Origin of the sequence: Pseudonocardia charpentierae, from assembly GCF_031845345.1 — a bacterium.
GTDB lineage: Bacteria > Actinomycetota > Actinomycetes > Mycobacteriales > Pseudonocardiaceae > Pseudonocardia > Pseudonocardia charpentierae.
This window is the reverse complement of record NZ_JAVREJ010000002.1, coordinates 282863-339318: the sequence shown is the minus strand read 5'-3', so window position 1 is coordinate 339318 and position 56456 is coordinate 282863. Positions and strand designations below refer to the sequence as shown.

61 protein-coding genes and 1 pseudogene (2 of these 62 running past the window's edge) are annotated in these 56456 nt (G+C 73.4%); 40 read left to right on the top strand and 22 right to left on the bottom strand.

Features of this window, described 5'->3' with window-relative positions; genetic code table 11:
- Window positions 1–263, top strand: the 3' portion of a protein-coding gene (locus tag RM445_RS04655; RefSeq protein WP_311554741.1) for a site-2 protease family protein. 487 nt of this gene lie to the left of the window's left edge; the window shows 263 of its 750 coding nt (coding positions 488–750); the start codon falls outside the window, past its left edge; it ends in the stop codon at window positions 261–263.
- A 14-nt stretch (window positions 264–277) separates the two neighbouring features.
- Here the strand turns inward: RM445_RS04655 and RM445_RS04650 are convergent, their stop codons facing one another.
- Genes RM445_RS04650 through cofD form a run of 3 tightly spaced genes read right to left on the bottom strand, consistent with a single transcriptional unit; the run spans window position 278 to window position 3154 of the window.
- On the bottom strand, window positions 278–811 hold the full coding sequence (locus RM445_RS04650; protein WP_311554740.1) for an NUDIX hydrolase: 534 nt from the start codon (window positions 809–811) through the stop codon (window positions 278–280).
- The gene (locus tag RM445_RS04645; protein ID WP_397469225.1) at window positions 805–2163 is read right to left on the bottom strand and encodes a coenzyme F420-0:L-glutamate ligase; all 1359 of its coding nucleotides are present in this window, start codon (window positions 2161–2163) and stop codon (window positions 805–807) included. Before RM445_RS04645 ends, RM445_RS04650 begins: the two co-directional genes overlap by 7 nt.
- On the bottom strand, window positions 2156–3154 hold the full coding sequence (gene cofD, locus RM445_RS04640; protein WP_311554739.1) for a 2-phospho-L-lactate transferase: 999 nt from the start codon (window positions 3152–3154) through the stop codon (window positions 2156–2158). The genes RM445_RS04645 and cofD overlap by 8 nt, the downstream gene beginning before the upstream one ends.
- Before the next feature lie 313 nt (window positions 3155–3467).
- Between cofD and RM445_RS04635 the strand changes: the two genes are divergently transcribed.
- Window positions 3468–3731, top strand: coding sequence for a hypothetical protein (locus RM445_RS04635; protein ID WP_311554738.1), 264 nt, complete (start codon window positions 3468–3470; stop codon window positions 3729–3731).
- Window positions 3732–3741: 10 nt separating this feature from the next.
- Here RM445_RS04635 and RM445_RS04630 read toward each other — a convergent pair whose 3' ends face one another.
- From RM445_RS04630 to RM445_RS04615, 4 genes are all read right to left on the bottom strand, one after another.
- Window positions 3742–4671 carry a DNA-3-methyladenine glycosylase family protein gene (locus RM445_RS04630; protein ID WP_311554737.1) on the bottom strand — a complete coding sequence of 310 codons (930 nt, stop codon included), beginning with the start codon at window positions 4669–4671 and terminating at the stop codon, window positions 3742–3744.
- An 82-nt stretch (window positions 4672–4753) separates the two neighbouring features.
- Entirely contained in the window at window positions 4754–5827 is a 1074-nt protein-coding gene (locus RM445_RS04625) for a mannose-1-phosphate guanylyltransferase (RefSeq protein WP_311554736.1), read from the bottom strand.
- A gap of 95 nt (window positions 5828–5922) precedes the next feature.
- Entirely contained in the window at window positions 5923–6822 is a 900-nt protein-coding gene (locus RM445_RS04620; protein WP_311554735.1) for a tetratricopeptide repeat protein, read from the bottom strand.
- 89 nt (window positions 6823–6911) lie between these two features.
- Entirely contained in the window at window positions 6912–7763 is an 852-nt protein-coding gene (locus RM445_RS04615; protein ID WP_311554734.1) for a glycosyltransferase, read from the bottom strand.
- Between the two features lie 165 nt (window positions 7764–7928).
- Between RM445_RS04615 and RM445_RS04610 the strand changes: the two genes are divergently transcribed.
- Both RM445_RS04610 and RM445_RS04605 read left to right on the top strand, forming a co-directional pair.
- Window positions 7929–9557 carry an LCP family protein gene (locus tag RM445_RS04610; protein WP_311554733.1) on the top strand — a complete coding sequence of 543 codons (1629 nt, stop codon included), beginning with the start codon at window positions 7929–7931 and terminating at the stop codon, window positions 9555–9557.
- 95 nt (window positions 9558–9652) lie between these two features.
- Window positions 9653–10375 (top strand): TIGR03089 family protein, encoded by a 723-nt coding sequence (locus RM445_RS04605; protein ID WP_311554732.1) that lies wholly within the window; start codon window positions 9653–9655, stop codon window positions 10373–10375.
- Window positions 10376–10668: 293 nt separating this feature from the next.
- Here the strand turns inward: RM445_RS04605 and purE are convergent, their stop codons facing one another.
- Window positions 10669–11148: a 5-(carboxyamino)imidazole ribonucleotide mutase gene (gene purE / locus RM445_RS04600; protein WP_311554919.1), complete on the bottom strand. Its 480-nt coding sequence runs from the start codon at window positions 11146–11148 to the stop codon at window positions 10669–10671.
- 19 nt (window positions 11149–11167) lie between these two features.
- Window positions 11168–12445 carry a 5-(carboxyamino)imidazole ribonucleotide synthase gene (locus RM445_RS04595; protein ID WP_311554731.1) on the bottom strand — a complete coding sequence of 426 codons (1278 nt, stop codon included), beginning with the start codon at window positions 12443–12445 and terminating at the stop codon, window positions 11168–11170.
- Between the two features lie 71 nt (window positions 12446–12516).
- Between RM445_RS04595 and RM445_RS04590 the strand changes: the two genes are divergently transcribed.
- Window positions 12517–13074 carry a GtrA family protein gene (locus RM445_RS04590; RefSeq protein WP_311554730.1) on the top strand — a complete coding sequence of 186 codons (558 nt, stop codon included), beginning with the start codon at window positions 12517–12519 and terminating at the stop codon, window positions 13072–13074.
- Between the two features lie 8 nt (window positions 13075–13082).
- Here the strand turns inward: RM445_RS04590 and RM445_RS04585 are convergent, their stop codons facing one another.
- Both RM445_RS04585 and RM445_RS04580 read right to left on the bottom strand, forming a co-directional pair.
- The gene (locus tag RM445_RS04585; protein ID WP_311554728.1) at window positions 13083–14354 is read right to left on the bottom strand and encodes a sensor histidine kinase; all 1272 of its coding nucleotides are present in this window, start codon (window positions 14352–14354) and stop codon (window positions 13083–13085) included.
- Window positions 14355–14366: 12 nt separating this feature from the next.
- Window positions 14367–15023 (bottom strand): response regulator transcription factor, encoded by a 657-nt coding sequence (locus RM445_RS04580; protein ID WP_311554727.1) that lies wholly within the window; start codon window positions 15021–15023, stop codon window positions 14367–14369.
- A gap of 216 nt (window positions 15024–15239) precedes the next feature.
- On the opposite strand from RM445_RS04580, the gene hisN reads away from it, so the two are divergent.
- Window positions 15240–16073 carry a histidinol-phosphatase gene (hisN, locus tag RM445_RS04575; protein WP_311554726.1) on the top strand — a complete coding sequence of 278 codons (834 nt, stop codon included), beginning with the start codon at window positions 15240–15242 and terminating at the stop codon, window positions 16071–16073.
- Window positions 16074–16080: 7 nt separating this feature from the next.
- Here hisN and RM445_RS04570 read toward each other — a convergent pair whose 3' ends face one another.
- On the bottom strand, window positions 16081–16581 hold the full coding sequence (locus RM445_RS04570) for a PH domain-containing protein (protein ID WP_311554725.1): 501 nt from the start codon (window positions 16579–16581) through the stop codon (window positions 16081–16083).
- Window positions 16582–16606: 25 nt separating this feature from the next.
- The gene (locus tag RM445_RS04565; protein WP_311554723.1) at window positions 16607–17449 is read right to left on the bottom strand and encodes a biotin--[acetyl-CoA-carboxylase] ligase; all 843 of its coding nucleotides are present in this window, start codon (window positions 17447–17449) and stop codon (window positions 16607–16609) included.
- A 158-nt stretch (window positions 17450–17607) separates the two neighbouring features.
- On the opposite strand from RM445_RS04565, the gene RM445_RS04560 reads away from it, so the two are divergent.
- From RM445_RS04560 to RM445_RS04535, 6 genes are all read left to right on the top strand, one after another.
- On the top strand, window positions 17608–19260 hold the full coding sequence (locus RM445_RS04560) for an acyl-CoA carboxylase subunit beta (RefSeq protein WP_311554722.1): 1653 nt from the start codon (window positions 17608–17610) through the stop codon (window positions 19258–19260).
- Entirely contained in the window at window positions 19257–19523 is a 267-nt protein-coding gene (locus tag RM445_RS04555) for an acyl-CoA carboxylase subunit epsilon (protein WP_311554721.1), read from the top strand. The genes RM445_RS04560 and RM445_RS04555 overlap by 4 nt, the downstream gene beginning before the upstream one ends.
- 309 nt (window positions 19524–19832) lie before the next feature.
- Complete coding sequence (locus tag RM445_RS04550) at window positions 19833–21884, top strand: ATP-binding protein (protein ID WP_311554720.1); 2052 nt, start codon at window positions 19833–19835, stop codon at window positions 21882–21884.
- Window positions 21881–22306, top strand: a complete 426-nt coding sequence (locus RM445_RS04545) for a roadblock/LC7 domain-containing protein (protein ID WP_311554719.1) — start codon at window positions 21881–21883, stop codon at window positions 22304–22306. Before RM445_RS04550 ends, RM445_RS04545 begins: the two co-directional genes overlap by 4 nt.
- Window positions 22303–22695 carry a DUF742 domain-containing protein gene (locus tag RM445_RS04540; RefSeq protein WP_311554718.1) on the top strand — a complete coding sequence of 131 codons (393 nt, stop codon included), beginning with the start codon at window positions 22303–22305 and terminating at the stop codon, window positions 22693–22695. Before RM445_RS04545 ends, RM445_RS04540 begins: the two co-directional genes overlap by 4 nt.
- Window positions 22685–23287, top strand: a complete 603-nt coding sequence (locus RM445_RS04535; RefSeq protein WP_311554717.1) for a GTP-binding protein — start codon at window positions 22685–22687, stop codon at window positions 23285–23287. Before RM445_RS04540 ends, RM445_RS04535 begins: the two co-directional genes overlap by 11 nt.
- 12 nt (window positions 23288–23299) lie before the next feature.
- On the opposite strand, the gene RM445_RS04530 is transcribed toward RM445_RS04535, so the two are convergent.
- The 4 genes from RM445_RS04530 to RM445_RS04515 are packed head-to-tail and all read right to left on the bottom strand — an operon-like array spanning window position 23300 to window position 27132.
- On the bottom strand, window positions 23300–23869 hold the full coding sequence (locus tag RM445_RS04530) for a GTP-binding protein (RefSeq protein ID WP_311554716.1): 570 nt from the start codon (window positions 23867–23869) through the stop codon (window positions 23300–23302).
- Window positions 23859–24251 (bottom strand): DUF742 domain-containing protein, encoded by a 393-nt coding sequence (locus RM445_RS04525; RefSeq protein WP_311554715.1) that lies wholly within the window; start codon window positions 24249–24251, stop codon window positions 23859–23861. The genes RM445_RS04530 and RM445_RS04525 overlap by 11 nt, the downstream gene beginning before the upstream one ends.
- A 2-nt stretch (window positions 24252–24253) precedes the next feature.
- A complete protein-coding gene (locus RM445_RS04520) occupies window positions 24254–24655 on the bottom strand; it encodes a roadblock/LC7 domain-containing protein (protein ID WP_311554714.1) in 402 nt (133 codons plus the stop codon).
- Window positions 24652–27132, bottom strand: a complete 2481-nt coding sequence (locus tag RM445_RS04515) for a sensor histidine kinase (protein ID WP_311554713.1) — start codon at window positions 27130–27132, stop codon at window positions 24652–24654. The genes RM445_RS04520 and RM445_RS04515 overlap by 4 nt, the downstream gene beginning before the upstream one ends.
- A 420-nt stretch (window positions 27133–27552) precedes the next feature.
- Between RM445_RS04515 and RM445_RS04510 the strand changes: the two genes are divergently transcribed.
- The 16 genes from RM445_RS04510 to RM445_RS04440 all read left to right on the top strand — a co-directional run bounded on the left by RM445_RS04510 (window position 27553) and on the right by RM445_RS04440 (window position 41042).
- Entirely contained in the window at window positions 27553–29283 is a 1731-nt protein-coding gene (locus RM445_RS04510; protein WP_311554712.1) for an enoyl-CoA hydratase-related protein, read from the top strand.
- A 52-nt stretch (window positions 29284–29335) separates the two neighbouring features.
- A complete protein-coding gene (locus RM445_RS04505) occupies window positions 29336–29953 on the top strand; it encodes a Maf family protein (protein ID WP_311554711.1) in 618 nt (205 codons plus the stop codon).
- 33 nt (window positions 29954–29986) lie between these two features.
- Window positions 29987–30877 carry a sulfurtransferase gene (locus RM445_RS04500; protein ID WP_311554710.1) on the top strand — a complete coding sequence of 297 codons (891 nt, stop codon included), beginning with the start codon at window positions 29987–29989 and terminating at the stop codon, window positions 30875–30877.
- On the top strand, window positions 30874–31323 hold the full coding sequence (locus RM445_RS04495; RefSeq protein ID WP_311554709.1) for a SufE family protein: 450 nt from the start codon (window positions 30874–30876) through the stop codon (window positions 31321–31323). Before RM445_RS04500 ends, RM445_RS04495 begins: the two co-directional genes overlap by 4 nt.
- 125 nt (window positions 31324–31448) lie before the next feature.
- Window positions 31449–32000 (top strand): hypothetical protein, encoded by a 552-nt coding sequence (locus RM445_RS04490; RefSeq protein ID WP_311554708.1) that lies wholly within the window; start codon window positions 31449–31451, stop codon window positions 31998–32000.
- Window positions 31895–32347 carry a CPBP family intramembrane glutamic endopeptidase gene (locus tag RM445_RS04485; protein WP_311554707.1) on the top strand — a complete coding sequence of 151 codons (453 nt, stop codon included), beginning with the start codon at window positions 31895–31897 and terminating at the stop codon, window positions 32345–32347. The genes RM445_RS04490 and RM445_RS04485 overlap by 106 nt, the downstream gene beginning before the upstream one ends.
- Window positions 32348–32378: 31 nt before the next feature.
- Window positions 32379–33284, top strand: coding sequence for a TIGR04222 domain-containing membrane protein (locus RM445_RS04480; protein ID WP_311554706.1), 906 nt, complete (start codon window positions 32379–32381; stop codon window positions 33282–33284).
- Between the two features lie 85 nt (window positions 33285–33369).
- Window positions 33370–34218, top strand: coding sequence for a DUF692 domain-containing protein (locus RM445_RS04475; RefSeq protein ID WP_311554918.1), 849 nt, complete (start codon window positions 33370–33372; stop codon window positions 34216–34218).
- A 62-nt stretch (window positions 34219–34280) separates the two neighbouring features.
- Window positions 34281–34733, top strand: a complete 453-nt coding sequence (locus RM445_RS04470) for a hypothetical protein (RefSeq protein WP_311554705.1) — start codon at window positions 34281–34283, stop codon at window positions 34731–34733.
- 98 nt (window positions 34734–34831) lie between these two features.
- Entirely contained in the window at window positions 34832–36604 is a 1773-nt protein-coding gene (locus RM445_RS04465; protein WP_397469224.1) for an acetyl/propionyl/methylcrotonyl-CoA carboxylase subunit alpha, read from the top strand.
- A 142-nt stretch (window positions 36605–36746) separates the two neighbouring features.
- The gene (locus RM445_RS04460; RefSeq protein WP_311554917.1) at window positions 36747–37151 is read left to right on the top strand and encodes a GNAT family N-acetyltransferase; all 405 of its coding nucleotides are present in this window, start codon (window positions 36747–36749) and stop codon (window positions 37149–37151) included.
- A gap of 228 nt (window positions 37152–37379) precedes the next feature.
- Complete coding sequence (locus tag RM445_RS04455; protein WP_311554703.1) at window positions 37380–37841, top strand: hypothetical protein; 462 nt, start codon at window positions 37380–37382, stop codon at window positions 37839–37841.
- Between the two features lie 76 nt (window positions 37842–37917).
- Window positions 37918–38481 carry a DUF3558 domain-containing protein gene (locus RM445_RS32265; RefSeq protein WP_397469223.1) on the top strand — a complete coding sequence of 188 codons (564 nt, stop codon included), beginning with the start codon at window positions 37918–37920 and terminating at the stop codon, window positions 38479–38481.
- Between the two features lie 89 nt (window positions 38482–38570).
- Window positions 38571–38903, top strand: a complete 333-nt coding sequence (locus RM445_RS04450; protein WP_311554702.1) for a hypothetical protein — start codon at window positions 38571–38573, stop codon at window positions 38901–38903.
- Window positions 38900–40210, top strand: a complete 1311-nt coding sequence (locus RM445_RS04445) for a WXG100 family type VII secretion target (RefSeq protein WP_311554701.1) — start codon at window positions 38900–38902, stop codon at window positions 40208–40210. The genes RM445_RS04450 and RM445_RS04445 overlap by 4 nt, the downstream gene beginning before the upstream one ends.
- Window positions 40203–41042, top strand: a complete 840-nt coding sequence (locus tag RM445_RS04440) for an ESX secretion-associated protein EspG (protein WP_311554700.1) — start codon at window positions 40203–40205, stop codon at window positions 41040–41042. Before RM445_RS04445 ends, RM445_RS04440 begins: the two co-directional genes overlap by 8 nt.
- Here RM445_RS04440 and RM445_RS04435 read toward each other — a convergent pair.
- Window positions 40973–42370, bottom strand: coding sequence for an NAD(P)H-quinone dehydrogenase (locus tag RM445_RS04435; protein ID WP_311554699.1), 1398 nt, complete (start codon window positions 42368–42370; stop codon window positions 40973–40975). The genes RM445_RS04440 and RM445_RS04435 overlap by 70 nt on opposite strands.
- A 145-nt stretch (window positions 42371–42515) precedes the next feature.
- On the opposite strand from RM445_RS04435, the gene RM445_RS04430 reads away from it, so the two are divergent.
- Complete coding sequence (locus tag RM445_RS04430) at window positions 42516–42965, top strand: gamma-glutamylcyclotransferase (protein ID WP_311554698.1); 450 nt, start codon at window positions 42516–42518, stop codon at window positions 42963–42965.
- A gap of 790 nt (window positions 42966–43755) precedes the next feature.
- On the opposite strand, the gene RM445_RS04425 is transcribed toward RM445_RS04430, so the two are convergent.
- Complete coding sequence (locus RM445_RS04425) at window positions 43756–44934, bottom strand: M20 family metallopeptidase (protein WP_311554916.1); 1179 nt, start codon at window positions 44932–44934, stop codon at window positions 43756–43758.
- A 455-nt stretch (window positions 44935–45389) separates the two neighbouring features.
- Between RM445_RS04425 and RM445_RS04420 the strand changes: the two genes are divergently transcribed.
- From RM445_RS04420 to RM445_RS04405, 4 genes are read left to right on the top strand one after another with little or no spacing between them, the layout of a single operon-like run.
- Complete coding sequence (locus RM445_RS04420; RefSeq protein ID WP_311554697.1) at window positions 45390–47159, top strand: serine/threonine-protein kinase; 1770 nt, start codon at window positions 45390–45392, stop codon at window positions 47157–47159.
- A 26-nt stretch (window positions 47160–47185) separates the two neighbouring features.
- A complete protein-coding gene (locus tag RM445_RS04415; RefSeq protein WP_311554696.1) occupies window positions 47186–47968 on the top strand; it encodes a purine-nucleoside phosphorylase in 783 nt (260 codons plus the stop codon).
- Between the two features lie 32 nt (window positions 47969–48000).
- Entirely contained in the window at window positions 48001–49623 is a 1623-nt protein-coding gene (locus tag RM445_RS04410) for a phospho-sugar mutase (RefSeq protein WP_311554695.1), read from the top strand.
- 10 nt (window positions 49624–49633) lie between these two features.
- Window positions 49634–50245: a TetR/AcrR family transcriptional regulator gene (locus tag RM445_RS04405; protein WP_311554694.1), complete on the top strand. Its 612-nt coding sequence runs from the start codon at window positions 49634–49636 to the stop codon at window positions 50243–50245.
- Between the two features lie 9 nt (window positions 50246–50254).
- Here the strand turns inward: RM445_RS04405 and upp are convergent, their stop codons facing one another.
- Window positions 50255–50878 carry a uracil phosphoribosyltransferase gene (gene upp / locus RM445_RS04400; RefSeq protein ID WP_311554693.1) on the bottom strand — a complete coding sequence of 208 codons (624 nt, stop codon included), beginning with the start codon at window positions 50876–50878 and terminating at the stop codon, window positions 50255–50257.
- A gap of 25 nt (window positions 50879–50903) precedes the next feature.
- Window positions 50904–52484, bottom strand: coding sequence for a hypothetical protein (locus tag RM445_RS04395; RefSeq protein ID WP_311554691.1), 1581 nt, complete (start codon window positions 52482–52484; stop codon window positions 50904–50906).
- Between the two features lie 387 nt (window positions 52485–52871).
- Between RM445_RS04395 and RM445_RS04390 the strand changes: the two genes are divergently transcribed.
- The 4 genes and pseudogenes from RM445_RS04390 (at window position 52872) to RM445_RS04375 (ending at window position 55141) form a co-directional block, all read left to right on the top strand.
- Window positions 52872–53108 (top strand): hypothetical protein, encoded by a 237-nt coding sequence (locus tag RM445_RS04390; RefSeq protein ID WP_311554690.1) that lies wholly within the window; start codon window positions 52872–52874, stop codon window positions 53106–53108.
- 174 nt (window positions 53109–53282) lie between these two features.
- Window positions 53283–54103 (top strand): annotated as a pseudogene (deoC, locus tag RM445_RS04385) (deoxyribose-phosphate aldolase).
- Window positions 54103–54225 carry a hypothetical protein gene (locus tag RM445_RS04380; RefSeq protein WP_311554689.1) on the top strand — a complete coding sequence of 41 codons (123 nt, stop codon included), beginning with the start codon at window positions 54103–54105 and terminating at the stop codon, window positions 54223–54225. Before deoC ends, RM445_RS04380 begins: the two are co-directional and overlap by 1 nt.
- A 37-nt stretch (window positions 54226–54262) precedes the next feature.
- Window positions 54263–55141 carry an aldehyde dehydrogenase family protein gene (locus RM445_RS04375; protein ID WP_311554688.1) on the top strand — a complete coding sequence of 293 codons (879 nt, stop codon included), beginning with the start codon at window positions 54263–54265 and terminating at the stop codon, window positions 55139–55141.
- Here RM445_RS04375 and RM445_RS04370 read toward each other — a convergent pair.
- Window positions 55138–55587: a DUF5990 family protein gene (locus RM445_RS04370; RefSeq protein ID WP_311554687.1), complete on the bottom strand. Its 450-nt coding sequence runs from the start codon at window positions 55585–55587 to the stop codon at window positions 55138–55140. The genes RM445_RS04375 and RM445_RS04370 overlap by 4 nt on opposite strands.
- Before the next feature lie 116 nt (window positions 55588–55703).
- Here RM445_RS04370 and RM445_RS04365 point away from each other — a divergent pair, with 116 nt between their 5' ends.
- The 3 genes in view from RM445_RS04365 to RM445_RS04355 are tightly spaced (at most 41 nt apart) and all read left to right on the top strand, a layout consistent with a single transcriptional unit that may run on beyond the window.
- Complete coding sequence (locus RM445_RS04365) at window positions 55704–56147, top strand: aldehyde dehydrogenase family protein (RefSeq protein ID WP_311554686.1); 444 nt, start codon at window positions 55704–55706, stop codon at window positions 56145–56147.
- Window positions 56148–56188: 41 nt separating this feature from the next.
- A complete protein-coding gene (locus RM445_RS04360; RefSeq protein ID WP_311554685.1) occupies window positions 56189–56338 on the top strand; it encodes a hypothetical protein in 150 nt (49 codons plus the stop codon).
- A gap of 23 nt (window positions 56339–56361) precedes the next feature.
- A protein-coding gene (locus tag RM445_RS04355; RefSeq protein WP_311554684.1) for a primosomal protein crosses the window boundary here: on the top strand, window positions 56362–56456 show its 5' end (the start). The gene runs 1249 nt beyond the window's last position; the window shows 95 of its 1344 coding nt (coding positions 1–95); it begins with the start codon at window positions 56362–56364; the stop codon falls past the right edge of the window.

Below are 56456 nucleotides of genomic sequence, written 5' to 3'. Positions count from 1 at the left end.
AGGTGCTGGCCTTCGTGCTCAACATCCTGCCGGTGCCGGGGCTCGACGGCTTCGGGGTCCTGGAGCCCTACCTCTCCCCCGGCGCACGGCTCCTCGCCGCGAAGGTGGCGCCGTGGGCGCCGCTGGTGCTGTTGGTGGTGCTGCTGGGCCTGCCCGGGGCGTCCGCCGTGTTGTTCGGGATCGGGGACGCGCTCTTCGGCCTGATCGGCGGCGACGGCCGCCTCGCGAACGCCGGATACGCGGAACTGCTGTTCTGGCGCTGAGGCTGTTCCGCGCTTCAGGTACGAGCCAGTGCCGCCATCGCCGGCACCGTGTCCGAATCCCGCGGCAGGGCGTCCAGCGGCCACCACCGCAGGTCGTCCGACTCGACGCTGATCACCGGTACGGCCCCGGCGGGAGCGCGGACGAGGTAGCGCACGTCGAGGTGCCGGGTCGGGACACCGAGGGAGCAGGTCACCGGATGCACGTCGATGTGCAGCGGCTCGGCGGCGATCTCCAGGCCGACGATGCCCGACTCCTCCGTGGCCTCGCGCAGCGCAGCGTCGCGCAGCGTGGCGTCGCCCGGCTCGCAGTGCCCGCCGAGCTGGATCCACCGGCCGACGCGCGGGTGCAGGGTCAGCAGCACGTTCTCCCCGTCGGCGTCGACCACGAGCGCCGAGGCGGTGAGGTGCCCGGGCACGCAGGAGCGGTCGCAGGCATCGGCCGGGCGGGCGTCGAGGAAGGCCAGCAGCGCGTACTTGAGCGCCCGCTGGGACTCGCTACCGGGCTGCCAGGCGTCGAGCTCGGCGGCCGCGACGGCCGGCCTCACCACTCGAGGTAGCCGTCGGCCGGGTCGCGCGGGGAGCGCGGCGAGAGGGGTTCTGCGGGCACGCCGACGGCGACCGCGCCGAGTGGCTCCCAGTCGGCGGGCAGGCCCAGCACGGCGCGCACGACATCGGAGGCGAAGATCGTGGAGCCCACCCAGCACGAGCCGAGCCCCTCCGCCGCGAGCGCCACCAGCAGCGACTGCACCGCCGCGCCGCCCGCCACGGTGAACATCGTCCGCTCGTGCGCGCGCCGTCCGTCGTCCGGATAGTCGTGCATGCCGTCGCCGGTGCGGAACGGCAGCACCAGCTCGGGGGCGCGGCGCAGCAGATCACCGCGGCGCATGCGGCGCTCGACCTCGTCCGCCGGACGGCCGTCGCCCTCCAGGTCGGCCCGCCAGCGGTCGGCCATGGCGTCCAGCAGCGCCGTGCGCTTCTCGCGGAGCCGCACGAACCGGAACGGGGTGCTGTGGTGCGGCGCGGGCGCGGTGAGGGCGACACCGACCGCGCGCCGCAGCGCCGCGGGGTCGACCGGGACGTCGGCGAAGTCGCGGACGCTGCGCCGCAGCAGCACCGCCTCGCGCCGACCCTGAGCGATCGCCTCGTCGCTGCCGAGGAAGAACAGGTCGTCGTCGAGCGGCCGGACGAGGTCGCGTGCCGTCGAGCCGTCGTCCACCGGCGTGGCCCCGCGCACGACCGCGACCGGGACGCCACCGAGCTTGCCCTTGACCAGGTCCGCGGCCGCGGCCAGCTCGTCGGCCAGCGCGACCTCGGTGACGTGCAGCTCGTTGCCTTCGACGTCCACCGCGCCGCCGTAGCGGTGCAGCACCGTGAGGCCCGCCGAGCCGATCGCGGCGTCCGTCTGCCCGATCCGCCAGCAGCGGCCCATCGTGTCGGTCACCACCACGGCGACGTCGACGCCGAGCAGCTCGCGCAGCGCCGACCGCAACCGGCCGGCACTGGCGTCGGGATCGGCGGGCAGCAGCGCCAGCTCGTCGCGCCGCACGTTCGACCCGTCGACGCCCGCGGCGGCCTGCACGATGCCGAGCTTGTTCGCGACGATCAGGGTCTTCCCGCGGCGCGCGAGCACCCGCTCGGTCTCGGCGTCCACGAGGTCGCGGCGCAGCAGGTCGCGCGCCTCGGGGTCGGTGGGCGCGGTGACGAGCCGGCCCTCGACCTTGGACACGATCTTGCTGGTGACGACCACGACGTCACCCTCGGCCAGCCACGGCGCGGCCGCGGCCAGCGCTCCCGGGAGGTCGTCGCCCGGGCGGAACTCGGGCAGCCCGGGCACGGGCAGGATCTGCAGGCCGCCCGGCGCGCCGTGGTCGGCGATCTCGGGGGCGGCGATGTCAGCCAACGGGGGCCCCGCAGAGGTCGAGGGCCGCGCGGGCCATCGCGGCGGTGGCGTCGACGTCGCTCATCAGCAGCGGCACGGTCTTGACCTCGACACCCGGCACGTCGGCGGCGTCTCCGGTGTGCACCAGCCAACCGTCCAGCAGCCCGCCGTCGGCACGGCCGCCGTAGTGGCGGCCCACCGCCTCGGCCGTGGTCTCGACACCGATCGCGGTGAGGCACGCGTCCGCCATCCCGCGCACCGGACGGCCGCCGACGATGGGCGACAGGCCGACGACGCGCGCTGGCGTGTCGCGCAGCGCGTCGCGCAGCCCCGGGATTTCCAGCAGCGCCCCGATGCTCACGACCGGGTTCGAGGGGGCGAGCAGCACGGCGTCCGCCTCGAGGATCGCGACCCGTGCGGCGGGGAGGACGGTCGCCTCGTCCGCGCCGACGGCGACGAAGCGGTGCGCGGGCAGCTCGGCGCGGTGCCGCACCCACCACTCCTGGAAGTGGATCGCGCGCCGGGCTTCGGGACCGGTGGCCGGGTCGTCGACGACGACGTGGGTCTCGACGCGGTCGTCGGTGCCGGGCAGCAGCGTGACGCCGGGGCGCCAGCGGTGGCAGAGCGCCGTGGTGACGTCGGAGAGCCGGTAGCCGGCCCGCAGCATCCGGGTGCGGACGAGGTGCGTGGCGATGTCGCGGTCGCCGAGGGAGAACCACGACGGCTCGGCGTCGTAGGCGGCCAGCTCCTCGCGCACCGTCCAGGTCTCCCCCGCGCGGCCCCAGCCGCGCTCGGGATCGATGCCGCCGCCGAGGGTGTAGAGGCAGCTGTCGAGGTCCGGGGTGATCCGCAGGCCGTGCATCCAGACGTCGTCGCCGACGTTGACGACGGCGGTCACGTCGTGTTCCGGCTCGTCGGGGCCGGGCCCAACCGCCGGAAGGCCGAGCGCGGCCTTCACCCCGAGCAGGAACCGGGCGCCCCCGACCCCGCCGACCAGCACCGTCACCTTCACGCCGCGAGCCTACGTCCGCGGCTCAGCGGGCCGTCGCGGGCGGGCGTGGGGGTTGCCGGGAGTGCAGCATGGTGGCTTTGCTGCACTCGGACCGCAGCAAAGCCACCATGCTGCGATCACATCGGACGGGGGCGGCCGCGGGCAGCTCGGGCGGCGCACCGGTCCCGAAATGGGGCGTGGACGCCCTCGCCGGGCCGCCCGCACACAGCAACCGGTTCGCCCACACAGAGGTAAGCGGGCCCGCACACAGGTCACAACCTCGGTACGAGCCCGGCTTCCTGTGTGCCGACGGCCGGTAGCGTCACGGGCCACAATGAGGTTCACCGACGTCTGGTTCAGCCGCACGCTCCGGTTCGCGATCGGCGTCGAGGAGGAGTCCGGCCGGTACTACCTGTCGATCCCGGTCGCGAACCGGATGGTCGACCACGAGGAGTACTACGAGATCGACCCGGCGACATTCGAGCACTTCGGCACCGACCCCGACGCCGCGAGCGCCTTCGCCGACCGCTGCCGCAACCGCGAAGTGGACGACCTGCTCTTCCACGAACCCGGCCGCGACCGCGGCGTGCCGACCTGAACGCTCCCGATCACATGGCGCGGTAGTCGCGCGGGGAGAACCGCGGGCCGAAGCGCGGCTTGCGGAACCCCGAGAGCTCGACGTACCGCACCGCCCGCGCCCGCTGCGGGACGTACGGGGAGAGCACGCTCAGCATCTGGGCGTCGTCGATCGGGCGTCCGAGCAGCGCCCAGCCGACCAGCGCCGGGATGTGGAAGTCGCCGACGCTGACGGCGTCCGGGTCGCCCCATGCGCGCTGGGCGACCTCCGCCGCGGTCCACACCCCGATGCCGGGCACCCGGCGCAGCAGCTCCCGACCGGGCTCGCCGCCCAGCGTGCAGGCGTTCTCCAGCCGGTGGGCCACCACCGCGCAGGCGAGGATCGCCCGCCGCCGCGCGGAGTCGACGCCCGCGCGGTGCCACTCCCAGTCGGGCACGGCGCGGATTTGCGCGGGCGTCGGCGGGAGCCGCAGACCCGCCGGGGCCGGACCGGGTGCGGGGTCGCCGAAGCGCCGGCAGAGCTCGCGCCACGACCGGCGGGCCTCGGTGCTCGTGACCTTCTGCTCCAGCACGGCAGGCACCAGGACGTCCCACACCCGGCGGGTGGCGCAGAACCGGATCCCCGGCATCCGCCGGTGCGCGTCGGCCACCAGCGGGTGGTGGGCGACGAACTCGGCCGGGTCGTCGCCGTCGCCCAGCAGTTCGGGCAGCCCGTCGAGCGACCACGCCGCGCCCGGCCCCCACGCGTGCATGACGACGGTGCCGTCGCCGCGGCGGGAAAGCCGCGTCGTCGCGGGGCCGTCCGGTGTCGTCCCGGCCCGCCAGACGGCCGACCCGTCCGTGGAGTGCCAGGTCGGGTCGCCCCGGCCGCGGCGCAACGGGGAGAGAACGCCGGCCGGGTCGACGGGGTACGGCGGCCGCCACTCGCGGACCGCGCCGTCCGTCGTCGTCCCGGCCTGCACGGATACTTCCTACAGCACTACGAGGATCTTGGGACAGCCGCCGGACGCACGAGCGCGGGAGCCGGTGTCTCAAGACCCTCGGTCAGACGTCCGCGGAGAACCGGATCCCGTGCGGCGGCAGCACCACGTCCGGCCAGACACGCATGCCGTGCCGCAGCTCGCAGTGCGCGCCGACGACGGCCCGGTCGCCGATCACCGTCTCGGACACGAGGGCGCTCTCGTCGATGCGCGCCCCGGCCCCGACCACCGCGTGCAGGACGCGGGCGTTGTCGCCGACGACCGCGCCGTCGAACAGCATCGAGCCCTCGATCCGGGCGCCCTTGCCGATGGTCACGTTCCGGCCGACCGTCGTGCCGCCGGCCACGCGCGCCGTCGGATGGATCCGGGCGCCCTCCAGGACCAGCGACTCGCCGGTCGGGCCGGGGAGCGCGGCCGACGGTGCGACGCCGCGGACCAGGTCCGCCGAGCCGCGAACGAGGTCCATCGGGGTGCCCATGTCGCGCCAGTAGGCGACGTCGACGTGCCCGGACACCCGCGCACCCGACGACAGCAGCCCCGGGAACGTCTCGCGCTCGACGGACACCGGCCGGCCCTCGGGGATCGACTCGATCACCTCGCGCCGGAAGACGTAGCAACCGGCGTTGATCTGGTCCGTCGGCGGGTCTTCGGTCTTCTCGAGGAAGGCCGTCACGCGCCCGTCGTCGTCGGTCGGCACGCAGCCGAACGCCCGCGGGTCCTGCACGCGCACGAGGTGCAGCGTGGCGTCCGCCTTGGTGCGACGGTGGGTGTCGACGACCGCCGTCAGGTCGGTCCCGGCCAACACGTCGCCGTTGAAGACCAGCACGTCGTCCGCCGAGAGGTGCTTGTAGACATTGCGGATGCCACCGCCGGTGCCCAGCGGCTCGTTCTCGACGACGTACTCGATCTCCAGCCCCAGCGCGGAGCCGTCGCCGAAGTGGTCGGAGAAGGTCTCGGCGAGGTAGGACGTGCCGAGCACGACCCGCCGCACGCCCGCCTCGCGGATGCGCGAGAGCAGGTGGGCGAGGAACGGGACGCCGGCCGTCGGCAGCATGGGCTTCGGGGCGGAGAGGGTCAGCGGGCGCAGCCGCGTGCCCTTCCCGCCGACGAGCACCACGGCTTCCACGTCATGAAGCACTCGGGTGTCTCCCTCGTGTCGTTTCGGGTCGGTCCGACAGGATGGCACGGCCGTCCGCACCACCTCGCGGACAGGTCACCGATCGAGCGAAGAGATCAGTCGTCGTACGGGTCTTCGCCGTCGATCTCCGCCAGCAGCGTGACGGCCTCGTCGTCGCCGAGCGCCGCCGCGGCGGCGACGTACGGGCGGCCCTCGGCGGCCCGGCCGTCGTCGACGAGGAACCGGCCCAGGAGGAACTGCCAGCCGGGCTCGTCGTGCCGCGCGGCCTCCTGGAACTCGCGCTCCGCCGCCGCCGCGTCGCCGCGCACGTAGAGCAGGAACGAGCCGTAGGCGCCGTGCGCCCGCAGGGCGCCGAGCACCGCCGCGCGGCGGTACAGGCTCTCGGCCTCGTCGGCCCGGCCGCTCGCCGCCCGCACGTCGGCCAGCGCGACGACCGTGTCCGGCCGGCCCTCGTCCGCGTAGCGCTCCGCGACCTGCACCGCTGCGCGCAGGTCGCCCGACTCGATCAGCAGCTCGACGAGGTTCGCGGGAGCCTGTGGATCACCCGCGTCCGCGGCGCGCCGGAGCAGCGGGGCCGCCTCGTGGAACCGGCCTCCCTGCGTCAGCAGGATCGCGAAGTCGTTGCACGCGGCCAGTTCCCCGTGCTCCAGGGCCAGGCGGAAGGCGTCTTCCGCCCGGTCCACGTCGCCGGTCTGGGCCAGGGCCACGCCGAGGCGTCCGGCGAAGCGCACGTGCCCGTGGGCGACGAGGCGGCTGAGGAACTCGAGGGCCGCGTACCAGTCGCCGGCCTCGAGGTACGCCCGGGCGAGCAGGTCGTGCGCCCCGGGCTCGGCCGCCGCGACGGCATTGTGCAGGACGTCGACGGCCTCGTCCGTCCGTCCGGCCTCGAGCAGCGACGCACCGATCGCGGACAGCCGGCCGAGGGCGGTCGCGGGGGTGGACGGGACCTCGGGGAGGGCGGTGGAGGGCAGGGGGTCGGACGGCGCTGCGGTCATCTGACCTCACCTCTCTGCGGACAAATCGGGATACCCCGATCGTGGCAGTGCGCACCGCAGCAATCACCGGATTTGACCGTGAATTGACCTCAGTGTTGGGCTGCAGCTCCCTTGCGATCGCCGTACGGGGCCACCAGCCGCCGGTATGCCACCCGCCGGACGCCTTCCGGCACCAACCGGTAGCCACCCCGGACGACGACGTTGCGCACGTACTGGGAGGTGGTGGTGAACCCCAGGTCGTGCAGCCGCCGCTGCAACCCCAGCTCGGTGCGCAGTTGGGCCAGCCCGCCCCGGCGGCGGTACGCCCCGGCGCCGACCCGGTAGAGCACCAGCGGCTCCGCGACGTTCGCCACCTGCGCCCCCGCGGCGATCATCTTCGCCCAGAGCAGGTAGTCCTCCATCAGCGCGAAGTCGCCGTAGCCGCCGACGGCCTGTACGCACGCGCGCCGATAGACCACCGTGGGGTGGTTGAAGGGGTCGGCGAAGCGCGACCGGGCGCGGATGTCGTCGGGGTCGGTCGGCGGGATCCGGCGGCCGACCACGTCGTCGGCGCCCTCGCCGAACTCCAGCAGCCCGGACCCGACGATGTCCGCCCCGGCCTCGACGATCGGCATCTGCACGGCGAAGCGCTGCGGCAGGCTGATGTCGTCGGCGTCCATGCGCGCCACGACGTCGTGGCGGCAGGCGGTCAGCCCGATGTCGAGCGCCGGGCCCAGGCCGACGTTGCGGTCGAGCTCCACGACGTCCACGGCGACCGGACTCGTCGCGGCGAGGTCGGCGATGCGGTCGGCGAGCACCGCGGGCACCGGACCGTCGCGGACGATCACGACGTGGTCGGGGCGGCGGGTCTGGTCGAGCACCGTCGAGCGGAACGCGGCGTCGAGGAAGTCGGGACGGTCGCGCTCCCACACGGGCAGCAGCAGCGACAGCCGTTCGTGCACGTCGACTCCCCTTCGTGACCGTTTGACACCGATTCCATCACGCAGCGTCCCCGGAACGGCACGAGGGTCACCCGGGACACGCCTGGCACACGATCCGTCCGGCCGCGTCGATCCGCGACCCTGGGCGCCCGCGGGAGACGAGTCGGTCGAGGATGAGGAGGACGCGTGCAGGCAGGGGCTCCGCGCGGCGGGGAACGGTCGCGGGCGACGACGCCCGTGCGGCCCCGGCGCACACCGCAGCAGCTTCCCGAGCGTCCGGCGTCCCGCCCGCCGTGGCCGCGCGAAGCGCGCCGGCGCCACACGAGACCGGCCGAGGCCACCGCCCGGCCGCCCCGTGCCCGTCCGCACAGCCTGCTGCACCGGCTGCGGCTGGCCGCCGTGGCCGCCTCGGCTCTCGTCCTGGTCCTCAACGGCACCGCGTGGGGGCTCTACCGGGACGTGACCGGCGGGATCGTCACGACGAACGTCATCACGACGGGCAACAGCGGCGGGGCGCAGGACATCCTGCTCGTCGGCGTCGACAGCCGCACCGACGCCCGGGGCAACCCGCTGCCGCAGGAGGTGCTGGAGCAACTGCACACCGGCGGCGACAACCCGAGCGTGCTGAACTCCGACACGATCATCCTGCTGCACGTCCCCGAGGGTGGCGGGGCGGCCGTCGCGTTCTCGATCCCGCGCGACAGCTACGTCGACATCCCCGGCTACCACCCGGACAAGATCAATGCCGCGTACCCGGCGGTGCAGGCGCTGACCGCGGAGCGGCTCGTCGGCGAGGGCGTCCGCGACCGTGCCCGGATCGACGCCGAGTCCGCCGCAGCCGGCCGGACGGCACTGATCGGGGCCGTGGAGCGGCTCACCGGCGTCGCCGTCGACCACTACGCCGAGATCAACCTGCTCGGCTTCTACAACCTGACCCGGGCCATCGGCGGCGTCGACGTCTGCCTGAAGAACCCCGTCGACGAGCCGCTGTCCGGGGCGCGCTTCCCCGCCGGGCCGCGCACGGTCTCCGGCGCCGACGCGCTGGCGTTCGTGCGCCAGCGCCACGACCTGCCCGAGGGCGACCTGTCGCGCATCCGCCGCCAGCAGGTCTTCCTGGCCGCGGTCGCCGACAAGGTCCTGTCGGGCGGGACGCTGACGGACCCGGCGAAGCTGAACGGGCTCGTGCAGGTCGCGCAGCAGTCGGTGATCCTCGACGCGGGCTGGGACCTCCTCGCCTTCGCCCGGCAGGCCTCCGGCATCGCCGCGGGCGACCTCGCGTTCCTCACCGTGCCGACCGGTGGCACCCAGGCCAACGACCGCGGCAGCGTCGTGCTGGTCGACCCGACCGCGGTGCGCACCTTCGTCGAGGAGCGCAGCGCCGCACGGGAGGAGGCCGCCCGCCGGGCCCAGGAGGCCGCCGCCGAGCCGGCCCCCGAGCCCCCGCCGCCGCTGGAGATCGAGGCACCGCACTACGTGGTGCACGTGCGCAACGGGTCGGGCGCGAACGGGCTCGCCGGCCAGGTGCTGGAGCGGCTCGCCGGACTCGGCTTCGTCCGCGGCACCGTGGACAACACGGTCGAGATCGAGGAGTCGGTCGTTCGCCACCGCGACAGCGGCGACGCGGCGGAGGCGGTCGCCGAACAGCTCGGCGGGTTCGAGGTGGAGCAGGACGACAGCGTGCCCTCGGGACACCTGCAGGTCGTGCTGGGTGCGGACGCACCCGCGAAGATCCCGGGACTGCCCGCTCCGACGCCCGCGGCCGCCGCCACGGCCGGGGATGCCATCACCGCGGCGGGCGTACCCTGCGTCGACTGACGGGCGGGACCGACGAACGGCACGGTCGTCGGATAGGTTCCGACGACCGTGCCGTTCGTCCGATCGGCGGCCGTGCCCCGAGGAAGGACCCACCTGTGACGCTGACGGCCGCCCTGCTGGACCCGTACCTGACGGGGTCCGCGGCCGCCCGGCCCCTGATCACGTTCTACGACGACGCCACCGGCGAGCGCGTCGAGCTGTCCGCGATCACCACGGCGAACTGGGCGGCGAAGGCCGCGAACCTGCTGCGCGACGAGTGCGACGTCGAGCCGGGCACCCCCGTGGCTGTGCTACTGCCCGCGCACTGGCAGACGGCGGCGGTGCTGCTCGCGGCGTGGTGGTGCGGGGCGGAGGTGGTCGCCGACCCCGCCTCCGCCGCATGGGTGCTGTGCGACGCCGACCGCGTCGACCTCGCCCTGGCGGCCGAGCCCGCCGGCGGGATCGTGGCGCTGTCTCTGGACGCGTTCGGCAAGGGCATCCCGGGGCTGCCTGCCGGCGTCGTCGACTTCGCGCCGGAGGTCCGGCTGCACGGCGACCAGTTCACGCCGTGGGACGCGGTGCCCGGGAACGCACCCGCGCTGGCGGGCTCGACGGTGGCCGAGGTGCTGGCCGACGCCCGCGGCCGGGCGTCCGCGCTGGGCATCGGAGCCGGTGACCGCGTGCTCTCGACGAGCGAGTGGAACTCCGTCGACGGAGTGACCGACGGCCTGCTGTCGGTACTCGTCACGGGAGCGTCGCTGGTGCAGTGCCGCAACGCGGATCCCGCGGTGCTCGATCGTCGTGCGGCGGCGGAGAAGGCGACCGTCCGCCTCGGCTGAGCCCGGACACCCGGGCCCGGACATACATGATCCCCGGGCCGCACCTGACGGTGCGCAAGCCGAGCTGGACGGGCTCGGGCCCGGGGATCACGGGTGACTGCCTGGGATTCGCCGGCACCACACACCGGCTTCCACATGGCCGTCGGAGATCAACGTCCGGTGGTGCTAGCGGACAGCCACCTCACCAGTCCTGAAGCTATGCAACGTAGGACCACCTCCTCTCCTGTGTACGTCCACCCTACGACGGCCGGAGCGCGGTTCGCCACGTGAATTCGGCGAGTCCGGGGACAGGGTCAGGAGGGGCGCGTGAGCCGCTCGTTCAAGGCCGCGTCCTTCTCCAGCACCATGGCCGCCAGCGACTCCTGGAACGCCTGCATCCGTGCGCGCAGCCCCTCGTCGGAGGCGGCGAGGATCCGGACGGCCAGGAGTCCGGCGTTGCGCGCGCCCCCGACCGCGACGGTCGCCACCGGCACTCCGGCCGGCATCTGCACGATCGACAGCAGCGAGTCGAGCCCGTCGAGGACCTTCAACGGCACCGGGACGCCGATCACCGGCAGCGGTGTGGCGGCCGCGACCATGCCGGGCAGGTGGGCCGCTCCCCCGGCTCCCGCAATGATCACCTTCAGGCCGCGGTCGGCGGCCGACGTCGCGTAGTCGAGCATCCGCTGCGGCGTCCGGTGCGCGGAGTACACGCCCACGTCGTACGGCACGCCGAACTCGGCGAGCGCCTCGGCGGCGGCCGTCATCACGGGCCAGTCCGAGTCGCTGCCCATGATCACCCCGACGACCGGCTCAGACACCGGAGACCGCCCCCCGCGTGGAGGCGAACGGCGGGAACCGGGTCGCCCGGGCGTCGGCGTCGTACGGCGACCATCCGTCGGCCCACACCCCCGTCGACAGCCACTCGGCGGCGAGCACCGCCCGTGCGCGCACCTCGTCAAGCCGGTCGCCCAGCACGGTGACGTGCCCGACCTTGCGGGCCGGACGCTCCGCCTTGCCGTAGAGGTGCACCTTGACGTCCGGGAACCGTGCGAACAGGTGGTGAATCCGTTCGTCGACCGACATGGCCACCGGCGGCTGCGCAGGATCCCTTCGGGCGCCGAGCACGTTCGCCATCACCACCACCGGGGCGGTCGGCTGCGTGGCGCCGAGCGGGTAGTCGAGCACCGCACGCAGGTGCTGCTCGAACTGCGACGTGCGGGCGCCCTCGATCGTCCAGTGCCCGGAGTTGTGCGGCCGCATCGCGAGCTCGTTGACCACCAGGCCGTCTGCGGTGCCGTCGGTGTCGAACAGCTCGACGGCGAGCAGCCCCGTCACGTCGAGCTGCGCGGCGATCCGCAGGGCCAGCTGCTGGGCCGCCGCGGCCGTCGCGGGGTCCAGGTCGGGTGCTGGTGCGAGGACCTCGACGCACTGCCCGTCGCGCTGCACCGTCTCGACCACCGGCCACGCCGCCGCCTGCCCGTAGGGCGAGCGCGCGACCTGCACGGCCAGCTCGCGACGCATCGCCACCGCCTGCTCGGCCATCAGCGGCGTCCCCGTGCTGAGCAGCTGGGCGACCAGCCCCGGGTCGGGCCCGTCGAGCATCCACACCCCGCGACCGTCGTACCCCCCGCGGACGGCCTTGAGCACCACGGGCCACCCGGTCCGGGCGGCGAGGCCCTCGACGTCCGCGGCGTCGGCGACCTCGACATACTCCGGCATGCGCGCCACACCGCCGAGCGCGCGACGCATGACGAGCTTGTCCTGGGCGTGCAGCAGAGCGTCCGGCCCGGGCCGGACGGCGACGCCCTCGGCGACCAGCATCCGCAGCACCTCACCCGGAACGCCCTCGTGGTCGAAGGTGACGACCTCCGCACCGCGGGCGAGGCCGCGCAACGCGTCGAGGTCGTCGGGGTTCCCGATGAGCACGTCGGCGCACACCAGTGCGGCGGGATCGCCGGGCGAGGCCGCGAGCACCCGCAGCGACTGACCCAGCGCGATCGCGGCCTGGTGCGACATCCGGGCGAGCTGCCCGCCGCCGACCATCCCGACGACGGGGAGGCGGTCGGGTGCAGGGGTAGCGGCGTCCACGGTGTACGAACGTTACGGCTCGCCGGGCACCGGTCCGAGGACCGGGTGGCCCGTCTGGCACCATCGATCACGTGGCCGTTGTCGAACGGGTGCTGGCGACGATCCCCCAGCCCTACCGCGCTATCGCGATCAAGCATCGGGAGCTGGTCAAGTTCGCGGTGGTCGGCGGCACCACCTGGGTGATCGACACCGTTGTGTTCCTGGTGCTCAAGAGCACCGTACTGGAGCCGAAGCCGATCACCGCCAAGATCATCGCGGTGCTCGTGGCGACGATCGTGTCATACATCCTCAACCGCGAGTGGAGCTTCCGCACCCGTGGTGGCCGTGAGCGCCATCACGAGGCTGCGCTGTTCTTCATCATCAGCGGCGTCGGGGTCGCGGTCTACACCGCACCCCTGGCGATCTCGCGATACGTGTTCCACCTCGCCGAGCCCAACGTGACCCTGCTCACCCAGGAGATCGCCGACTTCGTCAGCGGCCAGATCCTCGGTGTGCTCGCCGGGATGGCGTTCCGGTGGTGGGCCTTCCGGAAGTTCGTGTTCCCGGACGAGGACGTCCGCAGGCAGGGCCCCGACGACTCGGACCCGGAGCCGAGCCCGGTCGACGTGGAGCCGGTCGAGCGCTCCTGACGCGCGTCTTAGCGGGGCGTCGTCGCCGGCAAAGCCGCAGGCAGCACGTCGTCCGCCCGGGCGGTCGGCAGGAAGATCGTGAACACCGGGGGCCGCGCCCGCGACAGCTCCAGCCGCCCGCCGTCGGCCTCCACCAACGCCCGGGCCAGCGCCAGACCGAGCCCCGTCGACGACCCGACGGACACCCCGCGGTCGAAGACGTGCGCCACGAGTTCCTCGGGCACACCCGGCCCGGCGTCGCCGACCTCCACCTGCAGGCTGTGCTCGGTCGCCCGCGCGGCCACGGTGACCGTGCCGCCGCCGTGCCGCAGGGCGTTCTCGAGGAGCGCGCCGAGGGCCTCGCGGACACGCGCCGGCGTCACCCGAACGAGCATCCGCTCGGGAACGCGCACCTTGAGGGCGCGACCGGCGCTGCGCAGCCGCGGGTGCCACTCCTCGATGACGACGGCCAGGATCTCGCGCAGATCGGCCGGTTCGGCACCGGCGGCGCGCGCCGCGCGGGCGGCCTGGAGCAGCTCGTCGAGCACACCGGAGAGCCGCTCGGCCTGTTCGAGCGCGGCGCCGGCCTCCCTCGCGACGCCCGGGTCGGGGTGCGTGGTCAGCTCGTCCAGCCGCAGCTGCAGGGCGGTCAGGCGGCTGCGCATCTGGTGCGAGACGTCGCCGACGAGGTCGCGCTCACGCTGGACGAGCTCGGCGAGCGCACCGGCGGAGGTGTCGAGGACGTCGGAGACGCGGTCCAGTTCGGGGATCCCGTGCCGGTGCGGGGTCCGGCGGAAGTCGCCGGCACCGAGCCGGGCGGCGCGGGCCGCCACGTCGCGCAGCGGTTCGGCCAGCCGGCGGGCGGTGACCGTCGCGACGACGGCGCCGGTACCGACGGACAGCACGATGAGCAGCACCACGACCAGGGTGACCTGCACCTGCTCGGTGCGCAGCACCGTCCGCGGCTCGGCCAGGGTGATCGAGGCGCCGGGCCAGACGGGCAGGGTCTCCGCGATCGGGTCCGGCCCGACGTCCGCACCGAGGACCTGGACCGACCGCCCGTCCTCCTCCAGCGTCAGCCGTCCGCCCGACGGGACCGCGAGGGCCAGCGCGTCCTGGTCGACCGCGTCGAACGAGCCCGGCCCGTCGAGGCGGGAGGCCACCTGCTCGAGGCGGTCGAGCAGGTCGGCCCGGCTGAAGTCCTCCATGAGCCGCCACGTGGTGATGGCGAGTGGGACCCCGAGCACCAGTGCGGTGATCGTGACGACGAGGAGGGTGGACTGCAGGATCCGGCGGCGCACGAAAGGGTCGGATCAGTCGTGGTTGAAGCGGAAGCCGACCCCGCGCACCGTGGCGATCCGGCGCTCGCCGCCGATCTTGCGACGCAGCCAGGACATGTGCATGTCGAGCGTCTTGCTCGTCTTGAGGTCGGGGTCGTTCCACACCTCTCGCAGGATCTCCTCGCGGGTGACGACCTGCCCGGCGCGCAGCATGAGCACGCGGAGCAGCTCGAACTCCTTGTTCGCGAGGTTCACCTCGGCGCCGTCGACGAGCACGCGCCGGCCCGACAGCTCCATCCGCACCCCGCCGACGTCGACGGTCTCGGGGGTGAGCCGCCGCAGCAGCGCCCGCACCCGGGCCAGCAGCTCGGCGAGCCGGAACGGCTTGCTGACGTAGTCGTCCGCGCCGGCGTCAAGACCGACGACGAAGTCGACCTCGTCGGTGCGCGCGGTGAGCATGAGGACGGGGAGGTCGGGAAAGTCGGGCCGCAGCCGCCTGCAGACCTCCAGGCCGTCCATCCGGGGCAGGCCCAGATCGAGGACGAGCAGGTCGACATGGCCGACGCGGACGCGCTCGAGCGCGCCCATCCCGTCGCCCTGGACCTCGACGGAGTAGCCCTCGCGCTCGAGAGCCCGGGAGAGCGGCTCGGCGATCGCCGGGTCGTCCTCAGCCAGCAGGACCGTGGTCACGTCCGCGAGCGTATCCCTCCGCCGATGCGGCCGTCGTCGACGCGCGAGTCGGTACGTTCGGGCGAGCGAATGCGCGATGCCGTACGCGCGAGTCGGTACGTTCGGGCGAGCGAATGTGCGGTTCGAGCAGTCCGCTCCGCCCCATTTCGTACATTCGCCCGCCACTTCGTGCCGACTCGCGCGGGAGCGTGGGCCGAGGAATGGGAGGCTGGCGCCGTGGAGCACGCCGCCTCGCCCGCCGACACCTCGCCCGACGCCCCCGCGCCCGACCACGCCGACGACCTCGCGCTCGCACTACAACTCGCCGACGCCGCCGACGCGATCACCCTTGGCCGGTTCCGGGCCGCCGACCTGCGCGTCACCCGCAAGCCGGACCGGACCCCCGTCACCGACGCCGACACCGCCACCGAAGACGCGCTGCGGGCCGTGCTCGGGACGGAGCGGCCGGGCGACGTGGTGCTCGGGGAGGAGCGGGGCGGCGAGCTGTCGGAGAACGGCCGCGGCTGGGTGCTCGACCCCGTCGACGGCACGAAGAACTTCTCCCGCGGCGTGCCGGTGTGGGCCACGCTCATCGGGCTCACCGTGCACGGGCACGCCGTCGTCGGGGTGGCCAGTGCCCCTGCGCTCGGCCGCCGGTGGTGGGGTGCCGCGGGGCTGGGCGCGTGGGCGTCGGACAACGGGGGCCCGCCGCGCCGGATCACGGTCTCCGGTGTCGCCGACCTCGCCGACGCCTACCTGTCGACCACCGACTTCCGCACGTTCTCCGAGCAGGGCGATCTCGAGCGGTGGATCGCCTTGGCCGACGCCTGCTGGGAGACGCGGGCGTTCGGCGATTTCTGGCAGTACTGCCTCGTCGCGGAGGGCGTCGTCGACGTGGCGGTCGACCGGGCGGCGAGCGTCTGGGACCTCGCCGCGCTCGTCCCGATCCTCGAGGAGGCGGGCGGGCGGCTGACCGATCTCGACGGCGTCGCGACCCACGACGGCGGCAACGCGCTGGCCTCCAACGGCCTGGTCCACGACGCGGCCCTGGACGCGCTGCGCGGCAGGTGATCGGCCGTCACGTCGGCCCGTTACGCATCCCGCGGACTGCGCCGACCTCGTCCGCGATCACCGCCCGGACCCGGTCCACACGGGGCACGTCGACGAACTCCAGCTCCTCGCCCGCCCCGGTCCGGACCACCAGGGACCGGGGGCCCGGCAACCGGCCGGTGCGCCGCGTGTGCACCTCGGTGATCCCGTCGATCGGCACCTGGATCCCCTGCCACCCGTGGATTCCTTCGCGGACCAGCAGGCGCCGGGTGGTGACGACGAGATGGGTCGTGCGCCAACGGGCCACCGGCACCACGGTCAGCCCGCCGACCAGCACCACCACCGCCGCACCCACCGCAGGCCAGCCCCACTGCTCCCAGCCGTGGCCGCGGGCGAGCGCGGCGACGTAACCCGCGGCGCCGACGACGAGCAGGAAGGCCAGCACGGGCCCGACCAGCACCCGCCAGTGCGGGCGGGTGTGCACGACCACCCGCTCCCCCTCGACGAGCACGTCGTCCGGGAAGGCCACGGAGCAACGGTAGTGCCGCCCGCGATCAGCGGGGCTCGGCCGGCGTCTCCACCCGGTCGACGGGGCGCAGGTGGACGACGTCGCCGGCTGCGACGGCACGCCGGTGGCCGTCGGCGCCGAGCAGCAGGAGCCGGCCGTCGCCGTCGACGTCTTCCGCCATCCCCGTCACGGTCATCCCGCCGGGCAGCTCCACCCGGACCTCGGCTCCGAGGCTGGCGCAGGCCGCCCGGTAGTCGGCACGCAGGCGGTGCGCATCGGGATCACCGGCGGCCGCCCGCCACGCCGACTCACGCTCGGCGAGGCGGCTGAGCACGGCGACCAGCACCGTGGTCCGGTCGACGACCGCGGTCCCCTCGGCGTCCAGGGACGTCGCGCCCGAAGGCAGCTCGCCCTGCGCGCCGGCGACGTTCAACCCGATCCCGAGCACGACGGCCGTGCCGTCCGGCCCGCTCGTCGCCTCGGCGAGGATCCCGCCCGCCTTCCACTGCTGCTCGCCCAGCAGGAGGTCGTTGGGCCACTTCAGACACACGCGGGCGGGAACCAGGTCGCGGACGGCGTCGCGCACCGCCAGCCCGGCGAGCAGCGGCAGCCACCCGTAGCGGTCGGGCGACACCTCGCCCGGGCGCAGCAGGACGCTGACGGTCACCCCGGTGCCGGGCGGCGACACCCACTCGCGGCCCAGCCGCCCGCGCCCCGCGTCCTGGTAGCCGGCGAGGAGGACCGTGCGGTCCGGCGCGCCGTCGGCGGCAGAGGCGAGCAGCGCGGCGTTGGTCGAGCCGACCCGCTCGACGACGTCCAGGCGGGCCCACGGGCCCGCCGGGCTCACCAGCGCGGCTCGGAGGGCGGCCGCGTCCCACGCCTGCTCCACATGGCGGACGCTACCGCCCACAGGTGGCGGCAGTGGGGCCGGCGGCGCCGGACGGCTCCCGGCGCGCGGCGGACGTGACGCGTGCCGCTCCCGGACCTCTCCGCGCAACCGGGTGGTTAAGGTCCGCACATGAGTGAGCGAACCGTCCCGGAGATGCGATGAGTGCCGCCACCGAGCCCGTCCAGGACGCGGCCGGGCCTGATTCCGGGCCTGATTCCGGGCCCGACCCGCACACCACCGCGGGCAAGCTCGCCGACCTGCACCGCCGCATCGACGAGGCGGTCCACGCCGGCAACGCGGCGGCGGTCGAGCGCCAGCACGCCAAGGGCCGCCAGACCGCCCGCGAGCGGATCGAGGCGCTGCTCGACCCCGGCTCGTTCGTCGAGATCGACGAGCTGGTGCGGCACCGCTCGACCAACTTCGGCATGCAGGACAAGCGCCCCTACGGCGACGGGGTGATCACCGGCACGGGCACCGTCGACGGCCGGCAGGTCGCCGTGTTCAGCCAGGACGCCACGGTCTTCGGCGGCTCGCTCGGCGAGGTGTACGGAGAGAAGATCGTCAAGGTCATGGACCTCGCCCTCAAGACGGGCATCCCCATGATCGGGATCAACGACGGCGGTGGCGCGCGCATCCAGGAGGGCGTCGTCGCGCTCGGCCTCTACGGCGAGATCTTCATGCGCAACGTGCGCAGCTCCGGGGTCATCCCGCAGATCTCCCTGATCATGGGCGCGTGTGCGGGCGGGGCCGTCTACTCCCCCGCGATCACCGACTTCACGGTGATGGTCGACCACACCAGCCACATGTTCATCACCGGCCCGGACGTGATCAAGACGGTCACCGGCGAAGACGTCGACTTCGAGGACCTCGGCGGCGGGCGCGCACACAACACCAAGAGCGGCGTGGCCCACCACCTGGCCGAGGACGAGGCCGACGCGATCTCCTACGTCAAGGAGCTGCTCAGCTTCCTGCCGAGCAACAACCTCTCCGAGCCGCCGTCCTTCCCCGCGCCCGAGCCGACCGCCGGGTCGATCGCCGATTCGCTCACCGACACCGACCTCGAACTCGACACGGTCGTCCCCGACTCGCCGAACACCCCCTACGACATCCACGAGGTGATCACCCGGGTCCTCGACGACGGGGAGTTCCTCGAGGTCCAGTCGCTGTTCGCGCCGAACATCGTGGTCGGGTTCGGGCGGGTCGAGGGCCGCAGCGTGGGCGTCGTCGCCAACCAGCCCACGCAGCTCGCGGGCTGTCTGGACATCGACGCGTCGGAGAAGGCCGCCCGGTTCGTCCGCACCTGCGACGCGTTCAACGTGCCCGTGCTGACCTTCGTCGACGTCCCCGGCTTCCTGCCGGGCACCACCCAGGAGTGGGACGGCATCATCCGCCGCGGCGCCAAGCTCATCTACGCCTACGCCGAGGCGACGGTCCCGAAGGTCACCGTCATCACGCGCAAGGCCTACGGCGGGGCCTACGACGTCATGGGCTCGAAGCACCTCGGCGCCGACATCAACATCGCCTGGCCGACGGCGCAGATCGCCGTCACCGGCTCGGCGGGCGCGGTGAACATCCTCTACCGCAAGGAGCTCAAGGGCCTCACCGGCGACGACCTCGCGGCGAAGCGTGCGGAGCTGCAGCAGCACTACGAAGACACGCTCGCGAACCCCTACATCGCCGCGGACCGCGGCTACGTCGACGGCGTCATCCCGCCCTCGCACACCCGGGGCTACGTGGGCCGGGCGCTGCGGACCCTGGCGACCAAGCGCGAGGCGGCGCCGATGCGCAAGCACGGGAACATCCCCCTATGAGTGAGGACACCGCGAGCGGGGACGTCGCGGGTGACGACGCCGCGACTCCCGAGGAGCGCCGCGCGCTCTTCCGGGTCGTCCGGGGCACGCCGTCGGACGCCGAGCTGGCCGCGCTGACGGTTGTGCTGGCGGCCGCGGCGCTTTCCCCGGAGCCGCCGGTGCCGACCCGCCCGGCGTCGGTCTGGGCCGCTCCGGCGGCGCGGATGCGCCGCCCGCTGCAGCCCGGCCCGGGCGCCTGGCGCACCTCGACGTGGGCTCGCTGAAACGGGCTCCGCGTCGGGAGTGAGTCGGGAGTGAATGGCGAAGAACGGCGGCAGAACATGACGCAAAGAACACGATCCATCACGTTCTGAATTGATAGCGGAGCGATTTCGGCGACAGTCAGTCACCGCACCGGTGCCAAGAGTACAAATGGTGGGGCCCCGACCTCTGTCCTGGGCAAACGGTTACCCTTCCCGCACCCCCGGCTCCCCGAAACAGTCATGCTCCCGGCGACACTGCTGTCCGCCGTTGCGCACGAAGACCGCGCAATGGTCTTCACGGTGGCACCGTGGAGGGAATGGTGCGACACGATGTGGAAGTCACTGATCAACATTCTTCCGCGCGGCAACACCCTCAACGAAGCCGACTGGCAACGCCGTCACCGGCTCCTCCAATGGGTGCTGCTCGTTCACGTACCCGTACTGGCAGCGATCGGGCTCGCGCTCCACAACCCGCTGCTGCCGTTGACGATCGCGCTGACCATCCCGGTGATCTGCGCGGTCGCGGGCCGACTGCTCAGCCACCACCGGCGGCTCGGCTCGGCCGCCGTCTCCGCCGGACTCGTGTGGTGCTCGACCGCCCTCGTGGGCATCACCAACGGGAGCATCGAGTCCCATTTCCACTTCTTCATCATCATCGGCTTCATCGCGCTCTACCAGGACTGGGTGCCGTTCCTGCTGAACGTCCTGTTCACCGTGGTCACCCACGGCGTCGGCTCGATGTGGCTGCGCACGCTGATGTTCAACCACCCCGCCGCCCAGGCGCATCCGTGGCTCTGGTCGCTCATCCACGGTGTCGCGGTGCTGCTCGCCTGCGTCGGCGTGATGCTGTTCTGGCGGGTGACCGAAGACGAGCAGAACCAGAAGGACGACCTGACGCGCAAGCTGGCCGACGCCGAGATCGGCCGTCGGAAGTTCACCTCCGACATGCTCGTGAACCTGGCCCGCCGCAACCAGAGCATGCTCTACCGCCAGCTGGAGATCATCAACCAGCTGGAGGAGTCGGAGCGGAATCCCGACGCACTGGCCGAGCTGTTCCGCCTCGACCACCTCACCACGCGGGTGCGGCGCAACGCCGAGAACCTCCTGGTGCTCTCGGGTGAGAAGCCGCCGCGCGTGTGGAGCCAGCCGGTCGAGCTGCGCGACGTCGTCCGAGCGGCGATCGCCGAGACCGAAGACCTGGACCGCGTCGCGTTCGAGATCCCGGAGGGGCCGCTCGTCGACGGCGCGTCGGTCACCGACCTCACCCACCTGCTGGCCGAGCTGACCGAGAACGCCGTGCGGTTCTCCCCGCCGGACATGGCCGTCACGATCCGCGGCCGCCGCGACCCGCGAGGCGGGCGGGGGCAACTGCTCACCGTCGAGGACTGGGGCGTCGGCATCGACGAGGCCGACCTGGCAGCGGCGAACGCCCTGCTGGCCGACCCGCCCGAGGTGGACCTGGCGGTCTCCAAGCGGCTGGGCTTCCACGTCGTCGCCCGGCTCGCCAAGCGCCACGGGATCCGCGTGGTGCTCTCGCCCACGCCCGGCTCCGGGATCACCGCGTCGATCGCCCTGCCCGGCTCGATGTTCGAGCTGGGACCCGAGCCGGTCGGCGCGCTGGTTCCCGCCGGAGCCACTGCGGCCGCCCGACCGGGCCGGCCGGTGCCCCGTCGTCGGCCCGACCAGCCCGTCCCCGAGCTCCCGGCGGCCCGCACCGGGACCTGGGCGGAGCACACCACCGCCGAGCGGACCGGCCCGGAGCGGACCGGCCCGGAGCGGCCCGACGTCGACCGGGCCGCGTTCGAGCGGGCCGCCTTCGACAGAGCGGCGTTCGACCGCGCCGGCATCAGGCCGGCTGCATCCGGGCGTGACGGCTCCGAGCGCGCAGAGTCGGACACTGCGGCTTTCGAGCGCGCGCCCGTCGACGACGGTGCGGATGTCCGCTCGCTCATCCCCGGCCCCCGGATGCCGTTGCCCGCGGAGACCGAAGGCCTCGCCGCAGGGAAGCCGCCGGAGCGGGGGGCACACTCGTGGACGGGGTGGTGGGCAGGAACCGATCCCCACCGTCCGGGCCCGGCGGGTGCCGACGGCGCGACGGCGACGATCCCGACGCCGGCCGAGTCGGCGGAACCCGCCGACGGCGGCGCCCCGGAGGACGACGCGCCGGCAGCGGCACGCCCGTCCCTGCGCAGGCGGGTGCCGCAGGCCCACCTCGCCCCGGGCCTGCGCATCGTCCCTCCGGGCGCCGAGCCCGTCGATCCCGCTCCCCTGCCGGTGGCCGCCGAGGCACTCTCCCGCTACCAGGCGAGCCGCGCGGCCGCCCGGTCCGCCGTCGACGGGCAGGTGGCGAACGAGGCGGCAGACGAGCGGAGCGCCCGATGAGCGCGCCGTCGAACGCGGGCGCCGGGAGCCGGCTGGACTGGCTGCTCGTCGACTTCGCCCGGGGCACCCCCGGGGTGCTGGCCGCCGTCGTGGTGTCGGTGGACGGACTGCCGCTCGCGGTGTCGGCCGGCGTGAGCGACGCGCTCGCCGACCAGCTCGCCGCAGCGGCCTCGGGGCTGGTCAGCCTGGCGCGCGCCACGACGCACCTGCTGGCGTCCGGCACCCTCACGCAGACCATCCTGGAGATGACCGAGGGCTATCTGTTCGTGACCTCGGTCAGCCGCAGCGCCACCGTGGCGGTGCATGCGAGTCGCCACTGCGACCTCGGCGTCGTCGGCTACGAGATGACCATGCTCGCCGAGCGGGTCGGGCGGGCGCTCGATCCCGGTGTCCGGGTGGGAACGGGGAGCACCACGCGATGACCCCGGACGAGACGGCCGGCGAGGTGGCTGGAGAGGTGGCATCGTCAGAGCCGGGGCGCGTCGTCCCGGTCTACGCCGTCACCGGAGGCCGTACGCGGAGTGCCTCCGCAGAGCTGCCCATGGAGTCGCTCGTCAGCGCCACCCAGTGGACTCCGTGGCCCGGTATGCAGGCGGAGTACCGGTCCATCCTCGAGATGGCCGGGCGACCGGTGTCGCTGGTCGAGATCGGCGCCGCCCTGCAGATCCCCGTCGGGGTCGCCCGGGTGCTGGTCAGCGATCTCGCCGGGGCCGGCTACGTGGCCGTCCACGAGCCCGAACCGACGGGGGACGACGGGCGCCCCCGGGCCGCCGTACTGGAACGCCTGCTGGAGGGTCTACGTGCGCGCTGACCGGAAGACCTACATCCCACTCAAGATCGTGATCGCCGGCGGGTTCGGCGTGGGCAAGACGACGATGGTGCAGGCGTTGTCCGAGATCCCGCCGCTCGTCACCGAGGAGGCGCTGACCACCGCGTCGGTGGGCCTCGACGACGTGAGTGCGGTACCGGGCAAGACCACCACCACGGTGGCCATGGACTTCGGCCGGATCTCGATGGACGACCTGGTCCTGTACCTGTTCGGGACCCCGGGGCAGGACCGCTTCTGGTTCATGTGGGACGAGCTGGCTCGGGGCGCGGTCGGCGCGGTGGTCCTCGTCGACCTGCGGCGTGTGGACGACTGCTTCCCGGCGATCGACTACTTCGAGAGCCGTGCACTCCCGTTCGTCGTCGCCGTGAACAGGTTCCCGGGCGCCGACGCCTTCCCGGACGACGAGGTGCGCGACGCCCTCGCCCTCCGTGCCGACACACCGATCGTCCGGGTGGACGCGCGCAGCTCGACATCCTGCACGACCGCGCTCATCGCGCTGGTCGAGCACGCGCTGGCGCGGTCAGGAGGCGACTCGCGCGCGTCGACCGGGACGTTCGCCACACCCCTGTCCTGACCGGGGCGGCCCTCAGGTCGTGACCGCCGTGCGCGACAGGGCGTGCTCGACGAGCCGGATCAACGTCTCCTGGCTCGAACCGATGTCCCGCGCGTCCATCCACACCACAGGACAGTCGTCCGGCAGGGCCAGCGCCTCGCAGACGGCCTCCGAGTCGTACTCGTCGGATCCCGGGAAGCGGTTGACCGCGACGACGAACGGCAACCGGCGGTTCTCGAAGTAGTCGATCGCCGGGAAGCAGTCGTCGACGCGGCGCAGGTCCACCAGGACCACCGCACCGACCGACCCGCGCGCCAGCTCGTCCCACATGAACCAGAACCGCGCCTGGCCGGGCGTGCCGAACAGGTAGAGGATCAGCGACCCGTCGACGGTGATGCGACCGAAGTCCATCGCGACGGTGGTGGTGGTCTTGTCCGGGACGAGTCCCGGATCGTCGACGCCGACCGAGGCGGTGGTCATCTCCTGCTCGGTCAGCAGCGGCGGGATCTCCGACAGGGAACGGACGAGTGTCGTCTTCCCGACCCCGAACCCGCCGGCGATCAACACCTTGAGCGGGATGAGGTCGGTGGAGTCAGCGTGCACGAAGACCCTCCAGGAGCCTCTCGAGAATTTCGGGGGCAGGACCGCCGCCTGCGGTGGTGGGCACCGGCGGCAGGTGCACGACGAGGTACTTGGCGTTCACCAGGTCGCTGACCAGCACGCGGGCGACCCCGACGGGAACGCCGAGGGAGGCGCCGATCTCCACGATCGAGACCGGGCTGGCGGCGAGCTCGACCGTCGCGCGGTACTCGAGCTGCAGGTCCGTCGCGAAGCTTCCCGCCTCGGTCGCCGTCACCAGTGCCTCGACCGGCATGTCGGGGCCGTCGTTCGCCCGGGTCCGGCCCCCGGTCACCGCGTACACAGGAACGACCCGCCCGCCGCGGGGCTCCACCCAGCCGGCGGCGGACGCCGTGTCGCCCGCCATCCTCAACTTCCGACGTTCGTGCGTGGCGCCGGGCTCAGGGCGTGACCGACGCGGGACGCGAGCATCGTCATCTCGTAGCCGACCAACCCGATGTCGCACCGGCGCTCGGCGTACACCGCGAGCGTCGCCACGCTGTTGACGGAGGAGACGAAGAGGTAGCCACCGGCCATCTCGAGGATCGTCTGGCTCACGGCACCGGCACCGAGCAGGTGCGCCGTGCCGCGCGCCAGGCTGACCAGACCCGAGGCGGCCGCGGCGAGCTGGTCGCCGAGGGCGACCGTGACGCCGGGGGAGGTCGCGAGGCGCAGCCCGTCGCCGGACACCACGATCGCGTTGGCGACACCGGGGGTGTCGCGGACGAACTCGACCAGCAGCCAGTCCAGCTGGCCGGAGCGCACCGTCATTCTCGTTCTCCTTCGAAACCCTGATGGTGGACGTCCGGGTCGCTGACGACCGCCTGCGCCGCGAGCCGGCTGGCCTGGTACCGGGACAGCGCGCTGGCCGCGGCATCCGCGGACAGGGGCGCGGCGGCGGTCTCGGCGGGGCCGGTCACCGGGTGGCGCAGTTCGGGCGCCAGGTGCGACTGGGGGACCCGACGCCGCAGCCCGCGCGATCCGGCGGTCCCGGGGCGGGAGGCGGTCGGAGGGGCGATCTCGTCGTTGCGGGGCTGGGGCAGCGCGGCGATGGGGCCCGGCCCGGGTGACGGCCGGCCGGGGAGCCGCCGGCCGGCAGGTGACCCGGGGGCAGCGTCCAGGGAGCCGGACATCCGGGCGACGGCCGGCCGCGGGACCTCGATCCCTCCCGCGGCCTCGTGCCGGATCTCGGCCGGCTCCCGGCGCGCGAGGGGGATGCCGGTCACGGGCGGCGTGCCCTCCGGCGGTGTCGCCGGGAACGCCCGGGTCTGCTCCGTCGCCGCGGCACCCGGACCGGTGCGCCGCTCGGCCCCGTCGGCGTTGCCGGGGACCGGGGGCACGGCCGGGCGGTCGGCCTCGTCGGCGTCGCGGGTCTCGACGTCGCGCCACTCGGCACCCGGTCCGCCGTTGGTGGCGTGCGCGTTCGTCTTGTGGCCGTTCGTGCCGTGACCGTTCGTCCCGTGCCCGTTGGCGTCATGGCCGTTGGACCCGTGGCCGTTGGATCCGTGGCCGTTGGATCCGTGGCCGTTCGCTCCGTGACCGTTGGTCCCGTTCGATCCGTGGGCGCCGTGGCCGTTCACACCGTGCCCGTTGGTGGCGTGCCCGTTGGCCCCGGATCCGTTGCTCCGGACCTGCCGGCCGGTCGATCCGAACCCCGACGAGGCGTCGGTGCCCGCGTGCGTCTCGGGGTTCCACCAGCCACGCCACCGACCGTCGGGCCCCGCCGGGCCGTCGTCGTGCTCGGAGGCCGTCCGGAACGGCGGCATCCATGGACCGTCCGCCGTCGCCGACCTCCCCGACATGTCGGCCGGGCCCGCCTCGACCTGCGGGCGGGCGAAGCCGTCGTGGGACGCGGCGGTGTTCGGCCGCACGGCGTCGAACGCGGCCCCGCCCGGCAGCGGCGCGACCGGCCCCGGCGGAACGGTCTGGGTGAACAGCGCCGCGGGCAGGACGACGACCGCCGTGATGCCGGACCCGGGGGTCGCGGTCAGTGACACCGCGATCTTGTGCCGGGTCGCGAGGCGTGCGACGACGTGGAACCCCAGGCGTTGTGCGACGGCGAGGTCGATGTCGCCCGGGTGGGCCAGCAGCTGGTTCGCCTCGGCCAGGTCGTCGGGCGGCATCCCGACCCCCCAGTCCTCGACGGTGAGCAGATGCCCGCCCTCGTCGCGCCGGTTGGGCCGCACCCGGATCGTCACCGCGGTCTCGGGCGGGGAGAACCGGACGGCGTTCTCCGTGAGTTCGGCGAGCAGGTGCGTCAGGTCCGCGATGGCGGTGCCGGAGACCGCGATGCGGTCGTCGACGGCGAACACCACACGGTCGAGGTCCTCGGTCTCGGCGATCGCCGCCCGGATGACGTCACGCAATGCGACCGGCTCCGACCAGGTCCGCGGCGTCTGCTGGCCCGCGAGCACCAGCAGGCTCTCGGCGTTGCGCCGCACGCGGGTGGCGAGGTGGTCGAGCTTGAACAGGTCCGCGAGCGCGTCCGGGTCCTGCTCCCTGTTCTCGAGTTCGTTGATGATGTCGAGCTGGCGGTAGAGCATGCTCTGGTTGCGGCGGGCCAGGTTCACGAGCATCTCGGAGGTGAACTGCCGGCGCCCGATCTCCGCGTCCGCAGTGATCAGCTGCCGGCCCAGCGCCTCCTTCTCGACCTGCTCGTCCTCGGTGATCCGCCAGAAGATCACCATTCCGACGCAGGCGAACAGCACGGCGACGCCGTGCACGATCGACCACAACCACGGGTGGGCCTGGGCCGCGGGGTGGTTGAAGATCTGCCCGCCCAGCCAGATCGTGCCGGCCCCGTGGCTGATCGTGGTGAAGGCGACGTTCCACAGGAACGGCACCCAGTCCTGGTAGAGCGCGATGAAGCCGATGATGATGAAGAAGTGGAAATGCGCCTCGATGCTGCCGCTGGTGAGCAGGACGAGTCCGACGGAGCAGAACACCAGGCCGCCGGTGATGAAGAACGAGGCCCATCGGCGGTGGGTGACGAGGTGGCCGAGAACCAGGCAGACCAGTGGGGCGATCACGGCCTCCGTCGCCTGCACGGCGGAATGGCCGAGTGCCAGCCCGAGGGCGACCAGTAGCGGGACGTGCAGCAGCAGCACGCGCTCGAGCAACAGGTGGCGCCGGTGCCAGGCGCGATCGTCGAGCGTGTTGCCGCGCGGCAGGTAGGCCAGGAGCCGGGGCAGTACCGGACGGCCACCGCTCCGCCCGACCGTCGGACTGATCGACACAACGTCCTGCATGAAAACTGCTCCGTTCAGCAGCAGGAGCGGCGGCAGCCGCGAGTGGACGGCGGCGAATGTACATCCGCTCTGCGAGCGGTCGGCGACTCTTCGCAACCGTCGCAACCGGCGCACTCCGTTCGCCGCCCACCGGTAGCCGCTCATCGGACTTTTCGTGCTCGAGACGCGACCCTCCGCCACGCTTCCTCCCGGTGGTACCGACTCCCCCACCACGTTCCGTAGTCGAGCATGTCTTTTCGGCGACGAGAGGCGTCCGCTCACCGTTCGGGCGTTTCCTTCAGCAACTGATCACAAAAATTGATACCTGCTGCTCCGAATGGAGTAGCAATGTCACCATCTGGACAATGCGTGACCAGTCGCATGCGCCGCGTTACAGTTTTGCGCTGCGGCCCGCGTGGTCTTCCTGCATCGGAGGCGTACGTGAAGATCCTCTTGCTCTGCTCCTCCTTCAACGGGCTCACCCAGCGGGTGTGGGTGGAGCTCCGCCGCCGAGGACATGAGGTCACGTGGCGGCAGGCGGTGGACGACGACACGGTGCGCGCCGCCGTCGACGCCCTCGATCCGGAACTGATCATCTGCCCCTTCCTGCGTGAACGCGTCCCTGACGACGTGTGGCAGTCCCGTCCGACCGTGATCGTGCATCCCGGTCCCGTCGGCGACCGCGGACCGTCGTCGCTCGACTGGGCCATCACCGAGGCCGCGCCGCAGTGGGGTGTCACGGCGCTGTCGGCGGTCGCCGACATGGACGCCGGTCCGGTGTGGGCGAGCCGCACCTTCGTGCTCCCTGCGGAGCCGCCACGCAAGAGCGCCCTTTACGCCGGACCGGTCACCGACGCCGCCGTGGACCTGGTCCGCGAGGTCGTCGAGAAGGCTTCGCGGCCCGGGTTCATGCCGGATCCGGTCGACGTGAGACGCGTGCCCGGCCGGCAGCGCCCCGGCATGACCCAGGCGGACCGCCACTTCTCCTGGACCGACCCGACGGCGCACATCCTGCGCCGCATCCGGGCCGCCGACGGCGCTCCGGGCGTCCGTACCGAGCTCGCCGGGATGGCGGTGTCGGTCTTCGACGCACTCGCGGGCACCTCCGCGCTCGACGGCCACGAGGCGGCGCGACCGGGCTCGATCGTGCTGCGCCGCCACGGAGCGGTGCTCGTGCGGACCGGCGACGGCGCGGTCTGGATCGGGCAGGCCCGACCGGTTCCCGGCACGCCGGGCCCCCGCGTGAAGCTGCCGGCCGCGACCCTGCTGGGCGACCGCATCGCGGACGTTCCCGAGGCCCTTGATCCCGTGGCCGACGCGACGGAGCCGCGGGAGATCTCCTACCGGCGGACGGGCGACGTCGGCGTGGTCACCTTCGACTTCTACAACGGGGCGGCATCGACGGGCCAGTGCCACCGGCTCGCCTCCGCGCTGCGCTCGGCCGCGGCCCAGGACACGCGTGTCCTCCTGCTGCAGGGCGGCGCGACCTTCTGCAACGGGATCCACCTGGGCGTCATCGAGGCGAGCGCGAACCCCACGGCCGAGGCCTGGCGGAACATCAACGCGATCGACGACGTCTGCCGGGAGATCATCACCTGCACACGCCAGCTCGTGGTGGCCGCGGTGGGCGGCAACGCGGGCGCCGGCGGGGTGATGCTGGCGCTCGGCGCCGACCAGGTGCTGGTGCGCGAGGGCGTCGTGCTCAACCCGCACTACCGGACCATGGGGCTGTTCGGGTCGGAGTACTGGACCTACGTGCTCCCCCGCAGGGTCGGGCCGCCGCGCGCACGGCGGATCACCGAAGACTGCCTGCCCATGAGCAGTGCGGAGGCCGTGGAGATCGGGCTCGCGGACGCGGCGCTGCCCGGTGACCGGGCGCACTTCGACACCGCCGTCGTCGAGCACGCCCGTGCGCTCGCCGCGCATCCCGAACACGCGCGCTGGCTGGCCACCAAGGCCGCCATCCGCGCAGGCGACGAGCGGCGCCGACCGCTGGAGACCTATCTGGTGCGGGAGCTGGCCGAGATGAGCCACGACATCTTCGACGACCGCAACGGCTTCGCCGCCGCGCGCCACGCGTTCATCACCAAGCAGCGCCCCGGCCGTGCGCAGGCTCCGCGCACCGCGGCGCACGAGCGCCTCTCGGTGCCGATGGTGGCGCGCGTGGGGTGACCGTCCGGGGTCGGGGCGGGGCATCGCGGCGCTGCCCGTAGCGTCTGCCGTCGTGCAGTTCGTGCTCGCGTCCGCCTCCCCCGCCCGGCTGTCGGTCCTGCGTGCTGCCGGGCTCGAGCCCGAGGTCGAGGTCTCGGACGTCGACGAAGACGCCCTGCTCGGCGGCCTGCCCGGAGCCTCGCCGGCCGACGCGGTCGTCGCCCTGGCCGGTGCGAAGGCCACCGCGGTGGCGAGGCGGGTGGCGGCCCGGTTGCCCGACGCCCTCGTCGTCGGTTGCGACTCGATGCTGCACATCGACGGGGCGCTGGTGGGCAAGCCCGGCGACACCACCACCGCCCGCGCGCGGTGGCAGGAGATGGCGGGCCGGACCGGCGAGCTGGTCACCGGCCACGCCGTGCTCCGCCTCGTCGACGGTGAGATCGACCGCGTCGCCGAGGGCCACGCCGTCACCACCGTCCGGTTCGGCCGGCCGGACCCCGACGAGCTGGAGGCCTACCTGGCGACGGGGGAACCGTTGGCGGTGGCGGGCTCCTTCACCCTCGACGGGCTCGGGGGCTGGTTCGTCGAGGGCATCGACGGCGACCCGTCGAACGTGATCGGGATCAGCCTGCCGCTGACCCGGCGGCTGCTTTCGGGCGTGGGGGTCCGGGTCACCGATCTGTGGGCCTGAACCCTGTCGGTCCGGAGGATTAACCTCGACACCATGGCGCTCCCGAACGATCCCGACCCCAAGCTCGCCGCCTACGCGCACCCCGAGCGGCTCGTCACCACCACCTGGCTGGCCGAGCACCTCGGCGACCCGGGGCTCGTCGTCGTCGAGTCGGACGAAGACGTCCTGCTCTACGACGTCGGGCACATCCCGGGCGCGGTGAAGGTCGACTGGCACACCGAGCTGAACGACCCCGTCACCCGCGACTACGTCGACGGCGCCGGCTTCGCGCAGCTCTGCGGCGAGCGCGGGATCACCCGCGACAGCACGATCGTCTTCTACGGCGACCGCAACAACTGGTGGGCCACCTACGCGCTGTGGGTCTTCAGCCTGTTCGGGCATCCGGACGTGCGGATCCTGGACGGCGGGCGGGCCAAGTGGGTGGCCGAGGGCCGGGAGATGACGACCGAGGCGCCCAAGCCCGAGCAGGCCGACTACCCCGTGGTCGACCGCGACGACGCGACGATCCGGGCCTTCAAGGACGACGTCCTCGCGCATCTCGGCGGGCCGCTGGTCGACGTGCGCTCGCCCGGCGAGTACTCGGGCGAGCTGCTGCACATGCCGGACTACCCGCAGGAGGGCGCGGTCCGCGGAGGGCACATCCCCGGCGCGGCGAACGTCCCGTGGGCCCGTGCGGCCGCCGACGACGCCACCTTCAAGACGCGGCCGGAGCTGGAGGCGATCTACCAGCAGGAGCAGGGGCTCGCGCCGTCGGACGACGTGGTCGCCTACTGCCGCATCGGCGAGCGCTCCAGCCACACGTGGTTCGTGCTCACGCACCTGCTCGGGTTCGGCCGGGTGCGCAACTATGACGGCAGCTGGACGGAGTGGGGCAACGCCGTGCGCGTGCCGATCGTCCAGGGCACGGAGCGGGGATCGGCGTGACCTCTTCTGTGTCTCTGCCACCACAGCTCGCCGAGCTCGTCGACGAGTTCGCCGAGGTGGGGCCGCGGGATCGGCTGCAGCTGCTGCTGGAGCTGTCGCAGGAGCTGCCTGCGCTGCCCGAGCGCTACGCCGACGCCGCGGATTCGATGGAGCAGGTGCCGGAGTGCCAGTCGCCGCTGTTCCTGGCGGTGGAGGTCGAGCCCGAGGCCGACCGGCGCGTGCACCTGTTCTTCTCGGCTCCGCCCGAGGCGCCCACCACCCGTGGGTTCGCTTCGATCCTGCGCACGGGGTTGGACGGCGAGCCCGCGGCGGACGTCCTGGCGGTGCCGGACGACTTCTACGTCGCGCTCGGGCTCGCGCAGGCCGTCAGCCCGCTGCGCCTGCGGGGCATGGCGGCGATGCTCGCGCGGATCAAGAACAAGGTCCGCACCGCCACCGCCGCCTGACGGGTACCCTGCCCGGCGGCCAGGGTCATCCCTGCCGCCCGGGCCGGGCCCGCCCTGATGTGCCGGCCGGCCTCGCCGCGCCACCCTGGCTCCCGTCCTCGACGACCGAGGGGCGGGAGGTTTCGATGACCACTTGGCTGCGACGGCATCCCGTCCTCGGCGGCTTCATCCTGATGTTCGCGTGCACCTGGCCGATCGACCTGTGGGCGGCGGCCGACTCGCACGGCTGGACCGCCCTGCACATCCCACCGGTCCTGCAGCTTCTCGTCGGCTACGGGTTCGTGGTGGCCGCTCTCATCGCCACGGGCATCGTCGACGGTCGGGGCGGCATCCGCACCCTGCTGCGCAGGTTCCTCATCTGGCGGGTCGGGCTGCGGTGGTACGTCGTGGTCCTGCTGGGCTTTGCGGTCGTCGACCTCACGGCGATCGCCCTGTACATCGTCCTCGGCGGCGCCGTGCCGGACTTCGCCCACCCGTTCGCCGTCCAGATCATGCCTCCCGGAACGAACCTCTGGGCGGCCGCGCCGCTGTTCCTCCTGTTCGGCGCGTTCACGAACGCCGAGGAGATCGGGTGGCGGGGATACGCGCTACCGCGGCTGCAGCCCGCCACGGCGCGCTGGGCGCCAGCATCGTCATCGGCGTCGTCTGGGCCTTCTGGCACATCCCCAAGTTCCTGACGGCCGGGAGCGCACAGGATTACTCCTTCTGGCTGTACCTCGTCGACACCATTGCCAAGGCCGTGCTCTTCACCTGGGTGTTCAACAGCACGGCGGGGAGCCTGCTGATGGTGACGCTCCTCCACGCGTCGCTGAACACGTCGACCGTCTTCCTGCCGATCCTGCCCGCCGCGACCGGCGACGTCGGTCCTGTCGTGATCGCCATCGTGCTGCACTGCGCAGCCGCGGTCGCCGTCGTGCTGGCGACCGGCCCGGCCCGGTTGACCCGCACGAGCAGCCGGGCGGACCAACCTCAAGACTCGGTGAAGAACGTTCCCCGGCCACCCGCCCCTGGCCAGACTGGCTGACGTCCGGGCCGGACGACCGAGGAGGTGCTCGATGATCCCGACAGGCGACACCTGGGGCATCAGCGGTCCGACCTTCCTGCTGGCCTACCTCGTGCTGGCGGTCGCGGTCGGCGTGGCCGTCCTCCGCGCCCGGCGGGCGCTCGCCGACGTGTCCGCCGAGCGGCCGGCGAGCCGGATGGAGGAGCTCCCCTACGACGTGGCGTACCTCAACGGCGGCGCCCAGCTCGCGGTCACTGCGGCACTGAGCGCGATGTACCGGGCCGGGACGATCAGCACGGCGGGACGGGGAGTCGTCGTCGCGGGACAGCGGCCGGAGTCGCGGTCGGACGAGCTGGAACGGGCGATCCACCACGCCGCGGGGACGGGGCCGGTGTCGCGGCACGCCCTTGCGACGGTCGGCGGAGTCGCATCCGCGCTGCACCGCGTCGAGCAGCGGCTGATCGCCGCCGGGCTGCTCCTCGCCGCGGAGCGCCGGCAGCGGATCCGCCTGGCGGGCGGATGGGTCCTCGTCGTGGCCGTGTTCGGCGTCGTCCGGATCATGGCCGGCTTCGCGAACAACCGTCCGGTGGGATTTCTGACCGTCCTGGTCGTGCTGGTCGCGGCGCTCGGGGTGCTGTTCGTGTGCAGGGCTCCGTGTCGGACGCGGGCGGGCGACGCGGCGTTGAGCCGGCTGGCGACCGAGTACCACTCGCTGTCGCCGTCGATGCGGCCCGACTGGGCGCACTACGGCCCGGCGGGTGCTGCGCTCGCCGTGGGGGTCTTCGGTGTCGGCGCCCTGTGGACTGCGGATCCGGCGTTCGCCGCCGAGCTGGCCGCCCAGCGGGCGTCCGGGTCGTTCGGGTCCACCTCCAGCGGCGACTCGAGCGGCGGCGGTACGAGCTCGGGCAGCAGTTGCGGTGGTGGTGGAGGCGGCTGCGGCGGTGGCTGCGGTGGTTGACACCGACGAACGCCCACCGCGCGGCGCCGGAAACGAGGGGTCGCCGCGCGGCGGGACGCAGGGGGGTCCGCTGCACGGTGGCGGCATGGGGATCGGCTGGCGGCCGGCGATCGCCGGCACCGTCGCCGGCCTTCCTGGACTGCGGTTCTGCGAGGTCATCGCGGAGTCGCTGGGGGGTGGGGGCCGCGCTCCCGTAGCTCTGCCTCGAGGGGTGGCGGAGCTACGGGAGCGCGGAGTGGCGGTGGTCCCGCACGGGGTGCGGCTCTCCCTGGGGGGTGCGGAGCCGCTCGACCCCGTGCGGGTCACCCGGCTCGCCGCCTGCGCCGCGGCGCTCGACGCGCCGCTGGTGAGCGAGCACGTCGCCTTCGTGCGCGCCGGTGGCCGGGAGGCCGGGCACCTGCTGCCGCTGCCCCGCAGCCGGGCGGCGCTGGACGTCCTGACCAACCACGTGCGCAGCGTGCAGGCCGAGCTGGACGTCCCGCTCGCGCTGGAGCCGATCGCGGCGTTGTTCGACTGGCCGGACGACGAGTACACCGAGGGCGAGTTCCTCACCGCTCTGCTAGAGCGCACCGGCGCGATGCTGTTGCTCGACGTCGCCAACGTGTACGCGAACGCGCTCAACCGCGGCACGGACCCCGAGGCGCTGTTCGATGCGATCCCGCTGGAGCGGGTGGCGTACGTGCACGTCGCGGGCGGTGCCGAGCACCCCGCCGACCCGGGCGTCTACCACGACACGCACACCGATCCCGTCCCGCCGGCCGTCCTCACGCTGTTGGAACGCCTGTGCGAACGGCTCGACGTCGCACCCGCGGTGATGCTCGAACGCGACGGCCACTACCCGCCCGCCGCGGCGCTGCACGACGAGCTGGACGCGATCGCGTCGGCGGCCACCCTCCCCCGAGCCACCGCCCTCCCCCGGGCCATCGCCCCGTGACCGCCGAGCCCCGGTCCTCCACCCCCGCGAGTCTTGCGCCTGAGTACACGAGTCTTGCGTCTGTGCACGCCACCTCGACCGGCGCCGCTGCCGACCTCGCCGTTCGCCAGGCCGAGCTGGTCGCCGCCCTCGTCGCGAGCGGTCCCGTGCCGTCCGGCTTCGATCCCGGCCAGCTCGCCGTGGTCCGCCGCGCGCTCCTGCGCAAGAGGGCGGGGGAAGCGGCGGCGGTGTGGCCGCTGCTGGCCGCGTCGCTCGGTAGGGCCTGGCCCGACGCCTTCGCCGCCTCTGTCGCCGGCCGCACGCCTCTGGGCGCCCTGCGCGACGGCTGGGACCTGGCACGGGAGCTGAGCCGGCGCGGAGAACTGGGCGACGCCGCTGCCGTCGAGCTTGCCGAGCGCGAGGTGTCCCTCCGACATCGCGACGGCCGACCGCGACGCCTGCCCGCGATCCGCCGGCGCCCGGATGGCGCAGTCGTCCAGATCGGCGGCCGGGTACACCACCTCGCACGTCGTTGACGTTGCCCATCCCACATTCCCGGACGCACGAACCGTCGGTGTGGCCTCCTAGACTCCCGATAGCCCTACGCGCCGGAGCACGGGAGCCGGCCGAGCCCATGAGGAGGCCGTCCGTGCCGCGATTGACCAAGGTCCTCGTCGCGAACCGCGGGGAGATCGCTGTCCGGGTCGTGCGCGCCTGCCGGGACGCCGGCCTCGCCAGCGTCGCGATCTACGCCGACCCCGACCGCGACGCACCTTTCGTCCGGCTCGCGGACGAGGCGTTCGCGCTCGGCGGCACCACGGCGGCGGAGTCGTACCTCGACATCGGCAAGGTGGTCGACACCGCCGGGCGCGCCGGCGCCGACGGGATCCACCCGGGCTACGGGTTCCTCAGCGAGAACGCCGACTTCGCACAGGCGGTCATCGACGCCGGGCTGATCTGGATCGGCCCCACCCCGCAGGCCATCCGGGACCTCGGCGACAAGGTCACCGCGCGGCACATCGCCATGCGCGCCGGCGCCCCGCTGGTGCCGGGCACGCCGAACCCCGTCTCGGGTGCCACCGAGGTCGAGGAGTTCGCCGACGAGCACGGCCTGCCGATCGCGATCAAGGCGGCGTTCGGCGGCGGCCGGGGAATGAAGGTCGCCCGCGAGCGTCGGGAGATCGCCGAGCTGTACGAGTCGGCGGTCCGCGAGGCGACGGCCGCGTTCGGCCGCGGCGAGTGCTTCGTGGAGCGCTATCTGGACAAGCCGCGCCACGTCGAGGCGCAGGTGCTGGCGGACACGCACGGCAACGTGATCGTCGTCGGCACCCGCGACTGCTCGCTGCAGCGCCGCTTCCAGAAGCTCGTCGAGGAGGCGCCCGCGCCGTTCCTGTCCGACGAGCAGCGCGCGACGATCCACGAGTCCGCCAAGGCGATCTGCCGCGAGGCCGGCTACCACGGGGCCGGCACCGTCGAGTTCCTCGTCGGGCAGGACGGGCTGATCTCGTTCCTCGAGGTCAACACCCGGCTGCAGGTCGAGCACCCGGTCTCGGAGGAGACCTCGGGGCTGGACCTCGTGCGCGAGCAGTTCCGCATCGCCGAGGGTGAGGTCCTGAACCTGCTCGACGACCCGGAGCCACGCGGGCACTCGATCGAGTTCCGGATCAACGGTGAGGACGCCGGCCGAGGGTTCCTGCCTGCGCCGGGCACGGTCTCGGCGATCACCTTCCCGGCCGGTCCGGGCGTCCGTGTCGACGCCGGTGTGGAGAGCGGGTCGGTGATCGGCGGGCAGTTCGACTCGCTGCTGGCCAAGCTGATCGTCACGGGCTCGGACCGCCGGCAGGCTCTGGAGCGGTCGCGACGTGCGCTGGCCGAGTTCCAGGTCGAGGGGATGGCGACGGTGCTGCCGTTCCACCGGCTGGTCGTCGACGATCCGGCTTTCGCGCACGACTTCACCGTCCACACCCGGTGGATCGAGACCGAGTGGGACAACACGGTCGCGCCGTTCGGCGGTGCGGCGGACGCCGAAGAGGCCGCACCTCGGCAGTCGGTGGTCGTCGAGGTCGGGGGCCGGCGGCTCGAGGTGTCGCTGCCGGGCGACCTCGCACTCGGCGGAGGTGGCGGCCAGGCCGCCGCCCCGTCGCGCGGGGCGCCTCGCAAACGTCACGGGAAGGGCACCCCCAAGACCTCAGGGGATGCGGTCACGGCGCCGATGCAGGGCACGGTCATCAAGGTCGCGGTGAGCGACGGCGACACGGTGTCGGCGGGCGACCTGATCGTCGTGCTCGAGGCGATGAAGATGGAGAACCCCGTCACCGCCCACAAGGACGGCACCGTCACGAGCCTGGCTGCGGAGCCGGGCAGCTCGGTCGGTCAGGGCACCGTGCTCTGCGAGATCAAGGACTGATCTGGACCCCGTCGAGATCAACGCCGGCCCGTGGTACCTCCGCGCGCCACGGGCCGACGCACGGCTCGACGACCGAACCGCGATCGTCGAGTCGGCACGCGACCCCGAGATCCTCCGGTGACGGCACCGTCCGGACCCGACTCTGGACGCCGCCACGGCCTACATCGCTCGGCGGACGGCCGGCTGGAAGCGCGACGAACGCTGCTCGTGGGGGGTGTGTGAACCGACCAGCGGGCGGATGCTCGGCGAGGTCGAGCTGGTGAACCTCGACCTGCCGATGGGCACCGCGAACCTCACCTGCTGGGCGCTGCCCGAGGCCCGCGGTCGCGGGATGAGCAGCGCGGCTGTCGGCGCCGTCGTCCGCTTCGCGTTCGGTGGCCTCGGGCTGTACCGGGTCGGGTACCAGTGGGCGGTGGGCAACCACGCATCCGGACGGCTGGCTGCCCGGTGCGGGTTCGTCGTCGAGGGCCGCGAGCGGTCGGCGTGGGTCGTCGAGGGCCGTCGGACCGACGTGATGATCTGTGGTCGGCTCGCCACAGACGGTTGACGACCGTCGCCGCGGCGTTCTACGGTCGATGGGCCGGGCTCTTTCACCGCCGTCCGCACCGTGCTGGACAAGTGCATCGCGGACAGCGGCGACGCCACCCGTGTGTTCACGTCCACGGGGGCCAGGTCCCTCCGCCACGCGGATGACCGCGCCGCGGATCCGTCCGACGCGTCGGCAACAGCCACGCCGCGGACACGCCCACCGCACCTTCGGCGACCAGGATCCGTCATGCCGACCGAGACCGTCTTCGTGACCCTCCACATCCACACCGACGGGCCGATCCCCGGCCCTCATTCCCTGCTCACCCTCTCCTCCGCCGCGCACGGCGACGGAGGCCTGATCGGTACGTTCACGATGAACGTGCGCGAACTGCCCGGCGCCACCGTCCACCCCGTGTCGCTGCAGCACTGGCGGGCGCGGGCGGAGGACTGGCTCACCACCCGCCGGGCATCCCGCCCACCTGCTCTGGCGACCGACGCCTACCTTCGGTGGCTCGAGAAGCTCCCGGGAGAACCGACGCTGGTCACCGATCCAGTGGGGCCCGAGCACCTGTTCGTCTTCTGGTACCTGCACCGGTTCGCCGGGCAGTGGCCCTTCGTCCGGACGAGCACGGAGGCCGCGCTGCGGGAGAGGTTCCCGCGCGTGCTCTGCCCGTTGAGCGGGTGCCGGTCTCTGGCGCAGACCAGTTGACGACCGGAACGGCCGGTGCGTGGTCGCATCGGCCGTTCCGGCGTTCCGGGCTGTGCGAGTGCGTTAGCGTCGCTCGGTGCGCACCGTGCTGCTCCTCGTAGCCGCCGTTGCGGTGGCCGGATGTGCGACGGCGCCGGAGCCGGGAGCGCCAGCCGGACCGAGTAGCGCCGCCCCAGCGCCACAGCGTCCGCGGGAGGTGCGGTTGGACGGGGTGGACCCGTGCTCGCTCATGACTCCAGCGGAACGTACTGAGTTCGGGCTAGATGGCACCCCCCGCTACACGAATCCGCCTACTCCGCTGTTCGGTGGAAGCGTTCCTACGTGCACAATCACCGGCTTGGCGAACCGACCCGTCGCCCTTGGAGTAGGGGCAGTCACGACAGTCGGCATAGAGCGATGGCGGCAGGACGATCTTGCAGCCGTGGTGGGAACGACTAGTGTCATCGGCTTTCCCGCGGTGGTCGCGATACCGAAGCGAACCACCGACTACTGCAGCGTTGAGGTCGACGTGGCACCTGGACAGCTTCTAGACGTTCAGTTCAGCGACGGCGGCGGAGAGCCTCCGATCCCACAGGAAGAACTCTGCAACACTGCTCAACGTGCGGCAGAAGTGATGATGCAGTCACTCCTGGCGCGATAGTTCGCAGTCGCAAACACTTCACCAACAGCGGCCTCCCGAGGTCCTCGCACGGCATACCCTGCTGCGTAGTCGGATCGAGGGAGGAGCCCGTGGAGCGCCAGCAGGAAATCCTCTGCCTGGAACCCCATATGGCCCCCTTCTTGCGGGAGCACTTTCGGGATGCTATTGACCAGGTAAGCACTGCACTCACTGCCCTCAAACGCAACGGATATCTGAGCGCTCCTTGGCTTGGCGACGAGGTCAGCAGCACAGTCGCTGCTCACTATGCACGTCGCGCCATGGAGGAACCGGACTCTTCCTATCAATCGCTCCTGGCGTACCGCGACGAGTTGACCCGGATCCACGACTCCCTCGAACGCATGGAGGACGAGTACCTCACTACCGATCATGACCTATCCGCCGACCTGCGGCGCCGGACATGAGCGGCGTCCGCTGGGAGGGGCTCTCCCACGAGGAGATCTACTCCCGGGTCCAGCAGGGGCCCGGGCGCCTCGCCTCCTCCGACGCCGAGGCCGCGTGGAACACCGTCGAGAGCACGATCCGCGCCGTCGACGCCCAGCTCACCCGCGCCGTCAAGCAGATCGGCGCCGGCTGGCAGGGTCGAGCCGCCGAGGCCGTGCACGGCGGGATGACCGTGATGAGCAACTGGGCCCTCGACGCCGCCGGCGACGCGACGCTCACCAAGAACGGCATCGCCGCCCAGGCCGAGCAGGCCGGCCACCTGCGGAGCGCGGTCCCGCCTCCTCGCACCGAGGAATGGAACCGGCTCGTGAATCAGCAGGTGCCGGGCGTCGGGCTCATGTCCGCGATGAGCGACCTCGGCGCGCTCGAGGAACGGATGGCGAACGACCACGCGGTGGCGGTCGACATGATGAACCGGTACTCGAGCCAGTCGTCCGACAACCAGCGGATGATGAACTACTGGACACAGCCGCCCACGGTGGTCGTGCAAGCCGTTCCGGGGGTCTCCGCGAGAAGCGCCGGCTCCTCCCTGTCAGCGGCGGCGGTGGGGACGCGCGCGGGCTCGGCTGCTGCCCCAGCAGGTTCACCGCCCGGCGGTTCTGGCGCGGGTGGCCGCGGCGACGACACGTCGTCGGTCCCCGAGGCAGCCGGCGCTGTGATCCCCAACGTCGCAGCGGCGGGCGCAGCACCGTCCTCGGCCGATTCGCGTTCTACCGGCCGGGGCTCGCCGGCAGGCGACGGATCGACGACAGGTGCGGCCGGACCTGCGGGGATGCCCGGATCGGTATCCGGAACCCGCGGCGATCCCGCGGTGACGCCGCTGCCCGGCACCGTCCCTATCGGCGGAGGTCCGGCCGGCTCGTCGCGAACACAGGACCGGTTCCCGGGCTTCGGGCCGGAACGCCGCTTGCCGAGCGGAGCCCCGGCCGGCGGCGGCGGCGTGCGAGCGATCGTGCCCGGGCCGCCGCAACCCGGCAGCGAACCGTCGGGTCGACTGCCTCGCACCACCGTCCCGGGAACGAGTGGTGAGGTGCCACCTCGGACCGCCGGTACTCCTCCAGAGGGCACCGAGCGCGTCACCACCGGACGAGCCTCACCGGCGGCGAACCACGGCATCCTCCCGATGGGCGGAGCCGGAGCCGTCCGGGCCGTCGAGCAGGAACACCGCCGAGCCTCCTATCTCATCGACGACTCGGACGCGTTCGCCGACGACCGCTGGTTCCCCCCACCCGTGATCAGCGGCGACATGGCGGGGTTCCGTGGCTGAGCTCGTGGTCGGCCGCCGCGTTCTCTCATTGGCGGAGTTCGACGTCGTGTGGCGCGCTCTGGGGCTCGGCGCACCACCCGTGGTGCTCCAGCTCCCGTCACCGGGGCGTACGCACACGGAGCGGCGCCGCGTCGAGGCCGAGGTGTGGACCGCGCTGCGCGAGCGCGGCTTGGCGGACGTCGCCGGGCCGGAGCTCGGCCTCGACCGTTCCCTCCGCCTGCTCGCCGCGCCCTCGTTGAGGGTGGAGGTGCGGGCGTGGGGCGCGCTCACGGTCCGGGCCGCCATGGCCGACGCCGACGACGACGTAGTGCTCGCGCGGCGGCACGAGGACGCGGTCGTGGTGGACGCGTGCGCCTCGATCCCCGGTGCCGTAGTCGGTCTCCTGGCCGGCCGGCCGGCCGGGTCTGGTCAGGCCGCCACGGTGCCCGGCTCCGAACTGGAGGCGGCGCTGCGCCGACCGTCCGGCGCCGGGCTCCGCGCGGACCTCGTCGACCGCGGTGTCGACCGAGAACGGGCAGGGCTGTTGGCGCGCATGTTGCACGGCATCGAGGGGCGCGCGCAGATCGCCGTGCTCGTCCCGGACCGCTGGGGCGTCCTGCACCGTTCGGGCGGGCTCGTGGAGGTGCTGGATACGCCCCGCGGGCGCTACCTGTTGACCCGCACCAGGAGCGCCGACGGCACCTCGTGGACGAGCGTCGCTCCGGTCGACGACCGCCGACTACGGCAGCGCCTCGCCGAACTGCTCGAGCAGGACGGTCCCACTCAGTCCAGGTCGCCGTGCCGCATCAGTTGCCGGCCTGCCTCCGTGATCGAGCCCGACAGCGACGGATAGACCGAGAACGTGTGCGCGAGGTCCTCCACGCTCAGGCCGTTCTGCACGGCCATGGCGATCGGCAGGATGAGTTCGCTGGCCACGGGCGCCACGATCACTCCACCGATGATCACACCCGTCGCCGGGCGGCAGAACAGCTTCACGAAGCCGCGCCGCAGGCCCTGCATCTTCGCGCGAGGGTTCGTCGCGAGCGGCAGCATGATCGTGCGGGCAGGGACCTCGCCGGAGTCGATCGCACGCTGGCTGATGCCGACGGTCGCGATCTCGGGCCGGGTGAAGACCGCAGCGGCGACCGTCTTCAGCTTGATCGGGGACACGCCCTCGCCGAGTGCGTGCCACATCGCGATCCGCCCCTGCATCGCGGCAACGGACGCGAGCATCAGCACGCCAGTGCAGTCGCCCGCGGCGTAGATCCCGGAGATGTTGGTCCGCGACACCCGGTCGACGGGGACGAAACCGCCCCGATCCGTCTCGATGCCCACCTTGCCGAGCCCGAGGTCGGCGGTGTTCGGGACCGAGCCGACCGTCATGAGCGCGTGCGAGCCCGTGATGACCCGACCGTCCGCGAGCGTGACGGCGACGCCGTCGTCGGTCCGCTTCACCGACTGGGCCCGTGCCTGGGCGATCATGTTCACGCCGCGTTCGACGAACACGTCCTGCAGCACGGCCGAGGCGTCGGCGTCCTCGCCGGGCATCACGCGGTCCCGGCTGGAGATCAGCGTGACCTCGCTGCCCATCTCGACGTAGGCCGAGCAGAACTCCGCGCCCGTGACGCCGGACCCGATCACGATCAGGTGCTCGGGTAGCTCCTGGAGGTCGTAGAGCTGGCGCCAGGTGAGGATCCGCTCGCCGTCGGGACGCGCGTCGTCAAGCACCCGTGGGGTCGCGCCGGTCGCGATCAGCACGACGTCCGCGGCCAGTTCCTCGGTGCCCTCGGTCGTCACCGCTTCGACGACGTGCGCCGAGGCTGCGGTTTCGCCGGTGAACCGGGCCGTCCCCAGGATGATGCGGATGCCCTCCCGCTCGAGGCGCGCGCGGACGTCGGCCGACTGCGCGAGAGCCAGACTCTTGACGCGGTTGTTCACCGCGGGTAGGTCGACGGGCGATGCGTGCCGGTCGACCTGGACGCCGAGTTCGTCGGCGCGGCGCAGCTCGACGCGGATGCCGGCTGAGGCGATGAACGTCTTCGACGGCACGCAGTCGTCGATGACACACGCGCCGCCCATGCCGTCGCGCTCGACGACGGTGACGTCGGCGCCGTGCTGGACCGCGACGAGAGCCGCTTCGTAGCCCGCCGGACCTCCGCCCATGATCACAATTCGGGTCACGCGCGCACATCCTCCTGCTGCTCTTGCGGTTGCACGATCACGGTACGCCCGCCTGACGTGCGCGGGAGCGCCGAGGTGGGCAGCGGCACCCGCACGCGGTGGCCCGCGCCGGTGGACCAGGTTGGGCCCGCACTACCCTGTGGGCGTGCCGCTGTACGCCGCCTACGGGTCGAACATGGATCCGGCGCAGATGAAGGAGCGTGCCCCGCACTCGCCGATGGCGGGCACGGGGTGGCTCATGGGCTGGCGGCTGACGTTCGGCGGCGAGGACTTCGCGTGGGAGGGCGCGCTGTCCACGGTCGTCGAAGACCCCTTGTCGCAGGTCTTCGTGGTGCTCTACGACGTCCCGGACCACGACGCGGCACAGCTCGACCGCTGGGAAGGCGGCGAGCTGGGGCTCCACAAGAAGCTCCGGCTTCGGGTCCACATGCTCGACGGCGACGTGCTGGCCTGGATCTACGTGCTCGACGCGTACGAGGGCGGTCTGCCGTCGGCGCGCTACCTGGGGGTGCTCGCGGACGCGGCCGAACAGGCCGGTGCGCCTGCCGACTACGTGGCCGAACTGCGCAGTCGTCCCAGCAGCAAGTCCTCCTGATCGCTGTTCCGCGACTCCGCACAGCTGCATCCGAGTCTGGCGTTCTTGCACACGATCATCGCTGCACGCGCTCACCACGTGTAGCCGCAGCACGCAAATGCCGCGCGAAGCTCTGTGAGAATCGCGTCGGGTCGACAAGGTCCGCTGATCGGGCCCGGACGACGATCCACCCGCGCTTACGCAGGTCATCCTCCCGAGCCTCGTCCTCGGCCTCACGCCCCGCGTGGCTGGCATACCCGTCGTACTCGACCGCGATCCGCAAGAGAGGCCAGGCCAGGCCAGATCGAGCCGGCAGAGCTCGCGGCCGGACGGTGACAACAAGCTGAAGTCGACCTCCGGCAGCGGAAAGCCGCTCTCGATGAGCAGCATCCGCGTCCAACTCTCAGGAGCCGACTCGGCGCGAGGTGAGGCGAGCTCCCACAGGTGCGGCCCGCGCACGCTGCCGCGCGGATCGGGCGAGCCCGGATTCGGCAGAGGACGGCCGCGCGGAACTCTTCGCAACGCGATGCAGCCTTCCGCAGCGTCTCGTCACCGATGGCGAGTGCATCGGCCGGCCTCGCTGTGCAGAGGAGGTCCGCGACGACCTGAGGTAGCGCCAGCACACGCAGTCCGTCGAGCACCATCCGCGTTCGTCGTCATCAGCGCGGCGGCGGACCGGGTTCGCGGATCACACCCATGATCAGAAGCTGTGGATGGACGGCGGACGATGTGGACAACTGGCTGTGCACGAACGCGAAACTCAGGTGCGCGAACGCAAGACTCGCGCTCGTGGGGGGCAGGGCGTCAGACGTCAGGGGGTGAGGGCCGTGAGCGCGGCCTGGGTCAGCACCCGGACGCCGAACGGGAGGGCGCGCTCGTCGAGGTCGAACGTCGGCTGGTGCAGGTCGCGCATCGGGCCGTGGCCCGGCCACACGCCGATGCGGGCCATCGCACCCGGCACGTGCTCCAGGTACCAGGCGAAGTCCTCGCCGCCGCTCGACTGCTCCGTGGTGCACGAGGCGTCCGGCCCCAGCACGGTGACCGCGGCGTGGCCCAGCATGCGGGCGCTCTCCGCGTCGTTCACGACCGGCGGCACGCCGCGGACGTGGGACAGCGTGAACTCCGCACCGGTGGGCGCGAGGATCTGCCCGACCAGCGTGCGGACCAGGCCCTCCAACGCCTCCCACGTGGTGTGGTCGCCGGTGCGCAGGGTGCCGCGCAGCACGCCCTGCTGCGGGATCGCGTTCGCCGCCTCTCCCGCGTGAACCGCGCCCCAGACCAGGACGGTGCCCGACCGCGGGTCGACGTGGCGGGTCAGCAGGAGCGGGAGCTGCGTGATGACCAGACCGAGCGCCTCCACCAGGTCCGCGGTCAGGTGCGGACGGGCGGTGTGCCCCCCGGGCGAGCTCAGCGCGATCTCCACCACGTCGCAAGCCGAGGTGATCGGGCCGACGCGGGTGCCGAGCTTTCCGACCTCGAGCCGCGGGTCGCAGTGCAGCGCGAAGATCCGGTCGACGCCGTCGGTGGCGCCGTCGGCGACCATGTCGATCGCGCCGCCGGGCTGCACCTCCTCGGCGGGCTGGAAGACGAGCCGGACCCGCCCCGGCAGCGTCGGCGCACTCGCCAGCGCGAGCCCGGCACCGAGCAGCATCGCGGTGTGCGCGTCGTGACCGCACGCGTGCATCACGTTCGGCACGGTGGAGGCGAACGGCAGCCCCGTCGACTCGTGCAGCGGGAGAGCGTCGAGGTCGGCACGCAGGGCCACGCAGCGCTTGCCGCGGCCCACGTCGCACACCAGACCGGTGCCGCCGGGCAGGGTGCGCGGCTCGAGGCCGGCCGCCGTCAGCAGGTGGCCGATCAGGGCCGTGGTGCGGTGCTCGGCGCGGCCCAGCTCCGGCGCGGCGTGCAGTGCACGACGCCAGGAGACGACCTCGGACCGGTGCAGTGCCAGCCACGAGTCCAGCCATGCCGGACCGCTGCCTGCGCCCATGTCGACGACCGCGGGACCGGTGGCCGGCACGACGGCCGTGTCCTTCTCCAGGACCGTCACCGGACCCCACCGCCCCTCGACTCTTCGTGGTGCATCAGCTCATACTCCTCACCCGGACGGCGGTGTTCCAAGCAGATACGACCTACTAGCCGGAATGCTCGCCGAGGGGTTGCCGATCTGCTGCGGACGGGCACACGACACGTGATGAACGGTCGGACCCGCGACGACGAGCGGGATCTTCCGCCGTTCGTCGCACCCGTACCGGCGTCTTCGTCGGTTCCGACATCGACTACCCGGCGAGCGCGCCGCCGACCCGTCCGGGAACAGACCGGCCGCACACCTCTGAGCTACAACGCACCGGGCCCGCCGTCCCATCCCGGCCGGAACGGTCCTGCTCCACGGCCCGGTACGGGGCCGGAAGCATCGCGGCCGGAACGGCTGGCGACAATGGTCCCGTGCATCCGGACGACCAGCAGCGCCTGATCGGTGGGCGCTACCGGTTGTCCGTGCAGCTGGGCAGCGGCGCGATGGGCACGGTGTGGTCGGGCTACGACGAGGTGCTGCGCCGCCGCGTCGCGGTCAAGGAGCTGAAGGTCCCGCCGGGCATCCCGCAGCGCGAGGCGATGGCGATGCGCGAGCGGATGCTGCGCGAGGCGCGCGCCCTCGGCGGGCTCTCGCACCCCAATGTGATCACCGTCTACGACGTCGTCGACGCCGGTGGTGAGCCGATGGTCGTCCTGGAGATGGTGCCGTCGCGCAACCTCGCGACGCTGATCTCCGAGCAGGGCGTGCTGTCGACGGCCCAGGCCGCCGTGGTCGGCTTCGCCACCTCGGCCGCACTCCGCGCGGCGCACCGGGCCGGGATCACGCACCGCGACGTCAAGCCGGGCAACGTCCTGGTCGCCCACGACGGGCAGGTCAAGCTCACCGACTTCGGGATCGCCCGCAACGTCGCCGACGCCCCGATGACGACGGCCGGCCTGGTGCTCGGCTCCCCCGCCTACATCGCGCCGGAGGTCGCCGCGGGCCAGCCGGTGACGCCCGCGGCCGACCTGTGGGGATTGGGCGCAACGCTCTTCGCCGCGGTCGAGGGACGTCCCCCGTACGACGTGCGCGGCGACCCCGTCTCGACGATCACCGAGGTGGTCGACGGCGAGGTGCCCCGCCCCAGCGCGGGTGGCCCCGTCACCGACGTGATCGCCGCGCTGATGGTCAAGGAGCCGGCGAAGCGGATGTCGCTGGGCGAGGTGCGGCGCAGGCTGCGGCCGCTCATCGGCGACCCCGACGACCCGCTGTACCCCGGCTCACCCGACGCCCCGACGATGGCGGCCCGGTACCGGGTCCCGCAGGGGTCACGCGGCGGGTCCGGAGGATCCGGGCCGGCGAGTTCCGGCGAGTCGGGTCCTGCGGGCCGATCGGCACCGCCCGCGACGCCGGCGCCGGGAGTCCCTGCGCCCCAGGGCATCTCGTCGTCGAATCCCTCGTCGGCGCCCGCGCCGGCCGGAGCGCCGGTGTCGGCCGCACCGCTCGCCGCCTCACCGGGGCCGCTGCCCGAGGCGCTGCGAACGACCGCGCCCCCACCCGCCCCGCCACCGGTACGTGCTCCGGCGCCGCCGGACGAGGTGCAGACCGAGATCCGGCCGCCCGCACCGAGACCGGCCCAGCTCGACCGGCCCGGGCCGGTGGGCCGCACCGCCGTGGGCCTGGTCGCGGCGGGGGCGGCGGTGGTGCTCACCGGGCTCGTCGGGGGCTGGGCGGCGACCCGCGCCGTCGCGGGGCAGTCGCCGCTGACCACTGTCACGGTGGCGACGGAGGCCGCCCAGCTGCGCGCGCACACCGACGACCTGGGCTTCACCGCGCAGGTGCCGGAGAACTGGACCGAGCGCCGCGACGACCGGTCGGTCAGCTTCGTCAGCCCGGACGGCAGCGAGGAGCTCACCGTGGCCCGCGCGACCTCCGCCGGGGAGGTGCTGTCCGGGATCACCCCGGCGGTTCTCGGCACCGCGGACCTGCGCCCCGACCCGCCGGAGGACGTGGGCGGCGGCGCGACGCAGGTCGTCTACCGGACCAGGGACGACGGCGTGCACCGGACGGGCTGGGTGCGCGTGGTGCCCGCAGGCGACAGCGTGCTGGCCGTGCGGCTGACGGCCCCCGGGGGCAACTCCGAGAGCGTCTCGGCGCAGCTGTTCGACACGATGGCCGACGCGGTGACCCCGGCGGGCTGATCACCGGCGACCGTAGGCTGCGGGCCATGACCGATTCCGCCGTGGCGGCGGCCCACCTCGCCAAGGCCACCGGCATCGCCACGCACGACGTGGCCGTGGTGCTGGGCTCGGGGTGGCGACCGGCCGCCGACGTCATCGGCACGCCCGCGCACGAGCTCCCGATGGCCGACCTCCCCGGCTTCGTCCGGCCGGTCGTCGCGGGGCACGGCGGGACGCTCCGGTCGGTGCCCGTCGGCGACCGCAACGTGCTGGTGCTCCTCGGCCGCACCCACCTCTACGAGGGTCACGGTGTCGACGCCGTCGCACACGGGGTGCGCACCGCCGCGGCGGCCGGCTGTCGGACCGTCGTGCTCACCAACGCCGCAGGCGGGATCCGCGACGGTATGGCCGTCGGCGACCCGGTGGCCGTCGCCGACCACCTCAACCTCACCGGCCGCTCCCCCCTCGCCGGCCCGCGCTTCACCGACCTCACCGACCTCTACTCCCCCCGCCTGCGCACGCTGGCCCGCGAGATCGACCCGACGCTCACCGAGGGCGTCTACGCCGGGCTGCCCGGCCCGCACTTCGAGACGCCCGCGGAGATCCGGATGCTGCGCGCGCTCGGGGCCGACCTCGTCGGGATGTCGACGGTGCTGGAGGCGATCGCCGCACGTGCGGAGGGCGTCGAGGTCTTCGCGCTGTCGCTCGTGACGAACCTGGCCGCCGGGCTGTCGGGGGCGCCGCTGAACCACCAGGAGGTCCTCGACGCCGGTGCCGCCTCGGCCGCGCGGATGGGCGCGCTCCTGCGGGACCTGGTGACCCGGGGATGAACACGGCGCTGAATCCGGGGCCGAATCCTGGGATGAATCCGGGGCTGCGCGACGCGGCGATGCGCTGGATCGCCGACGATCCCGACCCGGACACCCGCGTGGAGCTGCAGCGCGTGCTCGCTGCCGCGCTGACCGGCGACCGGCAGGCGGCCGACGACCTGGCCGACCGCATGGCCGGGACCCTGCGGTTCGGCACGGCCGGGCTGCGCGGTCCGGTGCGGGCCGGGCCGAACGGCATGAACGTCGCCGTGCTACGCCGGACGACCGCCGGGCTCGCGCACTGGCTGCGCGCGCAGGGCCGCGCCGGGGCACCGGTCGTGGTCGGCCGCGACGCCCGCCGCGGGTCGGAGGCGTTCGCCACCGCCGCCGCCGAGGTGCTGGCGGGCGCCGGTTTCGCCGTCCGGGTGCTGCCCGGCCCGCTGCCCACCCCGGTGCTCGCCTTCGCCGTCCGCGAGCTCGACGCCGTGGCCGGGGTGCAGATCACCGCCTCGCACAACCCGCCCGCCGACAACGGCTACAAGGTCTACGTCGACGACGGTGGCCAGCTCGCGGCGCCCGCGGACGTCGAGATCGAGGCGGCGATCGCCGCCGCGCCGCCGGCGGTCTCCGTCCCGGTCGGCCCCCCGCACGGGATCGCCGACGTCCGCGAGGCCTACCTCGACCGCGTCGCCCGCCTGCCCCGCGGCACGGCCCGAGACTTGCGGATCGCGCTGACCCCGCTGCACGGCGTCGGCGGCGAGACCGCCGTGCTCGCGCTGGCCCGCGCGGGATTCACCGACGTGCACGTCGTCGCCGAACAAGCCGCACCGGACGCCGCCTTCCCGACCGTCGCGTTCCCCAACCCGGAGGAGCCCGGCGTCGCCGACGCGCTGCTGGCGACGGCCGAGCACGTCGGCGCAGACCTGGCCGTCGCCCTCGACCCCGACGCGGACCGCTGCGCGCTCGGCCTGCCCACCGCGGACGGCTGGCGGATGCTCACCGGCGACGAGACGGGTGTGCTGCTCGGCGACCACGTCCTACGCAACGGTTCCGGTGATCGGCTGGTCGCGACCACCGTCGTCTCCTCGTCGATGCTGCAGTCGATCGCGGCGGCGTACGGCGCCCGCTTCGCCGAGACCCTGACCGGCTTCAAGTGGATCGCCCGGGCCGGTCCCGGGCTGGTCTACGGCTACGAGGAGGCGCTCGGGTACTGCGTCGACCCCGACGCCGTCCGCGACAAGGACGGCATCGGTGCCGCCGTGCTGGCCTGCGATCTCGCCGCCACGCTGAAGGCCGCGGGTGCCGGGCTGCCCGACCGGCTCGACGAGCTCGCGGCCGCGCACGGCGTGCACGCCACCACCGGGCTCCCCGTCAGGATGGCGCCGGCCGACCGCGACGCCGTCGTCGAGCGGCTCCGGTCGCAGCCTCCGGAGGGTTGGACCGCCGACCGGCCGGCACCCGACGTCCTGGTGTTGCGTCGAGCCAGCGAGCGGGCCGTGATCCGGCCGTCAGGCACCGAGCCGAAGCTCAAGGCCTACCTGCAGGTCGTGGAGCCGGTCTCCGGCGATCTCGCCGCCGCCCGGGCCACGGCGGACCGGCGCCTCGCCGCGCTGCGCGGGGAGGTCGCGGCGCTGATCGGCGGCCCCGGCTCCGACGGCGGTGATCACCAGGTCTAGCCTGCCGCGCGTGCCCCGGCCGAAGGTCCACGACGCGGCGCTTCGCCTGCGCCTGCTGGAGTGCGCGGGAGCGACGCTGTCGACCCGCGGCATCGCCGCGCTGAGTCTGCGCACCCTCGCCGCGGACGTCGGCACCTCCACCACCGCCGTCTACGCGCTGTTCGGCGGCAAGCCGGGCCTGCTCGCCGCGCTGCACGCGGAGGCGTTCGCCCGCCTCGGCGCGCGGCTCGACGCCGTGCCGGTCGGCGCGGACCCCGTGGAGGACCTCGTCGCGCTCGGCCTCGCCTACCGCGACGCGGCGCTCGCCGACCCGCACTTCTACGACGTGATGTTCGGCGGGGCACTGCCCGCGGACGAGCGGTGGTGGGCCGTCGCCGCACCGATCCTGCGTCCCGTCGTCGGCGTCGTGCAACGAGCGACGAGCTGTGGCGCACTCCGCCAGGGTGTCGACGCCGCGACGGTGTCGCTCGCGTTGTGGGCGACCGTCCACGGCCTCGTGTCGCTGCACCTGCGCGGGCTGCACCCGGCCGACGCCCCGGCGCCCGCGGCGGTCGTCGACGCCGCCGTGCGGGCGGTGGTGGCGGGCTGGCTCGCCGCCCCGCTGCCCCGGGTGACGACCTAGAACCGACGCCTAGACCGATCCGAACTGCCGGTCGCCCGCGTCTCCCAGCCCCGGCACGATGTAGGCCGAGTCGTTGAGCCGCTCGTCCACGCTCGCCGTCACCAGCCGGACCGGCAGGTCGCTGTCCCGCAGCCGGGCGATGCCCTCCGGGGCGGCCAGCACACACAACGCCGTGACGTCCGTGGCGCCGCGCTCGACGAGGAGTTCGATCGTGTGCACCATCGAGCCACCCGTGGCGAGCATCGGGTCGAGCACGAAGACCGGACGGCCCGCCAGCGTCTCGGGCAGCGACACCATGTACGTCACGGCCTGGTGGGTCTCCTCGTCGCGCGCCATGCCGACGAAGCCCACCTGCGACTCGGGGACGAACGCCTGCGCCGCGTCCACCATCCCGAGCCCGGCGCGCAGCACCGGCACGAGCAGCGGCGGCTGCGACAGGCTGTAGCAGAGGGTTCGAGCGACCGGCGTGTGAATGGGAGCGGTGCGCAGCGGAGCCCCGCGCAGGGCCTCGTAGACGAGCATGAGCGTGAGGTCGCGCAGCGCCGCGCGGAAGGTCGCGTTGTCGGTGCGGGCGTCGCGCATCGTCGACAGCCGCGACTTCGCCAGGGGATGGTCGACGACCAGGACGTCCATGGTCGACACCGTAGAGCCTCCGTGCCTATCGAGCCCGGTTCGGTGTTTCGTCCGTCCACCGCCACGACAGGCCGTCGCGGCGGGCCCGTGCGCGGTCCTCCAGGACCGGCTCGCCGGCTCCGGTGGCCGCGAAGCACGACAGCACGATCTCGTCGTCCGAGGCGTCGATCCGCAGGATGCTGCGGAACAGCGGGGGCCGGCGCGGCTCGATGAGGGCCGGGGGCGGGTCGCCGGGCAACGTCCGGCCGGATGCAGGCAGGGGGTAGATCTGGCCCGCGGCGCGCCGCGTCCGTGCGGAGACGTCCGCGGACGGCGTCGACGGCCGGGGAGCGCGGTTGCCGATCCGCTCGGCCATGATCGTCGTCGCGTCGTCCGGACGGATCGCGAGGCTGCCGACGCCGAGCAGGCCGCGGTGCTTCGTGCTGAACCGGGCCAGCGAATCGCCGCGTAGCGGGTAGCAGCGGAAGTCGTCCTCGGACACGGCAGGCCCGAGGCGGTCGACGTTCGGGATGCGGTGGGTGGCCGACAGCGGGGCGCCCGCGGCACCGGCGACGACGTACTGCACCGTCCGGCCGTCGCGCAGCCGCACGGGATAGCGCTGGTAGTTGTGCTCGCCCGTCCCGAACGCCGCGACGTAGCCGTAGGCGGGGTCGGTGACGATCTCGTTGAGGTCGCCTCCGTCGTCGAGCGGGATCCGGTGCAGCCGCGCGCCGGCGAACACCGGCCGGGCGGCGACAAGGATCTTCGGCCGGTCGTCCGCGGACACGGCCCGCAGCCAGCGGGCCTGTGCGCCGTCCACCCGACCGGTCAGCCCGGTGTCGACCAGGACGAGCCGCAGCGGCCCGGCGTCGACGGCGCAGTACGGGCCGGGCTGGACCGCGTACTGGGCGTCGGTGTCGCGGTACCAGCGGGCGGCGGCGAGTTCCTCGGGCGTGGCGGTGGGCGACCGGCGCCAGAACAGCCGGCGCACCAGGCGTGCCCACGCGGGGCCCTGGTCGGCCGGCACGGGGGCGCCGGCGTCGGGCGGGGCACCGCAGAAGACCGTCATGAAGCCGGCCAGGCCGTCGTGCCAGTCGGCAGGGCCGGGGACGCCGTAGATCGGGGCGGGGTAGTCGGCGTAGGGCCGAAGCAACCGCTCCTCGTAGGACCGGAGCCCGCCTGCGGGCACGCCGATGTCGCCACAGGCAACGGCGAGGTCGGTGTCGCCGGCGACCGCCGTGAACGCGGGCGCGACGGCCTGCTGGGTCGCGCGGCCCGCTCCGGGATCTCCGATCACCGCCACCGAGGCGCGCTCGAGCGCGGCGAAGCGGTCGACGACCCGGTCCGCAGGAGGCGCCGGTGCGCCGTCGGCCCGGGCCCACTCGTCCATGCGCCGCAGCCACAGCCGGCGGGCCTCGTCGGTGGGATCTCCGAGCAGGCGCGCCAGCACGGCGTTCCGGGCGGCGAACGGGGGCCGGCGACGGCGGCCGGTCAACGTCCGGCCGGTCGGTGGGCGTCCCCATCCCGCGACCGCGGGCGCGACCCGTGACGACGGCCGGTCAGGCACGGGGGGTGGATCGGCGGACGCCGTGGCCTGCTCGTCCCGGGGCGAGGGCCAGTTCCGCATGGCGGGCATCGTGGCAGGTCGTCCCGCGCTCGTGCATGGCGAGTGCGCCTCGATCACCTGACGTGACGAATCGGCCTTCTGTGACCCGGTTGTCGGGCGTCCACCCTCCTCGCGGTGGTCAGGAGGCCGACCATGATCAACGACCTGGGCGCGGGGTACCCGAAGTCCAGGATCAATCACTTCGGAGAGGAGAAAGTCGATCACGGAGCGTGTCGACACGGACACGCTCACCCTGCGCACCCCCCGGTCCGTTCGCCGAGTGTCCCGATCTCACGACGGCCCGTGAGATCTGATGACGAAAAGGTGACCCGAACGGGTGGTTAGGGCCGTGCACCGTGACACGGGGCCGTCGTTCGACGCTGTACTAGACGACGAGGAGGTGATCCGGTGCCCGAGAACACGACTTCCGAAGAGGCGACACTGATCGCTGCGGCGGAGAAGCTCACCCAGTGCGACGGCTACGTCGTCCTGGCGGTCGACCCACAGACCGGTGAGGTCGACGCCCACGGTCCGTTCGACGGCCTGACCGCCACGGTCAAGGCCGACCAACTCCGTCGAGACTTCGATCGCGGTGGCCTCGAAGACGTCTCGGTCGGCGTCGTCAGGCTCCACCAGACGACCTGAGAGGCGCGCTCCCCGTCGACCCCCGGCACCGCCCGCCGCGACACGTGACGGGCGGTGTGTCGCTCCCCGACCGACACGTGTCCTGTGGATCACCGCCGCGACAGAGCGTGGCGGGGATCCACAGGCGGAATCACTAGACTCCCCACCGTGACCGCGACCGTCCCCCGAACGTAGATCCGGGCCGGTGTGGCCGGGCTCCCCGACGTGGGCCGCGACGACCGCTCCCTGCGTCGCTTCCTGCACGGCCTGCCGCCGGTGGACGAGGCAGGCCTGGAGCTGCGGTCCGCCGAACTGGCCCGTCGCCGCGTCGCGCGCCCCGCCGTCCCGACCCCTCGAACCCGGAGGTCCCGCCGGTCGCGGCCGTGTGCGTCTACCCGGATCTCGCCGGTGTCGCCGCCGAAGCGCTGCGCGGCACGCCCGTCCAGATCGCCGCGGTGGCCACGGCCTTCCCGTCGGGCCGGGCGTCGCTGCCGGTGAAGCTGGCCGACACCGCCCTTGCCCTCGACGGGGGCGCCACCGAGATCGACGTGGTGATCGACATGGTGATCGACCGCGGTGCATGGCTCAGTGGCCGCTACGGCCACGTGTACGACGAGATCGTCGCCGTCCGCGAGTTCATCGACGGCCCCGCGCACCTGAAGGTCATCCTGGAGACCGGCGAGCTGCCCGGCTACGACGACGTGCGCCGGGCTGCGTGGTTGGCACTGTTGGCCGGGGCGGACGTCGTGAAGACCTCTACGGGCAAGACGTCGCCGGCCGCGACGTTGCCCGTGGTGCAGGTGTTGCTGCAGGCCGTCCGCGACTGGCAGCGGGCCACCGGCGAGCGGCGCGGCGTGAAGGCTGCCGGCGGGATCCGCCGCGCCCCGGACGCGGTGCGGCACCTCGTGGCGGTGCGGGAGGTCGCGGGTCCGGAGTGGCTGACGCCGGCCCTGTTCCGTTTCGGGGCGTCATCGCTGCTCGACGACCTGCTGCGACGCCGTCGAGGGGTCGCCTGATGGACTGGGACTACGGGGTGGCACGAGAAGACGCTGCGGGGGCACGCCTGAAGCCGGCCTACTCGCCGTTCGTCGACGGCCGGTTCGTCGGAGGTGGCGACCCGCTGACGGTGGGCGGATAAGCTGGAGTACGCCGGCCTCGGCCCGGCTCCGCGACCGGTGGGCGTGGTGGGCGTGCTCGTCACCGGAGCGCTGCCCGCCGTCGTCCGTGCGGTGGCGCCCGCGCTGGCGTGCGGCAACGTGGTGGTGCTCGTGCCGGACCCGGACGCCCCGCTCGGCGCGCTGGTGCTCGCGGAGGCCGGCGCCGAGGCGGGCCTGCCCGAGGGCGTGCTGAACGTGCTGCCCGCCGGGGTGCTGAGCGGCGACGTCGACGCGGTCGCGGTCACCGGCCCGCCAGCGTTCTGCCGTGACGCCGCTCGGCTCGCGCCGGGCCGGCCGTTCCACCGCCGGGCGACCGGTGGCCTCGTGCAGGTCGTGCACGACGACGCGCCGCTGGACCAGGCCGTCGACGGGATCGCCGAGGCGCTCGGCGGCGACCAGAGGGTGCTCGTGGCCGAGTCGGTCGCGGACGAGCTCGCTGAACTGCTGCGGGAGCTGCTCGCCCGGCTGCGCGTCGGCGACCCGCTGGACCACAACACCGACCTCGGCCCGCTGGCCTCGCCGCAGCAGCGCGACCGGGCCGTCGCCCTCGCCGCGGCGGCGGACGACGAGGGTGCCCGCCGCTGGACCGGGCCCGCGCCCCTGCCGGAGCACGGGTGGTTCCTGGCGCCGACGGTGTTCACCGACGTCGCGCCGACGATGCGGATCGCCCGCGAGGAGATCGCCGGTCCGCTGCTGCCGGTGCTGACGTTCCGCACGCCGGCCGAGGCCGTGGCGACCGCCGGCGCGCCCCGGGCGGCTGCGGTGTGGACGGACAAGGGCAGCCGGGCGCTGTGGACGGCGCAGCGGCTGCGGGCCGGCGTGACGTGGGTGAACGCGGTGGGACGGTGGGACCCCGCGGTCCCGGCCGCGGCCCTCGCCGACCACCTGGTGTTCTAGAGCGGATCGGGTCGGACCGTCCACGTGATCACCGGAGGCCGGACGGCGGCGCACAGCGGGGTGCCGTTCGCCATCGTCAGGCCGACCTCGCCGACGAGCGTCGCGCCGGCGGCCGCGGCGAGCAGCGCGGGGTCGAGCATCAGCTTGGCGCGCCGGAACATCTCAGGGTGCCCGCCGGGCGCGACGCTGCCCCACGACAGGTAGAGGAACCGGCCGCCCGGGCGGCCGTGCACGAACGGCCCGCGGACGTCCGGGGCGCCGTCGCGAGCGGTGACATCCGTGGCGTCGAAGGCCCACACGATCTCGTCGGCGTCGGCGGACCGGAGGTCGACGACCTCCCGCCCGCGCTGCACGCCGACGACGACGGCGGCGTGGTCGCAGCAGTCGCGACCGGGCAGGTCGCGCCCGCGGATCTGGATGTGCACGCCTCGATATTCCTCCGGCACCGCCCGCACCGTCCCCAGGAGCGGTGCCCGGGAGTGCAGCAAAGCCACTTTGCTGCACTCCCACCGCAGGAAAGTGGCTTTGCTGCGGTCACCGCGCGCCCGCGCAGGCTCGCCCCGTGGCCGCGCCGCCGATCTTCCGCATGCTCGTCGGGGGCACGCTGCGCGGCGGGCGCGACCGGTTGGCGAGCGACATCGCCGGCGCCGACGGGATGGCCGTGGACGCGGCCGCGGAGCTCGTCGACGCCGCCGTCGACCGCCGGATCTGGTACGCCGGCTGGACGGACAAGCTGCCCGGCCTGCTGGGTGCCGCCCACCCGGCGGCGGGCCCGTACGTCGGCTGGTCGGCCCCCCGCCCGGTCGGGGTCGTCGGAGCCGTGGCGCCGGCGTCGCTGTCCGGGCTCGTCGAGGCGCTGGCCCCGGCGCTCGCGGCCGGCTGCACCGCCGTCGCCGTCGTCCCCCACGAGCGGCCGGTCGCCGCCGCCGCACTCGCCGACGTGCTGGCGACCGCGGACCTGCCCGCGGGAATCGCGAACGTGGTCACGGGCCGATCGGCCAGCTGACGACCGCACTCTCCGGGGCCGACGGCCTCGACCTCACCGGTGTGCCGGACGATCTCGTGCCCGAACTGGCGGCCGCCGCTGCGGAGCGCGGCGCCCGTGTGCTGGCCCCACCGGTGGTCCGCGATCCCCCGCTCGCCCGCCTGCGGGCGTGGAGCGAGGTCACGACCGTGTGGCACCCCGTCGGCCGCTAGACCGACGGTCCTAGGCTGCCCCCGTGGCCAGCGACATCGTCCCCATCCAGCTCTCGCTCACCGAGGGCGATCTCGTCACGTTGTGGGCGCCGCGGTGGCGCGAAGACGGCGAGGAGTG

Bases quoted from the DNA above. Each gene is read 5' to 3' on its own strand.
- RM445_RS04555 (WP_311554721.1), top strand. From the start codon at position 19,257: ATGAGTGAGGACACCGCGAGCGGGGACGTCGCGGGTGACGACGCCGCG.
- RM445_RS04500 (WP_311554710.1), top strand. From the start codon at position 29,987: ATGGCGCTCCCGAACGATCCCGACCCCAAGCTCGCCGCCTACGCGCAC.
- upp (WP_311554693.1), bottom strand. From the start codon at position 50,878: ATGGACGTCCTGGTCGTCGACCATCCCCTGGCGAAGTCGCGGCTGTCG.
- RM445_RS04445 (WP_311554701.1), top strand. From the start codon at position 38,900: ATGAGCGGCGTCCGCTGGGAGGGGCTCTCCCACGAGGAGATCTACTCC.
- RM445_RS04525 (WP_311554715.1), bottom strand. From the start codon at position 24,251: ATGGCGGGCGACACGGCGTCCGCCGCCGGCTGGGTGGAGCCCCGCGGC.
- RM445_RS04480 (WP_311554706.1), top strand. From the start codon at position 32,379: ATGATCCCGACAGGCGACACCTGGGGCATCAGCGGTCCGACCTTCCTG.
- purE (WP_311554919.1), bottom strand. From the start codon at position 11,148: ATGGGCAGCGACTCGGACTGGCCCGTGATGACGGCCGCCGCCGAGGCG.
- RM445_RS04465 (WP_397469224.1), top strand. From the start codon at position 34,832: ATGAGGAGGCCGTCCGTGCCGCGATTGACCAAGGTCCTCGTCGCGAAC.
- RM445_RS04545 (WP_311554719.1), top strand. From the start codon at position 21,881: ATGAGCGCGCCGTCGAACGCGGGCGCCGGGAGCCGGCTGGACTGGCTG.
- RM445_RS04455 (WP_311554703.1), top strand. From the start codon at position 37,380: ATGCCGACCGAGACCGTCTTCGTGACCCTCCACATCCACACCGACGGG.
- RM445_RS04520 (WP_311554714.1), bottom strand. From the start codon at position 24,655: ATGACGGTGCGCTCCGGCCAGCTGGACTGGCTGCTGGTCGAGTTCGTC.
- RM445_RS04515 (WP_311554713.1), bottom strand. From the start codon at position 27,132: ATGCAGGACGTTGTGTCGATCAGTCCGACGGTCGGGCGGAGCGGTGGC.
- RM445_RS04380 (WP_311554689.1), top strand. From the start codon at position 54,103: ATGGACTGGGACTACGGGGTGGCACGAGAAGACGCTGCGGGGGCACGC.
- RM445_RS04395 (WP_311554691.1), bottom strand. From the start codon at position 52,484: ATGCGGAACTGGCCCTCGCCCCGGGACGAGCAGGCCACGGCGTCCGCC.
- RM445_RS04540 (WP_311554718.1), top strand. From the start codon at position 22,303: ATGACCCCGGACGAGACGGCCGGCGAGGTGGCTGGAGAGGTGGCATCG.
- RM445_RS04475 (WP_311554918.1), top strand. From the start codon at position 33,370: ATGGGGATCGGCTGGCGGCCGGCGATCGCCGGCACCGTCGCCGGCCTT.
- RM445_RS04490 (WP_311554708.1), top strand. From the start codon at position 31,449: ATGACCACTTGGCTGCGACGGCATCCCGTCCTCGGCGGCTTCATCCTG.
- RM445_RS04620 (WP_311554735.1), bottom strand. From the start codon at position 6,822: ATGACCGCAGCGCCGTCCGACCCCCTGCCCTCCACCGCCCTCCCCGAG.
- RM445_RS04410 (WP_311554695.1), top strand. From the start codon at position 48,001: ATGAATCCGGGGCTGCGCGACGCGGCGATGCGCTGGATCGCCGACGAT.
- RM445_RS04550 (WP_311554720.1), top strand. From the start codon at position 19,833: ATGTGGAAGTCACTGATCAACATTCTTCCGCGCGGCAACACCCTCAAC.
- RM445_RS04425 (WP_311554916.1), bottom strand. From the start codon at position 44,934: ATGGGCGCAGGCAGCGGTCCGGCATGGCTGGACTCGTGGCTGGCACTG.
- RM445_RS04635 (WP_311554738.1), top strand. From the start codon at position 3,468: ATGAGGTTCACCGACGTCTGGTTCAGCCGCACGCTCCGGTTCGCGATC.
- RM445_RS04415 (WP_311554696.1), top strand. From the start codon at position 47,186: ATGACCGATTCCGCCGTGGCGGCGGCCCACCTCGCCAAGGCCACCGGC.
- RM445_RS04560 (WP_311554722.1), top strand. From the start codon at position 17,608: ATGAGTGCCGCCACCGAGCCCGTCCAGGACGCGGCCGGGCCTGATTCC.